This is a genomic window from Nocardia sp. NPDC059691, assembly GCF_042733915.1.
Taxonomy (GTDB): Bacteria; Actinomycetota; Actinomycetes; order Mycobacteriales; family Mycobacteriaceae; genus Nocardia; species Nocardia sichangensis.
In genome coordinates this window covers 159,318-215,694 of sequence record NZ_JBHWFB010000009.1, presented here as the reverse complement: position 1 = coordinate 215,694, position 56,377 = coordinate 159,318, and the positions used below count along the sequence as shown (strand labels likewise).

The 56,377-nt window shown below is 67.3% G+C and carries 53 protein-coding genes, 1 tRNA gene and 1 pseudogene (1 of these 55 running past the window's edge); 21 read left to right on the top strand and 34 right to left on the bottom strand.

The genetic code is table 11. The features are described from left to right. On the top strand, positions 1-575 hold the final stretch of the coding sequence (locus ACFV2O_RS21335; RefSeq protein ID WP_379253287.1) for a tetratricopeptide repeat protein. The gene continues 1,957 nt to the left of window position 1, outside the view; the window shows 575 of its 2,532 coding nt (coding positions 1,958-2,532); the start codon falls outside the window, past its left edge; it ends in the stop codon at positions 573-575. 107 nt (positions 576-682) lie between these two features. Here ACFV2O_RS21335 and ACFV2O_RS21330 read toward each other — a convergent pair whose 3' ends face one another. After that, positions 683-1,966, bottom strand: coding sequence for an MFS transporter (locus ACFV2O_RS21330; protein ID WP_379253386.1), 1,284 nt, complete (start codon positions 1,964-1,966; stop codon positions 683-685). Between the two features lie 305 nt (positions 1,967-2,271). Further along, entirely contained in the window at positions 2,272-2,859 is a 588-nt protein-coding gene (locus ACFV2O_RS21325; protein WP_379253286.1) for a TetR/AcrR family transcriptional regulator, read from the bottom strand. A gap of 72 nt (positions 2,860-2,931) precedes the next feature. Between ACFV2O_RS21325 and ACFV2O_RS21320 the strand changes: the two genes are divergently transcribed. Beyond that, positions 2,932-3,651, top strand: coding sequence for an SDR family oxidoreductase (locus tag ACFV2O_RS21320; protein ID WP_379253285.1), 720 nt, complete (start codon positions 2,932-2,934; stop codon positions 3,649-3,651). A 3-nt stretch (positions 3,652-3,654) separates the two neighbouring features. On the opposite strand, the gene ACFV2O_RS21315 is transcribed toward ACFV2O_RS21320, so the two are convergent. The 6 genes from ACFV2O_RS21315 to ACFV2O_RS21290 all read right to left on the bottom strand — a co-directional run bounded on the left by ACFV2O_RS21315 (position 3,655) and on the right by ACFV2O_RS21290 (position 10,718). Beyond that, complete coding sequence (locus ACFV2O_RS21315) at positions 3,655-4,446, bottom strand: 3-oxoacyl-ACP reductase (protein WP_379253385.1); 792 nt, start codon at positions 4,444-4,446, stop codon at positions 3,655-3,657. Positions 4,447-4,448: 2 nt separating this feature from the next. After that, a complete protein-coding gene (locus ACFV2O_RS21310) occupies positions 4,449-5,807 on the bottom strand; it encodes an aldehyde dehydrogenase family protein (protein WP_379253284.1) in 1,359 nt (452 codons plus the stop codon). Further along, positions 5,804-6,550, bottom strand: coding sequence for a gamma-glutamyl-gamma-aminobutyrate hydrolase family protein (locus ACFV2O_RS21305; protein ID WP_379253283.1), 747 nt, complete (start codon positions 6,548-6,550; stop codon positions 5,804-5,806). Before ACFV2O_RS21305 ends, ACFV2O_RS21310 begins: the two co-directional genes overlap by 4 nt. Further along, positions 6,531-7,895 carry a glutamine synthetase family protein gene (locus ACFV2O_RS21300; RefSeq protein WP_379253282.1) on the bottom strand — a complete coding sequence of 455 codons (1,365 nt, stop codon included), beginning with the start codon at positions 7,893-7,895 and terminating at the stop codon, positions 6,531-6,533. The genes ACFV2O_RS21305 and ACFV2O_RS21300 overlap by 20 nt, the downstream gene beginning before the upstream one ends. 142 nt (positions 7,896-8,037) lie before the next feature. Further along, positions 8,038-9,426, bottom strand: coding sequence for a lipase family protein (locus ACFV2O_RS21295; RefSeq protein WP_379253281.1), 1,389 nt, complete (start codon positions 9,424-9,426; stop codon positions 8,038-8,040). Between the two features lie 152 nt (positions 9,427-9,578). Beyond that, positions 9,579-10,718: an esterase/lipase family protein gene (locus ACFV2O_RS21290; protein WP_379253384.1), complete on the bottom strand. Its 1,140-nt coding sequence runs from the start codon at positions 10,716-10,718 to the stop codon at positions 9,579-9,581. Between the two features lie 275 nt (positions 10,719-10,993). On the opposite strand from ACFV2O_RS21290, the gene ACFV2O_RS21285 reads away from it, so the two are divergent. From ACFV2O_RS21285 to ACFV2O_RS21275, 3 genes are all read left to right on the top strand, one after another. Next, positions 10,994-12,241: a PucR family transcriptional regulator gene (locus ACFV2O_RS21285; RefSeq protein ID WP_379253280.1), complete on the top strand. Its 1,248-nt coding sequence runs from the start codon at positions 10,994-10,996 to the stop codon at positions 12,239-12,241. A gap of 120 nt (positions 12,242-12,361) precedes the next feature. After that, complete coding sequence (locus ACFV2O_RS21280; protein WP_379253279.1) at positions 12,362-13,531, top strand: thiolase family protein; 1,170 nt, start codon at positions 12,362-12,364, stop codon at positions 13,529-13,531. Beyond that, positions 13,528-14,268, top strand: a complete 741-nt coding sequence (locus ACFV2O_RS21275) for an SDR family oxidoreductase (protein WP_355077765.1) — start codon at positions 13,528-13,530, stop codon at positions 14,266-14,268. Before ACFV2O_RS21280 ends, ACFV2O_RS21275 begins: the two co-directional genes overlap by 4 nt. Before the next feature lie 207 nt (positions 14,269-14,475). Here the strand turns inward: ACFV2O_RS21275 and ACFV2O_RS21270 are convergent, their stop codons facing one another. The 3 genes from ACFV2O_RS21270 to ACFV2O_RS21260 form a co-directional block, all read right to left on the bottom strand. Then, a complete protein-coding gene (locus ACFV2O_RS21270) occupies positions 14,476-14,805 on the bottom strand; it encodes a transglycosylase family protein (protein WP_355077766.1) in 330 nt (109 codons plus the stop codon). Positions 14,806-15,401: 596 nt separating this feature from the next. Next, complete coding sequence (locus ACFV2O_RS21265; protein ID WP_379253278.1) at positions 15,402-15,866, bottom strand: PaaI family thioesterase; 465 nt, start codon at positions 15,864-15,866, stop codon at positions 15,402-15,404. 144 nt (positions 15,867-16,010) lie between these two features. After that, the gene (locus tag ACFV2O_RS21260; protein WP_379253277.1) at positions 16,011-17,156 is read right to left on the bottom strand and encodes an acyl-CoA dehydrogenase family protein; all 1,146 of its coding nucleotides are present in this window, start codon (positions 17,154-17,156) and stop codon (positions 16,011-16,013) included. 110 nt (positions 17,157-17,266) lie between these two features. On the opposite strand from ACFV2O_RS21260, the gene ACFV2O_RS21255 reads away from it, so the two are divergent. Next, on the top strand, positions 17,267-17,938 hold the full coding sequence (locus ACFV2O_RS21255; protein ID WP_379253276.1) for a TetR/AcrR family transcriptional regulator: 672 nt from the start codon (positions 17,267-17,269) through the stop codon (positions 17,936-17,938). Positions 17,939-17,955: 17 nt separating this feature from the next. On the opposite strand, the gene ACFV2O_RS21250 is transcribed toward ACFV2O_RS21255, so the two are convergent. Further along, positions 17,956-18,522 carry a type 1 glutamine amidotransferase domain-containing protein gene (locus tag ACFV2O_RS21250; RefSeq protein WP_379253275.1) on the bottom strand — a complete coding sequence of 189 codons (567 nt, stop codon included), beginning with the start codon at positions 18,520-18,522 and terminating at the stop codon, positions 17,956-17,958. 60 nt (positions 18,523-18,582) lie between these two features. Beyond that, positions 18,583-19,242, bottom strand: a complete 660-nt coding sequence (locus ACFV2O_RS21245; RefSeq protein WP_379253274.1) for a MerR family transcriptional regulator — start codon at positions 19,240-19,242, stop codon at positions 18,583-18,585. A gap of 106 nt (positions 19,243-19,348) precedes the next feature. On the opposite strand from ACFV2O_RS21245, the gene ACFV2O_RS21240 reads away from it, so the two are divergent. The 5 genes from ACFV2O_RS21240 (at position 19,349) to ACFV2O_RS21220 (ending at position 22,566) form a co-directional block, all read left to right on the top strand. Beyond that, a complete protein-coding gene (locus tag ACFV2O_RS21240; protein WP_379253273.1) occupies positions 19,349-20,311 on the top strand; it encodes a hypothetical protein in 963 nt (320 codons plus the stop codon). Continuing rightward, on the top strand, positions 20,308-20,754 hold the full coding sequence (locus ACFV2O_RS21235; protein ID WP_355077779.1) for an ABA4-like family protein: 447 nt from the start codon (positions 20,308-20,310) through the stop codon (positions 20,752-20,754). Before ACFV2O_RS21240 ends, ACFV2O_RS21235 begins: the two co-directional genes overlap by 4 nt. Then, positions 20,754-21,284 (top strand): hypothetical protein, encoded by a 531-nt coding sequence (locus ACFV2O_RS21230; protein ID WP_379253272.1) that lies wholly within the window; start codon positions 20,754-20,756, stop codon positions 21,282-21,284. Before ACFV2O_RS21235 ends, ACFV2O_RS21230 begins: the two co-directional genes overlap by 1 nt. 150 nt (positions 21,285-21,434) lie before the next feature. Further along, complete coding sequence (locus ACFV2O_RS21225; RefSeq protein ID WP_379253271.1) at positions 21,435-21,584, top strand: hypothetical protein; 150 nt, start codon at positions 21,435-21,437, stop codon at positions 21,582-21,584. A 28-nt stretch (positions 21,585-21,612) separates the two neighbouring features. After that, on the top strand, positions 21,613-22,566 hold the full coding sequence (locus ACFV2O_RS21220) for an alpha/beta hydrolase (protein WP_379253270.1): 954 nt from the start codon (positions 21,613-21,615) through the stop codon (positions 22,564-22,566). Between the two features lie 87 nt (positions 22,567-22,653). On the opposite strand, the gene ACFV2O_RS21215 is transcribed toward ACFV2O_RS21220, so the two are convergent. Beyond that, positions 22,654-24,078 carry an MFS transporter gene (locus ACFV2O_RS21215; RefSeq protein ID WP_379253269.1) on the bottom strand — a complete coding sequence of 475 codons (1,425 nt, stop codon included), beginning with the start codon at positions 24,076-24,078 and terminating at the stop codon, positions 22,654-22,656. Between the two features lie 129 nt (positions 24,079-24,207). Here ACFV2O_RS21215 and ACFV2O_RS21210 point away from each other — a divergent pair, with 129 nt between their 5' ends. After that, positions 24,208-25,119 (top strand): LysR family transcriptional regulator, encoded by a 912-nt coding sequence (locus ACFV2O_RS21210; protein WP_379253267.1) that lies wholly within the window; start codon positions 24,208-24,210, stop codon positions 25,117-25,119. 34 nt (positions 25,120-25,153) lie between these two features. Here ACFV2O_RS21210 and ACFV2O_RS21205 read toward each other — a convergent pair whose 3' ends face one another. The 3 genes from ACFV2O_RS21205 to ACFV2O_RS21195 all read right to left on the bottom strand — a co-directional run bounded on the left by ACFV2O_RS21205 (position 25,154) and on the right by ACFV2O_RS21195 (position 29,045). Beyond that, the gene (locus tag ACFV2O_RS21205) at positions 25,154-26,233 is read right to left on the bottom strand and encodes an ADP-ribosylglycohydrolase family protein (RefSeq protein WP_379253266.1); all 1,080 of its coding nucleotides are present in this window, start codon (positions 26,231-26,233) and stop codon (positions 25,154-25,156) included. A 26-nt stretch (positions 26,234-26,259) separates the two neighbouring features. Next, positions 26,260-27,390, bottom strand: coding sequence for an esterase/lipase family protein (locus ACFV2O_RS21200; protein ID WP_379253265.1), 1,131 nt, complete (start codon positions 27,388-27,390; stop codon positions 26,260-26,262). Between the two features lie 164 nt (positions 27,391-27,554). Further along, complete coding sequence (locus ACFV2O_RS21195; protein WP_379253264.1) at positions 27,555-29,045, bottom strand: long-chain fatty acid--CoA ligase; 1,491 nt, start codon at positions 29,043-29,045, stop codon at positions 27,555-27,557. A 139-nt stretch (positions 29,046-29,184) separates the two neighbouring features. On the opposite strand from ACFV2O_RS21195, the gene ACFV2O_RS21190 reads away from it, so the two are divergent. After that, complete coding sequence (locus tag ACFV2O_RS21190) at positions 29,185-29,835, top strand: TetR/AcrR family transcriptional regulator (protein WP_379253263.1); 651 nt, start codon at positions 29,185-29,187, stop codon at positions 29,833-29,835. Between the two features lie 202 nt (positions 29,836-30,037). Here the strand turns inward: ACFV2O_RS21190 and ACFV2O_RS21185 are convergent, their stop codons facing one another. Continuing rightward, positions 30,038-31,285 (bottom strand): cytochrome P450, encoded by a 1,248-nt coding sequence (locus ACFV2O_RS21185; RefSeq protein WP_356961010.1) that lies wholly within the window; start codon positions 31,283-31,285, stop codon positions 30,038-30,040. A gap of 233 nt (positions 31,286-31,518) precedes the next feature. Between ACFV2O_RS21185 and ACFV2O_RS21180 the strand changes: the two genes are divergently transcribed. Both ACFV2O_RS21180 and ACFV2O_RS21175 read left to right on the top strand, forming a co-directional pair. Continuing rightward, positions 31,519-32,883: a flavin monoamine oxidase family protein gene (locus tag ACFV2O_RS21180; RefSeq protein ID WP_379253262.1), complete on the top strand. Its 1,365-nt coding sequence runs from the start codon at positions 31,519-31,521 to the stop codon at positions 32,881-32,883. Positions 32,884-32,886: 3 nt separating this feature from the next. Further along, a complete protein-coding gene (locus ACFV2O_RS21175; protein WP_379253261.1) occupies positions 32,887-33,777 on the top strand; it encodes a class I SAM-dependent methyltransferase in 891 nt (296 codons plus the stop codon). A gap of 3 nt (positions 33,778-33,780) precedes the next feature. Here ACFV2O_RS21175 and ACFV2O_RS21170 read toward each other — a convergent pair whose 3' ends face one another. From ACFV2O_RS21170 to ACFV2O_RS21145, 6 genes are all read right to left on the bottom strand, one after another. Beyond that, positions 33,781-34,602, bottom strand: a complete 822-nt coding sequence (locus ACFV2O_RS21170; RefSeq protein ID WP_379253260.1) for a DUF1206 domain-containing protein — start codon at positions 34,600-34,602, stop codon at positions 33,781-33,783. A gap of 202 nt (positions 34,603-34,804) precedes the next feature. Beyond that, a complete protein-coding gene (locus ACFV2O_RS21165) occupies positions 34,805-35,842 on the bottom strand; it encodes a 2-hydroxyacid dehydrogenase (protein ID WP_379253259.1) in 1,038 nt (345 codons plus the stop codon). Further along, entirely contained in the window at positions 35,839-37,020 is a 1,182-nt protein-coding gene (locus tag ACFV2O_RS21160; RefSeq protein WP_379253258.1) for a pyridoxal phosphate-dependent aminotransferase, read from the bottom strand. Before ACFV2O_RS21160 ends, ACFV2O_RS21165 begins: the two co-directional genes overlap by 4 nt. Before the next feature lie 79 nt (positions 37,021-37,099). After that, entirely contained in the window at positions 37,100-38,527 is a 1,428-nt protein-coding gene (locus tag ACFV2O_RS21155; RefSeq protein WP_379253257.1) for an MFS transporter, read from the bottom strand. 111 nt (positions 38,528-38,638) lie between these two features. Continuing rightward, positions 38,639-40,429 (bottom strand): choline/carnitine O-acyltransferase, encoded by a 1,791-nt coding sequence (locus ACFV2O_RS21150; protein WP_379253256.1) that lies wholly within the window; start codon positions 40,427-40,429, stop codon positions 38,639-38,641. Between the two features lie 231 nt (positions 40,430-40,660). After that, positions 40,661-41,230 (bottom strand): CGNR zinc finger domain-containing protein, encoded by a 570-nt coding sequence (locus ACFV2O_RS21145; protein ID WP_379253255.1) that lies wholly within the window; start codon positions 41,228-41,230, stop codon positions 40,661-40,663. A 103-nt stretch (positions 41,231-41,333) separates the two neighbouring features. Here ACFV2O_RS21145 and ACFV2O_RS21140 point away from each other — a divergent pair, with 103 nt between their 5' ends. Beyond that, positions 41,334-42,536, top strand: coding sequence for an epoxide hydrolase family protein (locus ACFV2O_RS21140; protein WP_379253254.1), 1,203 nt, complete (start codon positions 41,334-41,336; stop codon positions 42,534-42,536). Positions 42,537-42,704: 168 nt separating this feature from the next. Here the strand turns inward: ACFV2O_RS21140 and ACFV2O_RS21135 are convergent, their stop codons facing one another. From ACFV2O_RS21135 to ACFV2O_RS21125, 3 genes are all read right to left on the bottom strand, one after another. Then, the gene (locus ACFV2O_RS21135; protein ID WP_379253253.1) at positions 42,705-43,883 is read right to left on the bottom strand and encodes a cytochrome P450; all 1,179 of its coding nucleotides are present in this window, start codon (positions 43,881-43,883) and stop codon (positions 42,705-42,707) included. Between the two features lie 234 nt (positions 43,884-44,117). Beyond that, positions 44,118-44,702 (bottom strand): GNAT family N-acetyltransferase, encoded by a 585-nt coding sequence (locus tag ACFV2O_RS21130; RefSeq protein WP_379253252.1) that lies wholly within the window; start codon positions 44,700-44,702, stop codon positions 44,118-44,120. A gap of 231 nt (positions 44,703-44,933) precedes the next feature. After that, positions 44,934-46,076 (bottom strand): FAD-dependent monooxygenase, encoded by a 1,143-nt coding sequence (locus tag ACFV2O_RS21125; RefSeq protein WP_379253251.1) that lies wholly within the window; start codon positions 46,074-46,076, stop codon positions 44,934-44,936. Here ACFV2O_RS21125 and ACFV2O_RS21120 point away from each other — a divergent pair. From ACFV2O_RS21120 to ACFV2O_RS21100, 5 genes are all read left to right on the top strand, one after another. Next, the gene (locus tag ACFV2O_RS21120) at positions 46,008-46,388 is read left to right on the top strand and encodes a Tn3 family transposase (RefSeq protein ID WP_379253250.1); all 381 of its coding nucleotides are present in this window, start codon (positions 46,008-46,010) and stop codon (positions 46,386-46,388) included. The genes ACFV2O_RS21125 and ACFV2O_RS21120 overlap by 69 nt on opposite strands. A gap of 405 nt (positions 46,389-46,793) precedes the next feature. After that, the gene (locus tag ACFV2O_RS21115) at positions 46,794-47,423 is read left to right on the top strand and encodes a glyoxalase (protein ID WP_355079476.1); all 630 of its coding nucleotides are present in this window, start codon (positions 46,794-46,796) and stop codon (positions 47,421-47,423) included. A gap of 41 nt (positions 47,424-47,464) precedes the next feature. Beyond that, complete coding sequence (locus ACFV2O_RS21110; RefSeq protein ID WP_379253249.1) at positions 47,465-47,899, top strand: YdeI/OmpD-associated family protein; 435 nt, start codon at positions 47,465-47,467, stop codon at positions 47,897-47,899. A gap of 525 nt (positions 47,900-48,424) precedes the next feature. After that, entirely contained in the window at positions 48,425-48,619 is a 195-nt protein-coding gene (locus ACFV2O_RS21105) for a hypothetical protein (protein WP_379253248.1), read from the top strand. A gap of 371 nt (positions 48,620-48,990) precedes the next feature. Continuing rightward, positions 48,991-49,584, top strand: a complete 594-nt coding sequence (locus ACFV2O_RS21100; protein WP_379253247.1) for a hypothetical protein — start codon at positions 48,991-48,993, stop codon at positions 49,582-49,584. A 174-nt stretch (positions 49,585-49,758) separates the two neighbouring features. Here ACFV2O_RS21100 and ACFV2O_RS21095 read toward each other — a convergent pair. The 7 genes and pseudogenes from ACFV2O_RS21095 to ACFV2O_RS21065 all read right to left on the bottom strand — a co-directional run bounded on the left by ACFV2O_RS21095 (position 49,759) and on the right by ACFV2O_RS21065 (position 55,897). Continuing rightward, positions 49,759-49,831 (bottom strand) — tRNA-Ala (locus ACFV2O_RS21095). Between the two features lie 650 nt (positions 49,832-50,481). Continuing rightward, positions 50,482-51,183 (bottom strand): DsbA family protein, encoded by a 702-nt coding sequence (locus ACFV2O_RS21090; protein ID WP_379253383.1) that lies wholly within the window; start codon positions 51,181-51,183, stop codon positions 50,482-50,484. A 929-nt stretch (positions 51,184-52,112) separates the two neighbouring features. Beyond that, positions 52,113-53,292, bottom strand: a pseudogene (locus ACFV2O_RS21085) (MFS transporter); the annotation flags it as partial. Continuing rightward, a complete protein-coding gene (pgm, locus tag ACFV2O_RS21080; protein WP_355077830.1) occupies positions 53,282-54,925 on the bottom strand; it encodes a phosphoglucomutase (alpha-D-glucose-1,6-bisphosphate-dependent) in 1,644 nt (547 codons plus the stop codon). The gene pgm and the pseudogene ACFV2O_RS21085, both read right to left, overlap by 11 nt. Positions 54,926-54,972: 47 nt before the next feature. Beyond that, a complete protein-coding gene (locus ACFV2O_RS21075) occupies positions 54,973-55,272 on the bottom strand; it encodes a hypothetical protein (RefSeq protein ID WP_364431692.1) in 300 nt (99 codons plus the stop codon). Beyond that, complete coding sequence (locus tag ACFV2O_RS21070; protein WP_355077832.1) at positions 55,269-55,631, bottom strand: DUF190 domain-containing protein; 363 nt, start codon at positions 55,629-55,631, stop codon at positions 55,269-55,271. Before ACFV2O_RS21070 ends, ACFV2O_RS21075 begins: the two co-directional genes overlap by 4 nt. Before the next feature lie 92 nt (positions 55,632-55,723). Continuing rightward, on the bottom strand, positions 55,724-55,897 hold the full coding sequence (locus tag ACFV2O_RS21065; protein ID WP_379253246.1) for a hypothetical protein: 174 nt from the start codon (positions 55,895-55,897) through the stop codon (positions 55,724-55,726). Positions 55,898-56,377 lie beyond the last annotated feature (480 nt).

The window sequence follows — 56,377 nt, the reverse complement described above, 5'->3', positions numbered from 1 at the left end:
ACGGGGAGGCGACGCGACTGTACGAGCACGCCATCGCGGTCGCCGCGAGCCTGGTCGAATCCGCGCCGGAAAACAGCACCTACCGCAGAGATCTCTCGTTCTGCTACCACCGGTTCGGCGACCACGCCCGTGCACGGAACGATCTCGCCGTAGCCGATCGCGCATACCGGAACGCCATGAACATCGATCTCGCTCTGGTGGACTCTCAGCCGTCCAACCCGTCTTACCGCCGCGACCTATCGGTCACTTACGACCGCCTCGGCACTCTCTCACGAGCGAGCGGCGACCACCATGCCGCGCGAGACTGGTACAACCGCTCGGCCGAGATCGCCGAGGAACTGTCGGCGGCCGACCCGGGCAACCTCGGCTATCGCCGCGATCTGCTGTCCTGCTGCGACAAACTGGGCAGCCTCGCTCGCGACACCGGCGATATCGCCGGCGCGGCCCAGCATTTCCGCCGCGGACTCGCTGTCGCCGACCATCTGGTGCGCTCGGCGCCATCCGATCTCGGCTACCAGCGCGATCTGGCCCTGATGTACGAACGTCTCGCCGACCTGGCGGGCGGTGTCCGCTGAGATCGACGATGTTCCGGCATCGATCGACGCACAGGCTCGTGGCGGCTCGGCATTCAGGTGGCCGATACGACCGCGCACACTCCCACCGGATGTTTCGACGCCGTGATTCAGAACGCGGGCTGGGCGGGGAGGTCAGGATTCGGGTCCGGACTCGACTCACCCGCGTCGGGGACTTCGGTGCCGCGCAGCGAGGTTCCGGCGGTTTCGCGCAGGTAGTTCCAGGCGACCAGGCCGATCAGGGAAGCGCCGACCATGTAGACGGCGGGGAACAGCGACCAGCCGGTTGCCTCGATGACGGCCTCGTTGATCAGCGGGGCGGTGCCGCCGAAGATCGCGGTGGAGACGTTGTAGGCCAGCGCGAAGCCCGCGTACCGGACATGGGTGGGGAAGATCGCGGGGAAGGTGGAGCTGATGGTGGACAACTGCGGCAGGTACAACAGTCCGAGCACGATGAAGCCGAAGATCGCCCATACCGTGCCCTGGCCCATCAGCCAGTACATCGGCACCGCGAGCACGCTGAGACCGGTCAGCGCGAACAACCACATCGGGCGGCGGCCGACGTTGTCGGACAGCCGGCCGAAGAACGGCAGCACCAGCATCATCACCAACTGACCGAGCAGCATCATCGCGGTGGTGGCCGATTCGCCCAAGCCGATCGTTTTCTGCAGATAGGTGGGCTGATAGGTCAGCAGCGTGTAATTGACCACGTTGAGCGCGACCACCAGTCCGGCCAGCGTCAGCGTCTCGCGCCGGTAGGTGGTCACCACCTCACGCAGACCGCCTGGCGGGCGCTTGTGCTCGGCGACCTCGGTGAACACCGGACTCTCGTCGAGCCTGGCCCGCAGGTACCAGCCGGTCAGGCCGAGCGGGATGGCGATCAGGAACGGGATGCGCCAGCCCCAGTCGTGCAAGGTGTCCGAACCGAGCGCGAGCTGGCAGGCCAGCACCGTCGCGGAGCCGCCGACGAAGCCCGCGAGCGTGCCGAACTCGAGGAAACTGCCGAGGAATCCGCGTTTGCGGTCGGACGCGCACTCGGCGAGATACGTTGCCGCGCCGCCGTATTCGCCGCCGGTCGAGAAGCCCTGCACCACGCGGAGCAGGATCAGCAGGATGGGCGCCAGCACGCCGACGGACGCGTGGGTGGGCAACACGCCGATGGCGCCGGTGGCGGCGGCCATGAGCAGGATCGTGGTGGCCAGCACGGCTTTACGGCCGATGCGGTCACCGAGCGGGCCCCACACCATGCCGCCGAGCGGCCGGAGCACGAACGAGATGGCGAAGCCGAGCATGGTGCCGAGCGTGCCCAGTTCCCCGGGGAAGAAGGCATCGGTCAGATACGTCGCGGTGGCCGCGTAGACGCCGTAGTCGAACCATTCGGTCGCGTTGCCCATGGCGGAGGCCGCGACGGAACGTCGCAGCGGGAAACTCTCGGAAGTTCGATCGGTCACGTGCACGTCCTCTCCAGTCCGTCACGGACCTCGGTTCGTTCCACCTCCGGCCGCGAGAACCGAAGGTGTGGCACGAAACAGACCGATACCCAGGATTCGCCCCGGGCAAACAGTCACGTAACAGGAAGAGGGCGAACACATCTGCGCTGACCTGCGACTCCACTGACAATTGTGATGCCGGTCACATATGCGCTCAGGCCGCACCGGTCGCCGCCTCCACGACGGTCGCGATACGACGGCGCTCGCGCTCACTTCGGCCCGAGCATGGCGGCGATACCCGCGGCGACTTCCTTCGCCAACGCCCCGTCGACCGGAGCGTGCCGCCCGAGCAGGCGGTACCACATCACTCCGAAAGCGAAATCGACCACGAGGTCCAACGACACCGCCCCGGTGAACCGACCACTGTCCACACCTCGCCGCAGCAGCGTGCGCAACACCTCACGACGCGGGCCGATCACGGCGTCCTGCAACAGCTGCGACAGCGCCGGATCGCGCTGCGCGTCGGCCATCAGTCCGACCAGAGCCTGACCCGTCAGCTCGCGCGTGAGTTCGTAGGTCGCGGTGAGCAAGCCTTCGACCTCGGCGAGCACGTCGGCGGACTCGGCGCGCACACGCAATGCCGGGTTCTCCTCGACGAGCCCGGCCAACGCCTCCATGAGCACCGCGGCCTTGTCCGGCCACCAGCGATACACCGTCTGCCTGCCCGCGCCCGCGGCGTCGGCGATGGCCTTGATGGTCAGGTCCTGGTAGCCGTCCCGTTCACACAGTTCCAGCGCGGCGCGCAGGATCGCGCGCCTGGTTTCCTCGCTGCGCGGGCGGCCACGGGTTCCGGTCATGCCGATACTTTACAAGACACCGTGCCTCGTTTATATTTCGAGACACAGAGCTTCGAAAATCAGGAGGATGTTGTGGGCAACCGGGTCGTCATCGTGGGCGGTACATCGGGCATCGGCCTGGCCGCGGCGCGCAGGCTCGCCGACCACGGGCACGAGGTGATCGTCGCGGGTCGCGACAAGGGCAGGCTCGAGGCCGCATTGGCCGATCTCGGCGAGAACGTCACCGGCCGTACCGTGGACGCGCGTGACGAGGCGGAACTGACCCGATTCTTCGCGGAGATCGGGCCGATCGACCATGTGGTGGTGACCGTGACCGGACCGTCGGGCACGACGCCGTTCCGCGAGCTCGAACTCGAGCATCTGCGCCGCCACGTCGAGGGCAAACTGCTCCCGCACGCCGCCGCGATGCAAGCCGCGCTGCCGCACCTGAACGAGGGCGGTTCGATCACCCTGGTGTCGGCGGCCTCGGCGGGCGGCTCGATGCCCGCCACCGCGGCGCTGGCGGCGGTCAATGCCGGTGTGGAGGCGATGGTTCCGGTGCTGGCGGTCGAGCTCGCGCCATTGCGCGTGAACGCGGTGTCCCCCGGCGTGATCGACACCGAATGGTGGAGCTTCCTGCCCGACGGCGCGCGCACCGAGGTCTTCGACCAGATCGCCGCGACCACGCCGGTGGGGCGGGTCGGCACCGCCGACGACGTGGCCCACGCGATCGAATTCCTGGTGGACAACGCGTTCACGACCGGAATCGTGGTGCGCGTCGACGGTGGCGCACGATTGGGCGCGCCGAAGTAGGTCCTACAGCGGCGTCACGTAGGCCCCCGCGATGCCGCCGTCCACCAGGAACTGGGACGCGGTGATGAACGAGGAATCGTCGCTGGCGAGGAAGGCCACGGCAGCGGCGATCTCCTCCGGTTCGGCGAACCGGCCGAGCGGCACGTGCACCAGGCGGCGGGCGGCGCGCTCCGGGTCCTTGGCGAACAGTTCCTGGAGTAGCGGGGTGTTCACCGGCCCGGGGCACAGGGCGTTCACCCGAATGCCGTCGCGGGCGAACTGCACGCCGAGTTCGCGGCTCATCGCCAGTACGCCGCCCTTGGAGGCGGTGTAGGAGATCTGCGAGGTCGCCGCACCCATGACCGCGACGAACGAGGCGGTGTTGATCACCGATCCTTTGCCGCGCTCGAGCATGTGCTCGATGGCGTACTTGCTGCACAGGTACACGGAGGTCAGGTTGACCTCCTGAACCCGCCGCCACGCGTCGATGCCGGTGGTCAGGATCGAATCGTCCTCCGGCGGGGAGATGCCCGCGTTGTTGAACGCGATGTCCAACCCGCCGTAGGTGTCGACCGCGGTCTGGAACAGGGCCTTGACCTGGTCTTCGTCGGTGACGTCCACGTGCACGTACCGGCCGCCGACCTCCTTGGCGGCCGCCTCGCCGGTCCCGGCGTCGATGTCCGCGACCACCACCTTCGCCCCCTCCGCCGCGAAGCGACGGACCGTGGCCAGACCGATACCGCTCCCGCCGCCGGTGACGACGGCGACTCGATCCTGTAAGCGCTGCAACGTATCTCCTGTCGGATGTGCGGGTATCACTACGTGGCGAGGAAGACGTTCTTGGTCTCGGTGAAGGCGAGCGCGGCGTCCGGGCCGAGTTCGCGCCCGAGCCCGGACTGCTTGAAGCCGCCGAACGGCGTCCAGTACCGCACGGACGAATGCGAGTTCACCGACAGGTTGCCCGCCTCCACACCGCGGGCCACGCGCAGCGCGCGGCTGACGTCGCGGGTCCAGATCGAGCCGGAGAGGCCGTAATTCGTGTCGTTGGCGATGCGCAGCGCGTCGGCCTCGTCCTCGAACGGGACCACCGCGACCACCGGCCCGAACACCTCGTCGGTGAGCACCCGGTCGGTGGGCGCGCCGGGCAGCACCACGGTCGGCGGATACCAGAATCCGGGACCGTCGGGCGCGCTTCCGGTGAACGCGACCTTGGTCGAGGGCTGCACGAACTCGGCCACTCGCTCCCGGTGCGCGGCCGAGATCAGCGGGCCCATCTCGGTGGATTCGTCGGACGGGTCGCCGACGCGCACCCCCTGCACGGCGGGTTCCAGCAACTCCAGGAACCGGTCGAACACACTGCGCTGCACAAGGATCCGGGAGCGGGCGCAGCAGTCCTGCCCGGCGTTGTCGAAGACGCCGTAGGGCGCTGTCGCCGCCGCCTGTTCCAGGTCGGCGTCGGCGAACACGACGTTCGCGCTCTTGCCGCCGAGTTCCAGCGTCACCCGCTTCACCTGCCGAGCGCAGCCCGCCATGATCCGCGTGCCCACCTCCGTGGAACCGGTGAACACCACCTTGCGGACGGCCGGGTGGGTGACGAAGCGCTCTCCCACCACCGACCCCTTGCCGGGCAGCACCTGGAACACACCCTCGGGCAGGCCCGCCTCGAGCGCCAGTTCACCGAGTCGCAGCGCGGTCAGCGGCGTCAGCTCGGCGGGTTTGAGCACCACGGTGTTGCCCGCGGCGAGCGCGGGCGCGAAACCCCAGGCCGCGATCGGCATCGGGAAATTCCACGGCACGATCACGCCGACCACGCCGAGCGGTTCGTGGAAGGTGATGTCGACTCCACCCGCGACCGGAATCTGACTGCCCAGCAACCGTTCCGGCATTCCGGCCGCGTAGTGCAGCACGTCGCGGACGTTGCCCGCCTCCCAACGCGCGTTGCCGATGGTGTGCCCCGCGTTGGCGACCTCGAGCCGGGCGAGCTGCTCCACATCCGCGTCGACCGCCTCGGCGAACCGGCGCAGCAATCTGGCCCGATCGCCGGGCGCCACCTCGCGCCACCCGGCCGACGCGCGCTGCGCGGCGGCGACGGCGGCATCGGTCTCGGCTTCGCCGACGAGTTCGACGGTGGTGACCACCTGTTCGGTCGCCGGGTTGAGCACCTGCGCTGTCGTCACGAGTCCCGCTCCCTTCGATAGGTGTCCGCCGCCTCGGCCAGCGCCCGCACCAGCCTGCGATCGGTGGCGTCGGCCTCCGGATGCCACTGCACGCCGACCAGGAACGACCCGTCGGTGGACTCCACGGCCTCGATCGTGCCGTCCGCGGCGTACGCGGTGGCGGTCAGGCCCTCGGCGAGCCGATCGACGGCCTGGTGATGGTGGCAGTTCACCTTCACCTCCGGACCGGCCAGCCGCGCGACCCGGCTGCCCGCGATGGTCAGCACCCGGGTCGCGGTGAACCCGCCCTCGACGCCGGAGTGTTCCTCGTGCCCGACCACATCGGGCAGATGCGGGATCAGCGTGCCGCCGAGCGCCACGTTCGCCAGCTGTAGCCCGCGGCACACCGCGAGAATCGGCATGCCCGCGGCTCTGGCCAGCTCGAACAGGCCGAACTCCGACTCGTCCCGGTCCGGCCTGGTGTAGCCGGGGATTCCGGCGGCAGGGCCGCCGTAGCGCGCTGGATCGACGTCCGCGCCGCCGGTCAGCACCAACCCGTCGAGCCGTCGCACCAGCTCGGGACGCGCGACGCCGGCGGGCGGCAGCAGCACCGGGATGCCGCCCGCGGCGGCCACCATCTCGACGTAGGCGTGCGGCAGCACCGCGCACGGCAGATCCCACGCGTTGAAGCGGGCCTGCTCCACATAGGTGGGCAGGCCGATCACGGGACGGGCTCCCGCGACCTCAGAGTCGTTCGAAACCACGGATACGCTCCCAGTCGGTGACCGCGGCGTCGTAGGCGTCCAGTTCGACCCGCGCCGCGTTGCGATAGTGCTCCACTACATCATCACCGAAGGCCGCGCGGGCCACCGCGCTGTCCCCGAACAGCTGGGCCGCTTCGCGCAGCGTACGCGGCACACGGGGGCGCTCGGAGTGATAGGCGTTGCCGTGGAATTCCGGCTCGAGCGGCAGCCCGCGGTCGATGCCGTGCAGTCCCGCCGCGATCAGCGCGGCCACGGCCAGGTACGGGTTCACGTCACCGCCGGGCACCCGGTTCTCGAAGCGCAGCCCATGATCCTCGCCGACCACGCGGATGGCGCAGGTCCGGTTGTCCCGGCCCCACGCGATCGCGGTCGGCGCGAAGCTGCCCGCGACGAATCGCTTGTAGGAGTTGATGTTCGGCGCGAGCAGGTAGGTGAACTCGCGCAAGCAGTCCAGCTGGCCCGCGATGAAGTGCCGCATCAACGGCGACATGCCGTCCGCGCCGTCCCCCGCGAAGACCGGCTCGCCGGCCTCGCCGCGCAGGCTCAAATGAATATGGCAGGAATTGCCTTCCCGCTCATTGTATTTCGCCATGAAGGTGAGGCTGCGCCCTTCCTGCGCCGCGATCTCCTTCGCACCGGTCTTGTAGATACTGTGGTTGTCGCAGGTGACCAGAGCTTCGTCGTACCGGAACGCGATCTCGTGCTGGCCGGGGTTGCACTCGCCTTTGGCCGACTCGACATACATCCCCGCGCCGTCCATCTCCTTGCGGATACGGCGCAACAACGGCTCGATCCGCCCGGTGCCGAGCATCGAGTAGTCGACGTTGTACTGATTGGCCGGCGTCAGCCCGCGGTACCCCGCGTTCCAGGCCGCCTCGTAGCTGTCGTCGAACACCAGGAACTCGAGTTCGGTCCCGACGAACGCGCGCAGGCCGCGCTCGCTCAACCGGTCCAACTGTTTGCGCAGCACCTGGCGCGGTGAAGCCGCGACCGCCCGCCCTTCCGGCACCACGTGCTCGACGTCGCAGAGCACCAGCGCGGTGCCCGGCCACCACGGGGCCGTCCGCAGCGTGCGCAGATCCGGCCGTAGCACGACGTCTCCGTACCCGGTCTCCCACGACGAGAGGGCGTATCCGTCGACGGTCGTCATGTCCACGTCCACCGCGAGCAGGTAGCCGCAGGCCTCGGTGGCGTGCTCGAGCACCTCGTCCAGGAAATAGCGTGCCGCGCAGCGCTTCCCTTGCAGTCGCCCCTGCATGTCGGTCATGGCGACCAGCACAGTGTCGATCTCACCCGTATCGACCTGGTCCCGCAATTGCGCCACACTCAGCATCCCGCTACGCATCCATGACCCCTCTCGGCACCAACCGTGCTCACGCTAGAGCAAAACGGACACCTTTGTGACGTGACACCGGAATCTCGTTCCCGGCGCGCAACGGTGTGCGATCAGGCCAGCTCAGCAACGTCTCGGTGGTGGCCGAGCAAGATCAGGACAACGGATTGCGCAACGCCGCGGAAAAGACCGACAGGCGGCGCGGGCGGGGACGCGACAGCGCGGGCGGGCGCGGTGCGCGGATCGGCCGTCCGAGCCACATGCGCACGAGCAAGGCCGCGAATCGCAAGTGGCCGCGCAGCGCCGGACCGGCGAAGGCGAGCGACCAACGCGTCTGGGTGCCGGCCGCGGGCAGCTCACGACCGGCGAAGCGACCGGCGAGCCAGTCGACCATGACCGGCAGCGCCAGGAATTGCAACAGCAGATGGGTGCTGAGCCGATCGCGCAAGTAGCGCACGTGGACGCCCGCCGCGACGTAGCGCGCGACGTGGCCGTCCACGTCGGCGGTCGCGATCACCTCGTCGTGCACGCCCTGCAGCACGAGCATGGGCATCGCGGGCGCTCGGCCGCCGGGGTGGATGTCGTCGAGGATCCGCCGCAGCCCGTCCTGCTCGAGCATGGCGGCCAGTCCCGCGTCACTGTGTTTGTCGATGTCGCGCCGGGCGAAGCGATACAGCAGCGGGAACGTCGCGGTGGTCTCGGTCTCGGCCAGCCAGCCGAGATATCGCGCGTCCAGATGCGCGCGCAGCATGCGGTCCAGATCCGGGTAGCCGCGGCGCAGCCCGGCGGTGAAGACGGCCGCGAATCCCGCGAAGAGGGTGCCGTTGAGCCGGACGAACGCGGCGGCCGGATCCCCCACCGGCGACCCGGCGACCGCGCCGACGATATTCAGCTCGGGCGCGTATTCGGCGGCCATTTCCGCGGCCCAGGCCGTGGCCAATCCCCCGCCCGAATAACCCCACAGCGCCACGGGTGTGGTCGGGTCCAGTCCCAGCGGAACGAATGCGTGCGCGGCGCGCACCGCGTCCAGCGCGCGATATCCCGGCTCCCTGGCCACGCCGAACCGGCCCGCGGTTCCACCGTGATCCGGCACCGACACCGCCCAGCCCCGCGCCAGGGCGCTGGCGATCAGCGGCAGCTCGAGCTGGGGAATCGACCCCGCCGCCCGTGCGCCGCGCCGGAGCGAATAGGACGGAAGACATTTCGAGGCCACCGCGTCGATCGCGCACTGGAACGACACCAGCGGGCGCGGCTCGGCCGGATCCGCGCCCCACGGCAACAGCACGGTGGTCACCGCGACCTCGGGCACCCCGTTCAAGTCACACGTCCGATAGAGCAGTTGCCAGGCCGAGATGCGCTGGGACACAAGACCGAAGAAGCCGATCCGCACCGCCCGCGCACGAACGATCGCGCCGGGACGCAACCGCCCCACCGCGGGCGGTGGGACGTAGAACGGATCGTCTTCGGGCAGTATCGGCCGCTGTGCGAACGGGGCCGGATCGGGCGGCACTGTACCGCCATCCCATTCGAGTTGCACACTCATCCGGTTCTTCCTTTCCGACGGCACGGCCGTGATCGCGGGCATCCCGCGCCGGATCGCCCGTATTCACCCAACCAAGGTCGCGCCCGGAAAAGAATTGTCCCGGGTACCAATTAGACGCGCGCGGATTCTCGCGCCCATGCAGTGACAGCGGCTCACCAGCTGCCGTTGCCGCCGACCATCCACGGATTGAAAGTGCATTCCAGCGACGGCTGGGCGACCGGGTCGAGCGCGTGCAGGACGATCGACGCCGCCCGCGGCGAATACATCATCGTCAGGTGGTCGGACATGTCTTGCTCGCACCCGTCTTGCAGCGTGACGTTGTCCACCGTCGCGTCCGGTCCCGCTTGCAGGAACGTCCATTGATAAGGGTTGGTCACCTCGTCGTGCCGCGAGCCGACCGCCGTGTAGGCGACTCCGGGCACCGTGTCGCCCTGGGCGTTCAGACTGGCGTAGAACGGCGAGCCCACCGCTTGCTGGATATTCGCGAGTCCGACCAGCGGCTCGTAGAACCCGAGAATGTCGACGCCCAGATTGTTGATGATCCGGCCCAGCGTGGCGATACCCATCAGCGACGTGCCGTGGTGTGTCGCTCCCAGGCTCACCAATTTGCCCACTTTGCCCTGGCCGCCCTCGAACTTCAGATAATGGTCGGCGACCGTCCCGCCTTGCGAGTGACCGACGATGTCGACGGCCTGCGCACCGGTCGCGGCCAGGACCCGGTCGACGAAATCGCGCAACTGCACGGCCGAATCCTCCATCCGGCCCACGCCGAAGCGCCCCGGCAGGATCGGGCCGAGACCGCCGCCCTCCAGGATGCCGGAACGCCCGAAATTGAAGGCGAACACGCAGAAACCGGCGCGGGCCAGGCGCGGGGACAAGTAGGAGAAGGTGTCGTAGGCGTTGAGCCAGGTGCCGTGCAGCAGCACCACCGGTCGCGGATGTTCGGCGGTGGGGGTGCAGTTCCAGCGGTTGCCGCCGGGCGGGGCGGCGTCCGGGTGGGTCAGGCCGTAGGCGAAGGCCGCCAGATACGCCGACATCTCCGGGCCTTCACCGAACGCGTCGGAAGCGACGCTGGTCGGCCATCCCGACGAGCTGCCGCTGTCCACGATCGCGCGCGGTTGCCTGCCGTCCGGGGCGGGCGCCAGGCCCGCGCTGATGTAATCGGCCAGGGCCTGCTGGGTCGGTTCGATCTCCTCCCGCGCGTGCGCCGGTCCGTTGCCGAGTGCCGTGGCCATCGTCACGCCCGCGATCACCGCGGCCCCGAGAATCGCCCGTCGAGCGTTGTGCATCATTGCCAACATCGAGTTCACTTCCATTCACGCCGAACCACAGGCGGCCCGGCGGTGAATCGAACACCGCTACAGAATGTTTCCTACGCCACATTCGTATTCGAATGTGATCGGGGACATAGATGCGAGCCGCTTTCCGAATGTATGACTCGCGCCGGAGCGGTGTCACTGCACGCCGAGGAGAAGATTCCGTCCGGAATGTTGGCCCCGAAGCCAAAATTCGCGCGACTGGGCCCGCGACCTTGCCGCGGTTTCCTGTGGTCGGAAACAATCGGCCCATGTCCGTCGCGTTGTCCCCGGTGGCCGGAGACGCTCCGCTCGTCGCCCGGTTGCTCACCCGCTGGCCGCAGATCGCCGAGCGCATGCTCGCCGCAGGCCTCGGCACCACCTCGCCCGCCGCCGATCTGCCCGAGGGGCATTTCACCGCCGAGGTGCTTCCGGCGATCTACGCGTGCGGCCGCGCCGTGCTCCAGGCGATCGGTGAACAGCGCAGCTTCACCAAGGCCGAAGTCGCGACGTTCGTCGCCCCGGTGGCCGAGCGGCACGCCGAGGACCGGTTCCCCCTGCCCGTGCTGATCGAGGCCATTCACGGTTCCGCGCAGTCGGTGCTCCACGAGGCGGCCGCGCTGGCCTCCCGCGAGGAGCTCGACGACCTCGTCCTGGTCGGCAGCCGACTGCTCGACCTGCTCATGCAGATCAACATCACGGTCGTGGAGACCTACACCGAGGTCGAGCAGTCCATCTACAACGCCGAACGGGAGGCGCGCCGGGCGCTGTGCTCGGCGCTGCTGAACGGGTTCCCCGCGGCGGAGCTGGCGGCGCGGGCCGACACCGCCCTCGCGGAGCACTACACCGTGCTCGCCATCCACATCCGGCCGGACGATCAGCCGAGCAAGGTCGCCACACTCGTCGGACGCCGCCGCATCCGCCTGCTGCACCGCACTCTGGACGCCCTCGCGGGCACCACGGCGCTGGCCACTTTCGACGGCTGGAGCGGAATCGCGTTGCTGCCCAGCGGTTCCGACGCCGAACTCGACGACGCGCGCCACACCGGGCTCGCCACCGAGCTGGCCGAGAACTTCGGGGTTCCGGTATTCCTGGCCGAGTATCCGTCCGTGCCGAAGGACGCCATTCCGCACACCGCGAAGGAAGCCACCGACCTCGCCGAACTCGCGCGCCTGCTCGGCCGCCCGGCGGGCGTCTACCAACTCGACGATCTGCTGTTGGAGTACCAGCTCACCAGGCCGGGCACCGCCCGCACCCGGCTGGCCGAGCGGATCGCCCCGATCCTGGACAGCCCGCACCTGATGGAAGCCCTCGACGCGCACCTGCGCCACGGCTCGGACCGCAAGGCCGCGGCCGCCGAGATCCACGTGCATCCCAACACGTTCAGCTATCGCCTGCGCCGCATCGCCGAACTCACGGGCGTCGATCCCACCGACCCGCACGACTCCCGGCTGCTGGCGGCCGCGCTGACGATTCAGCGCCTATATCCGCGCAGGCCGCCTGGTGAGGCCAAGGCCTAGGCACGGGGAACTCCCTGCGGTCGATCGCGGCCCGACCGTTGGGCACGCCATGGCCCACAACGGTGAATCTGTGTTAACTTAACTGCGAATGCCAGTTAACTTAACTGATCGGAGATGGCCATGAGGTCCGCCGTCGTCGTCGATGTCGTCCGTACACCGTCCGGTAAGGGCAAAGCAGGCGGCGGCCTGTCGGACGTACATCCGGCCACCCTGCTCGCGGGTGTGCTCGCCGAACTCGTCGCCCGCAACGACCTCGATCCCGCCGTGGTGGACGACGTGGTCGGCGGATGCGTCACGCAGAGCGGGGAGCAGGCGTTCAACATCAGCAGGACCGCCGCGCTGGCCGCCGGATTCCCGGACTCGGTGCCCGCTACCACGGTGGACCGGCAGTGCGGGTCCAGCCAGCAGGCCGCGCACTTCGCGGCGCAGGGTGTCATCGCGGGCGCCTACGACGTCGCGATCGCGTGCGGTGTCGAATCCATGAGCCGGGCGCCGATGTTCTCCAACGGCCAGGGCAAGGACGCCAACCGCGGTCCGCTCGCCCACCGCTACCCGGACGGCCTCATCCAGCAGGGCATCGCGGCCGAGGTGATCGCCGCCCGGTGGAAGTTCGACCGCGCCGCGCTCGACGAGTTCGCGGCTCGTTCGCATCGGCTCGCCGCCGACACCGCGGCGCGGGGCGGCTTCGACAACGAACTGGTCGCGGCGGGCGCCCTGACGGCCGACGAGACGATCCGGCCCGCCACCACCGGCGAGAGTCTGGCGAAGTTGCGGCCCGCCTTCGTCGACGACCAGTACACCGCGCGCTTCCCCGAGATCGAGTGGTCGATCACGCCGGGCAACTCCTCACCGCTGACCGACGGCGCCTCCGCCGCACTGATCATGAGCGAGGAGGCCGCCACGAAACTGGGCCTTCGTCCGCGCGCCCGGTTCCACTCGTTCGCCGTGGTGGGCGACGACCCCCTGCTCATGCTCACGGCCGTGATCCCGGCCACCCGCAAGGTGCTGGATCGCGCCGGGCTGAGCATCGATGACATCGACGCCTACGAGGTGAACGAGGCGTTCGCACCCGTGCCCCTGGTCTGGCAGCACGAGTTGAACGCCGATCCGGCCAAGCTGAACCCCCGCGGCGGCGCGATCGCCCTCGGCCACCCACTGGGCGCCTCCGGCACCCGCATCCTGGCGACGCTGGTCAACCACCTGGAGCAAACCGGCGGCCGCTACGGCCTGCAGACGATGTGCGAGGCGGGCGGCCTGGCCAACGCGACGATCATCGAACGCCTCGGATGAGCGTCCGCACCGCACTGATCACCGGAGGGTCACGCGGCATCGGCGCCGAGGTGGCGCGCCGCCTGGCGGGCGAGGGTTATCACCTGACCCTCGCCGCGCGCACGCTCGACACGCTCGAGCAGACCGCGGCCCGCGTGCGCGCGGAAACGGGAGCCGAGGTGCAGCCGGTGGTCACGCAGATGAACGACCTCGACCAGGTGCGCGCCCTGGTCAAGGCGCATGAGGAACGGTTCGGCGGCATGAACGCGCTGGTGCTGAGCGCGGGCACCGGCACGGCGGGCGCCGTGGCGGACCTGCCCGCGAAGGCGTACGAACGCATGCTGGACGTGAATTTCCGCGCGCCGCTGACGCTCGTCCAGGCCGCGTTGCCGCTGCTGCGCAAGAGCGCGGCCGACGATCGGGAGCGCGGCGCGAAGATCGTCGCGCTGGCTTCGATCACCGGCGTCGCCGGGGAAGCGGGTCTCGCCGCCTACGGGGCCACCAAAGCGGCGCTCATCTCGCTGTGCGAGACGGTGTCGCTGGAGGAATCCGCGAACGGCGTCAGTGCGACGGCGGTGTCCCCTGGCTATGTCGACACCGACATGACCGCGTGGAAGCGTGCTGTCCTGGACCGATCGGCCATGCTCACCACCGGTGACATCGCCGAGATGGTCCTGGCGGTCACGCGGCTGTCGCGTAACGCGGTGGTGCCGAACATCGTCCTGTCGCGCGCCGGTGATCAACTGTGGCGGGCCTGAGCACCGTTACCTGACAGCGACTGGCGCGTGGATCCGACCCCTGGAGAGCGGGCGAATCGGCGTTCGGTGAATCCTGATTCGGACCGGATGATCGGATATCGAATTACCGATGCGATTGTCCGAATAAACCGACATTTCGCGAAATTTATTACTGCCGGTAAATAGCTCGGCGCCTACCGCGAATTCGCGGTAGGCGCCGGCGACGCATCAGAGGTAAGAGCCGCACACGGGCCAGGCGCCCGGCCCCTGGGTCGCGAGGACGTTCTCCGCGACGCGGATCTGCTCGTCACGGCTGGCGTTGGACGGGCTGCCGCTGCCGCCGTTGGCCTCCCAGGTGCTCTGGGTGAACTGCAGGCCGCCCGAGAAGCCGTTACCGGTGTTGGTGGACCAGTTGCCACTGCTCTCGCACTGCGCGACGGCGTCCCAGTTGTGGGCCGAAGCGGTCGCGGTGGACAGGCCGAACGGCACGGCGACGAAGGCGCCGACAGCCGCGGTGAAGCCGAGAACACGAGTGGTGAATTTACGGTTTTGCGACATGAGATTTCCCGCCTGCGCCCACCGGCTCGGCGAATTCGCCGCGCCCCTGTCCCCAGGGAAGTTCGTGGACACTCGAATCGCGGGACAGGGTTTCCGGCGTTCTGCGATTCGAGCTCGATCTCGGTGTTGCCCCGAGCCGTGACCGACGTTAGCGGAGATGTCGCGACAGATCACGCTCGAATAACGTCGGCATAGGTTTGACCCTTGGTCGAGACTTCGCCCCGTTCACCCAGGTCGATCGCGAAAAATCGACCGATATAGATCCGCTGTTATGGCTTCGTTATGTGGCCGAGATCACTGCGATATGGTGAAGCGGATCGCATTTTCGCAGGTCCACGACTTGCGGTAGTAGGCATACCGCGCCCTCGTGCGCCGCCACTCAGGGCATCAGCTACCGAGTCGTTACCAAATCGAAGAACCGGAGATATCCGCGTGACGCCGCGGCCGAACCGGCGCCCCGCGACCGGTCCGTGATCTCGGCGCGGGCACGGCGACCTCGCCGGACACCGTCGTCGGCCCCCACGCCGGCTCGCCACAGCGCGCGGCCGACCGGCGCCGGATGCGTGCCGAACGCCCCGCTCCGGCGCCGAGGCAGGCTACTTGCCGTGCGCCCGCAATTGGTAGAGGCCTTCGGTCTCCGCCACCACAACGCCGTCGGCGTCGGTGACCACGGCTCGCAGCGTGAAGTCGGATTTGCCGTTCGCCGCCGCCTCCGCGCCGACGCGCGTGATCTCCTCCTCCGACAACGTCGCCTCCGCGCGCACATCCGTCTTGGCCGGCTTGCGGAAGAAGACGTGCAGATCCTTCACCAGCGGATAGAACGCCGAGTTGTCGAACGTGGCGACCGCGATCGCGCCGCCGAGGATCTCGGCCACGGTGAACAGCACTCCGGCGTACATCACGCCGAAGTGGTTGCCGTTGCCCTCGACGGGCACCGAGGTCGCCGCGAAACCGCGCCGCACCTCCACCGCCTGCACACCCATTTTGTGCGCGATCGGGATGGTGAATTCCAGTGCCCCGTTGACGATGTCCTTGAACGGAGGAGTCTCGACGTCGCTCATCGCAACCGTCCCTTCACGCTGGAGGTGGCCGGCACCTCGTTGTCTCTGCCACGGCCACCTCGGTGGACGTCACCGAAGCGTAGGCGCTGACCGGCGCGGCCCGACAGGGTGTTGGCAGTTTGCCAACACAGTCGGCCGCTCGGCTCACAGACTGCGGGCGATGATCTCTTTCATGATCTCGTTGGTGCCGCCGTAGATCTTCTGGACACGGCTGTCGGTCCACATCCGCGAGATCGGGTATTCGCTCATATAGCCGTAGCCGCCGTGCAGTTGGAGGCACTCGTCGGCCACCGACATCGCGCGATCGGTGGTCCACCACTTGGCCATGGCGACGGTCGGGATGTCCAATTCCCCACGCAGATGCCGCACGATGCAGTCGTCCAGGAACACCCGGGCCACCCGGGTCTCGGTGGCCGCCTCCGCGAGGGTGAACTTGGTGTTCTGGAAGGCGAACAGCGGCTTGCCGAAGGCGTGCCGCTCCTTGGTATAGCGCAGCGTGACCTCGAGCGCGGCCTCCATCCCTGCCACCGATCCGACGGCGATGATCAGCCGCTCCTGCGGAAGCTGCTGCATCAACTGGATGAAGCCCTGCCCTTCCTGCGTGCCCAGCAGGTTCGACACCGGGACCCGGACGTCCTCGAAGAACAGCTCGGAGGTGTCCTGCCCCTTCTGCCCTACCTTGTCCAGCACTCGACCACGGCGGAAGCCCGGCCGGTCGGCCTCGACCAGGATCAGCGAGATGCCACTGGCGCCCTCGCTGGTGTCGGTCTTGGCGACCACGATGATGAGATCGGCCTGGCTGCCGTTGGTGATGAAGGTCTTGGAGCCGTTCACCACGTACTCGTCGCCCTCGCGGATCGCCTTGGTCTTGACGCTCTGCAGGTCCGATCCCGTGCCGGGCTCGGTCATGGCGATCGCGCCGACGACCTCGCCGGTGGCCATCTCGGGCAGCCACTTCCGCTTCTGTTCTTCGGTGCCGTAGTGCAGCAGGTAATGCGCGACGATGCCGCTGTGCAGGGTGGCGCCCCAAGAGGTGTCGAACGCCTTGGCCTGCTCCTCGATCAGCACGGCCTCGTGCGCGAAGGTGCCGCCGCCACCGCCGTACTCCTCCGGGATCGATGCGCACAGCAGGCCGAGCGCGCCCGCCTTGTTCCAGAAGTCGCGGTCGACGTGGTGCTGCTCGATGAACTTGTCGATGTTCGGCGTCAACTCCTTCGCGAAGAACGAGCGGGCGAGCTCGCGCAGGGCGTCCAGGTCGTCGTCGAGCCAGGCGGACCGGTAGGTCGTCATCGGGTGTCCTTGCGAAAGTCTGATACCGACAGTTACGGGTACAGTGTGTACCACGGACCTGCCGGGTACAAGGTGTACCACCCGATTCGCCTGCCGATACGCTGAGCCGCGTGGCACGACGACCTTGGGTGGACACCGCCGACGCGCGGCGTTCCACCAGTGATCGGCCCGGCCGCGACGAACGCCGCCGGGCCCTCGTGACAGCCGCGATCGCGGCGATCGAGGAAGACGGCCCGCACGCGTTGACCGGCCGGATCGCCGACCGCGCCGGACTGGCCCGCACGCACGTCTACCGGCATTTCGCCAGCAAAGAGGAGCTTGACCTCGCGGTCGCCCGGCACGCGCACCACGATCTGACCGAACGGATTCGCGCGCGCCTGGCGGTGGACGGCACGCCGCTGGACATCATCCGCGCACCCTTGACCCAGCACGTGCGATGGGCCGCCGAGCATCCCAATCTCTATCGCTTCCTGGTCGGACGCGACTACCGGCGCGGCCGCAACGAACCGCGCGTCGGCGGCAGTGCGTTCGCCGCCGAGATCTCCGCCGCCGCGACCCGCTACCTGCCGGAATTCGGGGCCGACCCGCTGGCCGCGGACCGGGTGGTGGTCGCCCTGCTCGGCTTGGTGGATGCCTCGGTGCGGTGGTGGCTGGAACACCACGACACCACCGAGGCCGCCCTGGTGGACCGCCTGACCACCGAGTGCTGGCTGCTCATCGACAACCGGCTGCGCGATCTGGGCATTACGCTCGATCCGCGAAAATCACTGCCTGGCAACTGAATCGAGCCCCACAGTGGTCAGCGCGAGGCAGGGACCACTTCGCGCGTGATCGCGTGCACGAAATCGGACAGGTCACCCGGGTTGCGCGAAGTGAGCAAGGTCCACCCGCCCTCGACGGAGCGGACCGCCGCTTCGTCGACCCACTCGCCGCCCGCGTTGACGATGTCGGTCCGCAGCGAGAAGTAGGAGGTCAGCGTCTTGCCGCGGACCAGTTCGGCGTTCACGAGCAGCCAAGGGCCATGGCAGATCGCGGCGATCGGCTTGCCCGCGCCTGCGAACTCCTTGGCCAGTTCGATCGCCCGGTCGGTGACCCGCAGCTTGTCCGCGTTCACCGTGCCGCCGGGGACGACCAGCACGTCGAAATCGTCGACGGAGACCTCGTGCACCGACGCATCCGGTTGCACGACGGTGTCTTTCTCCGTGTCGTGCAGGTAGGTTTGCACCTCCTCGCGCTTCGGTGCGGCATGGGTGACGCGCGCCCCGCGCTTGCGGAGTTCGTCGCGCGGCACCAGCAGTTCGTCCCGCTCCACTCCCGTATTCGAGGTGATGATCAGCACGCGCGTCCCATCCAGTTGATCGGTCATGAGCCGCTCTCCTTTCGCCTCGGGATGGTCCTGTTTCCGGCATGCCGCGCCAGGGGCGGCCTAAACCTCGCCGGAGGCGCGATCCGCGGCGCCGTCCGGCGACAGCAGCGTGCTGGACAGATGCTCCTGCGCCAGCCTGCGCAGCGCGGCGAGCAGCGTGTCGCCCAGAATCGTTCCGACAATGGCGGTTTCGGTCATCCGCTCGAGGACCGGTTCGTTGCGGACCAGGGCGATGTCGGTGGCGGCGATGGCCTCGCTGGCGCCCGCGTAGTCGTCCATCGCGGCGACCACGTCGCCATGGCCGAGCAGACGCAGCGCGGCGCAGACATCGATGAGGGTGTCGCGGGCCGGGCTGTCGTCATCGATCCGCCAGCCGCGCCGGCCCAGCAGTGCCGCGACATCCTCGGCGGCGGCTTCCCGCTGCTCGTCACCGACCTGCGACCTCCGGCCGCCCAGCGCGTACTGGACGTGGCCCAGCGCGTCCCGCGCGGACAGGCTGCCGCTGTCGAGCGCCGCGAGCAGTTCCTTCGCCGCTTCGATGGACACGCCGCCGATATCCACCAGCGCCCGGATCAGCCGCAGTCTGCTGACGTGGGCATCGCTGTATTCGGCCTGATTGCGATGGGTCCGCACGCCGGAGGGCAGAAGCCCCTCGCGCACGTAGTACTTGATCGTCGCGGGAGGAACGCCGCTGGCGCGGCTGAGTTCGGCGATCCGCATCGGACTCCTCGGCTCGGTCGACGTATTGACAGTCGATAGTACAGCTATCCATAATATTTGCTGATAGTACAACTATCGATACTTCGAGTTCCCGAAAGGTCTCCCCGTGACCGCCTTCTCCCAGCAATTCCCCGCACTCTCCTGGCATCGGCCACTGATGCTTCTCGCCGTCGCCATGGCGCTCCTGGTCGCCTGGTCGATCGGGGGCATGATCATCGACGACCGCACCTCGACCGGGTTGCCGATCTGGGCCAAGTCCGCCAAGTTCGCGTTTTCGGTGCTGATCTATGCCCTGACCTGGGCGTGGCTGCTTGCCCAGCTCACCAGATGGCAGCGCGTCGCCTGGTGGGCGGGGACGGTGGCGGCGCTGGGCCTCGCGGTGGAGCTCATCGTCATCACCACGCAGATCGTGCGCGGCACCACCAGCCACTTCAATTTCACGACGCCGCTCAACGCGGCACTGTGGGAGATCATGGGGTCGTCCATCGTGGTGGTCTGGATCGCCACCTTGGTCGCCTCGGCGGCATTGTTCGCCGATCCGACGGCTGACCCCGCCCGCAACGCGGCGATCCGTTACGGCGCCGCGCTCTCGCTCGCGGGCGCCGCGCTGGGGATGCTGATGGTGCCGCCGACTGCCGAACAGCGGGCGGCGGGCAGCGCGATCAGGGGCGCCCACACCGTCGGGCTCGCCGACGGCGGACCCGGCTTGCCCATCCTCGGCTGGAGCACGGCCGGAGGCGATCTGCGTGTCCCGCATTTCCTCGGAATGCATGCGTTGCAGGTGTTTCCGCTGGTTCTACTCGCCGTGGAGTACGGGTCGCGCCGGATTCCGGCCATGCGCTCGGCGGCCACCAGGCGAACGCTCGTCGTGATCGCCGCGGCGGCCTACGCCGCACTGCTCGCGGTGCTGACCTGGCAGGCGCTGCGTGGACAATCGGTGGTCCATCCCGACGTCGCCACCCTGCTGGCTCTCGCCGCCATCGCCCTCGGAGCCGCCCTGTCGGCCGCTGTCGCGCTGCGGACGAAAAAGTTTGTCGTGCAACGCGTCCCGATAGGAGCGGGACTATGACGGAGCTGCTGTTCGACATCACTTTTTGGTTCGCGACCCCCTTCTGGGCACTGATGATCCTGGCCCCGGGATGGCGACGGACCAGCGCGATCGTCGCCTCACCGCTCATCTGCCTGCCTCCACTGCTCGTCTACGCGGCGCTGGTCTTGCCCGAGTTCGGCTCGTTCGCAGCGGCGCTCGTCGATCCGGAACTCGCCGGGCTGCGAGAAATACTGGGCCAGGGGTCGGGGGCCGCGGCGGCATGGGCGCACTTCGTGGCCTTCGACCTGTTCCTCGGGCGCTGGATCTACCTGGACAGTCGCGCGCGCGGCCACACGCCGCTGCTGATCAGCCCCCTGCTCGTCCTCACCATCCTGTTCGCGCCGATCGGCGTGCTGCTCTACCTGCTCATCCGATTCACCACGACACCGGCGCCCGGCCGGACCGTCCCCATGGAGGCATGATGGAAACCCTCATCGTTCTGCTCACCACCCTTTTGTCGCTGCGCGTTGCGGGTGCCCTCGGCGCGCGCCGGTTCGCCGCATGGCCCACCTGCGCCGCCTATGCGCTGGGCGTGATGCTGATCATGACCGGCACAACACATTTCCTGCCGGAAGCGTTCGCGGACACCCCCGTTCCGACCCACGCCGATCTGCTCCCGATGGTGCCGCCGTTCGTCCCGTTCCCCGGCGCGATGGTCTACCTCACCGGCGTACTGGAACTACTCGGCGCGGCGGGCCTCTTCCTCGTCCGCACTCGCCGCGCCGCCGGTCTCGGGCTGACCGCCCTGTTCGTCGTGATGCTGCCCGCCAACATCTACGCGGCGCTCTCCGGCATCCCGTTCAACGACGCACCCGCACCGCCACTGTGGGAGCGCGTTCCGGAGCAGGCACTGTACATCGGCGTCGCCTTGTGGGCCGCCGGGATGCTGCGCTTCCCGCGACGAGCCGCCGGTGACCGAAGCGCCCATACCGCTGTGATTTCGAAACAGTGAGCGGCATGACGACCATCGACAGGCCGGTCAGGGAACGCCCCCGATCGAAGTGCGCTTGCCGGCTCCAGCCCTTACCGTGATCCTCGCGGCCCGAGCGCTCCGCCTTCGAACGCGATCGTGCGGAGATGAATCGGCCCTGACCGCCATGACATGGGCTCCAGCTCCGGTACACGCCTTCCCGAAATCGCCACGAGTGAGCGGGTGTTCGACCGCCCGAAAGCAGTGCCGGAACGAAACATGCTGCTCGAGCGTGGCTTTCGCGCAGGCATTCCTTCCAAATGGATCGATTTCGCCGAATGATCCACGCGCGGCCGGGTACAACGGAATCGTGAGTGCTTCTAGGTATTTGGGCGCGCTCGTCAGCGCGCTGGCGACAGTTGTCGCGGTGTCCTCCTTCTCCGCTCGTCCCGCCGAAGCCGAGTCCGCGCGGGCGCGCGTGGTGGGGGAGGCCCCGCTCGGCGGATCAGTGTCCCAGATCGATGTCTACTCGCCGTCGATGGACAAAGTGGTCACAAACCGGGTGATCCGGGCGGCGGGCGGCGCACCCGCGCCGACGTTGTACCTGCTCACCGGTATCGGCGGCGGCGTCGACGGAATCTCCTGGTGGGACGATACGGACGTCCGGGAGTTCTTCGCGGACAAGCACATCAACGTGGTGATGCCGATCGGCGGCGCCTACAGCATGTACACCGACTGGCGCGCCGATGATCCGGCGGTCGGGCGCAACCGATGGCAGACCTATCTCACGCGTGAGCTTCCGGCGACGCTCGACGCCGAACTCGGCACGACCGGGCGCAACGCGATCGCGGGGGTGTCGATGAGCGCCGGATCCGCGGTCGACCTCGCGATCCAGGCGCCCGACGTGTACGACGCGGTGGCGGCCTACAGCGGATGCCCGTGGGCCGCGGACGCCGTCGGCGCGGCCATGGTGAGCGCCCAGGTCATCCGTGGCGGGGGCAATCCGGCGAACATGTGGGGCGCTCCGGGCGACGTGATCTGGCGGGCGCACGACGCTTTCGCCAACGCGCCCGCTCTGGCCGGGAAGACCATCTACTTGTCCGCCGCCTCCGGCACTCCCGGTGCCATCGATCGAGGCGGCCTGCCCTTTCCGCCCATCGAGGCGATCGCCAGCTCCTGTACGGCGGCCTTCGCCGATCGTCTCGACGAGCTCGGGCTGCCCGCTGTCCACGTGAATCGCGCGGAAGGCTCGCACACCTGGGGGTTGTTCGAGACCGACCTCCACGAGTCGTGGCCGCACCTGGCGCACGCCCTCGCCGCGTGAGGATTCGGCCGCCGGAGGTCGCCTTCGTGACCGCGGCGGGCGCCTCCGTGCCGGGTGAACGCCTCTTCGTCACGCGCGCGCCGGAATTCACGCTTTCGAGCGGGTGAGTCCAAGGCCTGTCACGATCGCCAGACCGGCAGTGGCGAGCAGCGCGGCGACGGCGAAGGTCGCGTGTGTTCCCCGGGCCACCTGCTCCGGCGCGGCGCCGATGACGTCGCCGGTTCCCGCCGCGAGAGCGAAGACCGCGCCCATGACCGACGCACCGGTGACGAGACCCAGATTGCGAGAAAGGTTCAGCATGCCCGAGACGAGGCCCCGCTGTCGCGGGTCGACGTCTCGCATGACCGCGGTGTTGTTGGCCGCTTGGAACAGGGCGTAGCCCAGGGTGGTGACCACCAGTGGCAGCACGTAGCCGATGACCCCGGCGCTCGCGGGCAGCAGCGCGAGCGCGGCGGTGCCGCCGATGACACCGCCCAGCCCGACGCTCACCATGGTCCTCGCTCCGAAGCGATCCGTAGCGCGTCCCGCGGGCACGCCGGTGAGGGCCGACACCGCGGGACCGGCCGACATCACCAGACCGACCGCGGCCGGATCGAGGTGCAGAGCGCGGGCGAGGTGGAAGGGACCCACGACGAGCGTGGTCATCATGACGGTCGAGACCAGCGCACTGGTCGTCAGGCCCGCGGTCAGGAGCGGATCGCGGAGCATCCCGAGCCTGAGCAGCGGCGCGGAAACGCGGGTTTCGGTCCGGACGAACAACGCGAGGCACGTTCCGGCGACGAGCAGCAATCCGATACCGAGCGGGCCGACCGCGTTTCCTTCGATCGTCATGGCCAGGGCGTAGGCGCCGAGCGCGAGCGCCAGCAGCGCTGTACCCGGGATGTCGAAACGCGAACGCGCGCTTCCGATTTCCGGTGCGGCGCCGGTCGGCAGGCGCCTGGCCAGGACCAGGGTGAGCAACCCGAGCGGCGCGACGGCGACGAAGATCGCACGCCAGCCGCAGGCCGCGATGAGCACTCCACCGAGCGAGGGACCCAGCGCGGTCCCGACCGCCGACATCGTCCCGAGCAGTCCCATGACGCTGCCGGTGCGGTCCTTCGGCACGGTCTCGCCGACGAAGGCCATCGTCAGCGCCATCATGCACGCGGCGCCCGCTCCTTGCAGCGCGCGGGCAGCGGCCAGGAAGACGAGATCCGGAGCCAGACCGCACAGCATGGTCGCGACCGTGAACACCCCGATACCGCCGAGCAGCAGGCGGCGCCGGCCTGCGACGTCGCCGAGACGGCCCGCGCCGACGACCAGTGTCGTGGTGGCCAGCAGGTAGGCGATCACGACCCACTGCACCTGGTGGAAGGAGGCGTCGAACGCCACCGCCATGGTCGGTAGGGCGACATTCGCGATGCTGATGCTCAGCGAGGGCAACAGCATGGACAACGACAGCGCGAGCAGCGTCCGAGGCAAGGTGGGACGACGGGCGTACGACGTCCGTAGACGGGGTTCTGCTGATTTCAAGACGACCTCTTCGATAGGGATGACGCTCTGGACGCTAGGCCCCGCTTTCACCTGGCGGAAGACGCAAAGATGGAAACTCATCCGTGCACTGAACGCCATATCCCAGGAGCACTGTGAGATCGTGTGACCATGGCGCGGCCCGATCTGAATCTGCTGCTCACCTTGGACGTTCTGCTCGAGGAGGGCAGCGTGACGCGAGCAGGCGAGCGGCTCGCGCTCAGTCCTTCGGCGATGAGCCGTCAGCTCGCGCGATTGCGCCGGGCCACCGGCGATCCGCTGCTGGTACGGGCGGGCCGGGGGCTGGTGCCCACGCCACGCGCCGTGGAGCTACGCGACCGCGTGCGCGGCCTGGTCCGGGAGGCCGAAGAGGTGTTGCGTCCCGCCGATCACCTCGACCCGGCCGAGCTTTCGAGAACGTTCACCGTGCGCAGCAGCGACGGGTTCGTGGAGCGGTTCGGACCCGAACTGGTGGCCGAGATCGGCCACGCGGCGCCGGAGGTGCGACTGCGGTTCGTGCGGAAGACGAAGAAGGACACCGATCCCTTGCGAGACGGCACCATCGACCTGGAGACGGGAGTCATCGAGCGCGCGCTGCCGCCCGACATCGTGAGCCGACTGCTGTTCACCGACCGCTTCATCGGGGTGGTACGTGTCGAACATCCGCTCCGTGCGGGGAAGATCACCGCGGCCCGATACGCCGCCGCACGGCACGTGCACGTCTCCCGGCGCGGCATGGGCGAAGGACTGGTGGACCAGGCGCTACACCCGACCGGCCACCGGCGCGACGTCGTCACCGTCGTGGACGGCTTCGGCGCGGCCTTGGCGCTGGCGAGGGCCTCGGACCTGGTCGCGACGGTCCCGCAGCAGCACACCGTGATCCTGCGGCAGGGCATGCACTCGTTCGATCTGCCGTTCCGCGCTCCGGAGGTGACCGTGTCGTTGTTGTGGCACGTCCGGCTCGATGCGGACCCAGCTCATCGATGGCTGCGCGGCCGCGTGCTCGATGTGTGCGCGATCGACCGGACCGTGAAAGACGAGTGAGCGCCGCGTCCTCGCGGTCAGGTACGCGGGGTGCTCACAGGCCTTCGTCGACGGGATAGCGGGCGGCGAGTCCGGACCGGTCGCCGAGCCCGAAATTCATGACGAGGTCGTCGGCGACCTGCACCAGCACGTCGCGTCCCTCGACCGCCGCCGCCCACTCCATCGGCAGTCCGGAGACACCGTGGACGGCGCCGACCAGGTTTCCCGCCACCGCGCCCGTGGAATCGGAATCGCCGGAGTGGTTCACCGCCAGCAGCAGCGCGCCGCGGGCATCTCCGGTCCTGGCCGCGTACAAGGCGCAGTACACCGCTATGGCCAGGCATTCCTCGGCGACCCACCCCTCCCCCACGTGCTCGACCTGTTCGGCGGAGACCGGGTGCTCGGACAATTCCGCGGCACGGGTCAGCGCCGCCACCGTCTCCGCACTCGAAGGGACGGCGGCGAGCTGGGTGATCGTCTCCCGCAACGCGATCGGCAGTTCGGTTCCGCTCACGACCCGATCGACCAGTGCCGCGAACGCCCCCGCGGCGAGATATCCCGTGGGGTGCCCGTGGGTCAGCTGCGCGGCCCGGGCGGCGGTGGTGAACGCGAGATCGGGCCCCATTCCGGACAATCCGAAGGGCGCCGACCGCATGACCGTGCCGCACCCCTTCGAATGCGGATTCACCGGCCCGCTCGCACCGAACGCGACCGGTGCGAGATATCCCCGGGACTGTTGTCCCAGACCGGACATGCACGCGTTCCCGGGCGCCCGCACCGCGTACAGGAAGGGCAGACTCGCCAACCACCCGTCGGCGTGTGGCGCGGGCGCCTCCTGCCGCTGAGTCTGCAACCAGCGCAGATAGGCTCGGCGCAAGGCCGGCACCGGATCGGCGCCGGGCCCCGAGCGCAACAGTCCCTCCGCGGTGAACAGCGTCATCTGAGTGTCGTCGGTGATCTGTTGCGGCGCGTCCCGGGCGTGCTGGGGCAAAAAGCCCGTCACGCCTTCGTCGCCGTACCGCTGCCGAATCTGTTCCAGCCGGAGGAATTCGATGGGCCAGCCGAGCGCATCACCCACCGCCCCGCCCAGCAGAGAACCCCTGACCCGATCGAAGACCGCCGTGTAGTCCGCCACGAGACACCATCATTGCGCATGGCTGATCAGTGATCCGCTCCGCCGATCATCCATGGATTGAACGCGCAATCCAGCGGCGAGTTCGCCTCCGGGTCGAGCGCACGCAGTGCGATCGAGGCCGCACGCGGGGAGTACATGATCGTCAGATGATCGGACAGATCCTGGGCGCAGCCGTCCTGCAGGGTGATGTTGTGCACGGTCGCGTCCGGCCCCGGAGTCAGGAAGGTCCATTCGTACGGGTTGGAGATCTCGTCGTGACTGGTGCCGACCGAGGTGTACTCGACACCGGGGACGGTGTCACCGTGTTCGTTCAGCTTCGCGTAGAACGCCGAGCCCACCGCCTGCTGAATATTGGCCTGACCGACGATCGGTTCATAGAACCCCAAAATGTTGACGCCTAGATTGGTGATCAGCCGCCCCAAAGTAGCCATTCCCAACAACGAGGTGCCGTGATGGGTGGCGCCGAACGTGACAAGCTTGCCGACTTTTTCGGCGCCGCCTTCGAATTTCAGGTATTGGCTCGACACCGGCCCGCCCTGAGAATGCGCGACGAGATCCACCCGATCCGCACCGGTCGCGGCGCGCACCTGCTCGACGAAATCGCGCAACTGTCGCGCGGAATCCTCCATCGGACCGACGCCGTACCGGCCCGGCAGGATCGGACCGATACCACCGCCTTCCAGCACGCCGGAGCGGCCGTAATTGAAGGCGTAGACGCAATAACCGGCCCGCGCCAGCCGCGGTGACAGGTACGCGAAGGAGTCATAGGCGTTGAGCCAGGTTCCGTGGACGAGGACGACCGGCCGCGGGTGCGCGGCCGAAGGCGTGCAGTCCGGCCGATTCGCTCCCGGCGGAGATGCGTCGGGATGACCGACTCCGTGCAGGAAGGCGGCCAGGTAGGCAGGCATCTCCGGCCCTTCGCCGACCGCGGCGGAGGCGAAACTGCGCGAGGCGGAACCGGAACTGCTGCCGGAGTCGACGATCGCCTTGGGCTGCCTGCCGTCCGGCGTGGGCGAGAGGCCCGCGTTCAGTTCGTCGACGAGTTGCTGCTCCACGGTAGGCGTTTCGAGTTCGGCGTGTACCGCACCCGCTCCCACGCTCATGGAAAGTGCCACGACAACCACACCGAGCAGACCGCGACGAATCCTGTGCCTCATTGCAAAGCCTTCCATAGATGTGTTCGCATTCTCTTGATACGAACACTTTCATCCTGAAGCAGCTGTGGAGCACTGTCACTGCGCTCGACACATAAGTTGCCGGACATAATTGGGCTCCGGATACAAAAAGTTCCGCCGCGCGGCCGGAATCGGCCCACCTGAGGTCAGCGGGCGGCGAACTGTTCTTTCAACTTTCGTTTCATGACTTTGTGACTGGGCCCGAGCGGCAGTTCCGCGACGAATTCCACTCGACGCGGGGATTTGTGCTTGGCCAGGTGCTCACGTCCGAAGGCGAGCACGTCCTCGGCGGCGATCGGTCCGGAAGGCACTACGACCGCGCAGATCTCCTCGCCGAAGACCTCGTCCGGGATGCCGATGACCGCGACGGCGGCGACATCCGGATGCCGCAGCAGCGCCGCCTCCACCTCGCTGGGATACACGTTGTACCCGCCGCGGATGATCATCTCCTTGATCCGGTCGACGATCCGCAGATAACCGTCGGTGTCCTTCACGCCGAGATCGCCGGTGCGAAACCAGCCGTCGACCACCACCGCGGCCGTGGCATCCGGATTGCCCGTGTACCCGTTGAACAAATTGTGACCGCGAATCACCACTTCGCCGAGTTGCCCGGCGGGCAGCAACGCGATCCGCTCGGCCAGGGCGGGATCGGCGATCTCCACCTCGACACCCCAGACCGGATGCCCGACGGTACCCACCCGAGAACCGAATATCGGCTGGTTGACCGCCGCGGTCGGCGAGGTCTCCGACAAGCCATAGCCTTCCAGGATTCGCGCGCCGAACGTCTCCTCGAACGCCTCCAGCACCGGCTGCGGCAGCGACGCGCCACCGGAGATGCACAGCCGCAGCCGCGGCAGGCTCGTCCGCTCGCGAGCGGCGGATATCAGCCGGACGTACATCGTCGGCACACCGTGGAAAGTGTTGACGCCGTGCTCGACCATGAGCCGGATGGCCTCGGCCGGCTCGAAGCGCGGCATCAGCACCAGCGCCGCGCCCGCGCGCCAGGTCGAGTTCATCGAGACCGTCTGGCTGAACACGTGCGACAACGGCAACGCGCCCAGTGCCACATCGTCGGCGCGTACGTCGTTCGCGTCGAAGGCGTTGACCGTCGCGTTCATCACCAGGTTCAGGTGACTCAACTCGGCGCCTTTCGGCCTGCCGGAGGTGCCGCTGGTGTAGAACACGACCGCGGGGTCCGCGGGCAGTCGCGAGACGAACGAGGCGATCGGTTCCGCGACAAGGGAATCCGGCGCACGGCAGGGAAGGCCGACGGCGGCGGCCGCCGGATGGCCCGCTTCGGCGAAAACCGGATGGCACAGCAGAAGCCGCGCCGCGCTGTCGCGCAGCATGTATTCGGCCTCGGCGGACGTGGACAACGGGTGCACCGGCACCACCACCGCTCCCGCGGCGAGGATCCCGTAGTAGGCGACCGGGAAGTCGACGACATTCGGGCACATGAGCGCCACCCGGTCACCAGGCCGCACACCGAGTCCGATCAAGGCCGCGGCTTGGGCACGCGCCCGATGCCACAACTCGGCGAAAGTGATCCGCTGCGCCCCGTCGATCAGGGCGACCCGGTCAGGGCGCCGTCTGGCCTGCTCGGCCGGAATGCTGGCTACCGACAGTGTCGCGTTCATGCCGACCGCCTGGTGAATCTCGACATCGCTCTCCAAAACTAGCAGCGCAAGTTTTCCGCCTCACCGTAGGGCACCGAAACTAGCGGCGCAAGTATCCGGTTCCGCGCCTGCGAGAATGCGAGGACGGAAAGGAGAGCCCATGGCACGACCACGCCGACCGCTGCTGACCCGCGATCGCATCATCGACACCGCCCTCGCCCTGGTCGACGCCGAGGGTCTGGCCGCTGTCTCCACGCGGCGCCTGGCCACCGAGCTGGGTGTGCAGGGCCCCTCGCTGTACAACCACGTCCGCACCAAGGACGACCTGATCGACGCCGTCGTGGACGCCGTGCTCGGCGAAGTCGACATCGCGATGTTCGAGGGATTGTCGGCCGAGGATCGGGACTGGCGCTCGGCACTGCGCGATTGGGCCCGTTCCTACCGCACCGCCATGGCGGCACACCCGCACATCGTTCCCGCCTTGGCGAGCGGTCCCGGTCATCGACCCAACGCGCTGCGCATGGCCGACGCGGTCTTCGGCGGCCTCGTCGCGGCGGGCTGGCCGCGCCGCGAGGCCACCACGGTCGGCACGACCATGCGCTACTTCCTCACCGGAGCGTCGCTGGGATCGTTCGCCGCGGGCTTCCCCTCCGACGTCGCGGTATACGCCGACGCCTATCCGCACCTGAACGAGGCGCACCTGCTGGCCGAGCGGCAGCAGAGAATCGATCGGGACGCCTTCGAAGTCGGTCTGGAATCCCTGTTGGACGGGCTGGAGATCCGTTACCGGCTGCTCGCGGATGCCGGGTAACTCCGACCCGCGCACCGAAGCACACCCGTCGCCCGTACGCCTCGGCGCGAACAGGTACGCGGGCCTGACAGACCAGCCCGCCGACCGCGGCGACCATGCCTCCCGGCGCGGTGTCCAGGTGGTAGCTCGGGTATCGGCCCACCGTGCACGTCACCGAGATGGTCAGCGATCCGGCTTTCGTGTTTCCGGCCCGGCCCGGGTACTACGGCAGCGGCAGCGCCTGCGACTCAGGGAAGACGACCGGCAAGGCGGTCAGCGCTCGATGGAACGGACCGGGACGCCAGGTCAGCTCGTCGACCGGCACCGCGAGACGTAGCTCCGGCAGCGCGTCCAGCAGCTGATCGATCGCGTCCTGGGCGATCAGGTAAGCCAGCGAGTTCGCCGGACACGCGTGCGGCCCGCCGCCGAACGCGAGATGGGCGCGGTTGCCCGCGTAGCGTTCGGCGCGGATCGCCGGATCGGTGTTGCAGGCGGCCATGCTGATCACGACCGGCTGATGGGCGGGCAACCAGACGTCGTCGATCAGGATCGGCTGCTTCGGGAAGCTGAAGCAGAAATTCGCCATCGGCGGGTCGTTGAACAGCACCTCGTCGAGCGCGTCCCGGGTCGACAGACTGCCACCGAGCACGCTGCCGCCGAACCGCTCGTCGGTGAGAATCAGCAGCAAGGTGTTGACGATCAGATTCTGCTGCGGCTCGATGCCCGCGCCGTAGAGCGTGCCCAGCTGGTGGACCATCTCGGTGTCGTTCAGCCCGGATGGGTGCCTGAGCATGCGCGTGGTGATGTCGTCGCCTGGATCGGCCCGCTTCAGTACCGTCAACTCGGCCAGCGAATCGGTCAGCATCTTGTTCCCGCGTTCCGCGTCGATGCCCTCGAAGATCGCGGCCATACCGGTCGCGGCGCGCTGCGCGATCTCGGCCGGGCAACCCAGCATGGCGTTCAGCACCGCGAAAGCGAGCGGAAAAGCGTACTGGCGCACGATATCCGCTGACCCGTCCGCGCAGAACGAATTGATCAACGGTGTCGCCAGCTGCGCCACGGTGTCGTGCAAGCCGTACAGGTCGACCTTGGCCAGACCCGCCACGTTGGCCTGCCGATAGCGGGCATGCTCGGCTCCGGCGTTGCGCAACGCGTTCGGCCGCCACTGCATCATCGGCAGCACCGGGCAGTCGGCGGCGATGTCCTGCTGCCACGTGCGGGGGTCGGCCGGAAAGTGCTCCGGATCGTTCAAGATCCGCACGGCGGTGTGATACCCGAGCACCAAGGTGGCAGGCACACCCGGGGCCAATTCCACCGGCGCCAGCGATCCGTAACGCTCCCGCATCTCGCGATAGGCGCTGTGCGGGTCCGCGGCGAATTCCGCGGCGAACAAAGGAATCCGCGGGCCGTCGGTGTCGATCGGCGAACCGTGCGGTGCGCGGCTGTGTGCGGAGGGCGGGGACGTCGTCATCGAGGAGGCTCCAGGCGATCGGGCAGCAAGATTCGTGAGCCTAAGCAGCTCGCACGCCGTCCGCACCGGAAACGACTCGAGATGACCCCTCACTGCAAGTTGCTATAGAATTGCCCCGATATTCGACGCGTTGACCTGATCGAAGGCGAATCGCACCCGCTGTGTCGAGTGCGCCGGTCGAGCGCAGTAGCACGGCGGCCGTGCGCGAAACTGCAACCCGAGGACGGCACGCCATGACAGACGTCGACTTTTGCGTAATCGGCGGGGGATTCGCGGGATTGACGGCCGCACTGCGGCTGAAACAGATGGGTCGATCGGTGGCGCTGCTGGAAGCCAGGGACCGGCTCGGCGGCCGCACCTTCACCCAGGTACGCGACGACGGGTCGTGGATCGATCGCGGCGGCGCCTGGATCGGGCCGGGACAGGACCGCATCCAAGCGCTGATGACCGAGTTCGGCGTGCCGAGCTACAAGCAGTACACCGACGGCGAGGCCATGATGGTCGTCGACGGCAAGCAGCACCGCTACACGGGCACGATCCCGTGGACGATGAGCCCGTGGGCGTCGATGAACCTCGGCGCGGTGTTCCTCGAGCTGGGACATATGTGCAAGTCGGTTCCGCTGGAAGCGCCGTGGGCGGCGAAGAAAGCCGACAAATGGGATCAGGTCAGCCTGGCGCACTGGCTGGAAGCCAATGTCCTTTCCAAGCCCGCCCACGATCTGCTCGAGACCGCCATCGCGGGCTGCTACACCTCGGCGGCTTCGGAGGTCTCGTTGCTTTTCGTCCTGTACCAGATGGCCTCGGGTGGCGGGCCGAGCTTCGTCCTCGGCGTCAAAGACGCGGCGCAGGACGCGCGGCCGGTCGGCGGCATGGGCGCGATCTACCGTCCGATGGCGGCCGAGCTCGGCGATGCGATCCACCTCTCGCAGCCGGTCCGCTGCATCCATCAGGACGACTCGGGGGTGACCGTCCGCGCGACCGACCTCCGGCTGCGCGCGCGCCGGGCGATCGTCACCGTTCCCCTCGCGATCGCCGGCCAGATCTCGTACCGGCCGATGCTGCCCGCCGATCGCGCTTTCCTGCATCAGCGCATGCCGAGCGGTTCGATCATCAAGGTCTCCGTGGTGTACGACGAGCCGTTCTGGCGCGGTGACGGGCTGTCGGGACAGTCCGCCGCGCCGGGTTCGCCCGCGACGATCACCATCGATGCGTGCACGGACACCGGGCGGCCCGGAGTCCTGTGCGTCATCATCGAGGGACCGATCGCACGGCAGCTGGCCCGACTCGACGACACGGAGCGCCGCAGCGCGATCCTCGACGCACTCGTCGAGCGATTCGGCCGGCAGGCCGGCTCACCCGTCGACTACATCGAGCAGGACTGGAGCGCCGAGCGCTATTCCGGCGGCGGGATGCTCAGCCACGCGCCCACCGGTGTGCTCACCCAATTCGGCCACGCTCTGCGCGAGCCGTGTGGCCGCGTCCACTGGGCGGGCACCGAGAGTTCGGCGGTCATGTGCGGCTGGATCGACGGGGCCATTCGCTCGGGCGAACGCGCGGCCAGCGAAGTGCTGGAGCACGAGACCGCCGTGGTGGGCTGACCTATGCGCACCGAGGGAGACGTATGGGACATCGTCAGTAGTGTGGGACTCACCGCGTTGGGCGTCGCGACGTTCCGGGCGCTGGAGACATCCGCTCCCGATCCGTTGATCCGGGACGATTACGCGCCCCTGTTCGTCGCGGCCTCGGGCCATCAGCATTTCAACGACCTCCTGGCGGACCCTTCCCAACTGGACGACATCCCGCTGGTGCCCGGGTTCATGGGCTTCCGCACGAAGTTCTTCGACGACTTCTTCTCGTCGGCCGCGGCGCGGGGCGTTCGGCAAGCCGTTATCGTCGCCGCCGGATTGGACGCGCGGGCATACCGCCTCGACTGGCCCGCGGGTACCACGGTGTTCGAGATCGACCAGCCCAAAGTTCTGGAATTCAAGGAGAAAGTCCTCACCGAGAACGGCGCGCGGCCGAAGGCGGATCGTCGCCCGGTGGCCGTCGACCTGCGCGAGGACTGGCCTGCCGCGCTGCGCAGCGCGGGTTTCGAGCCCGGCGAACCGACCGCATGGTCGGCCGAGGGCCTGCTGCCCTATCTACCCGGGGCCGCGCAGGACAAGCTCTTCGAGCACATCGACGCCTGGTCCGCCCCTGGCAGCGAGCTGGCCGTGGAGAGCTTCGTGGCGGGAACCGACGTCAAACGCTTCGCGAACATCGAGAAGAAGTATTTCGACCGCTGCAACCCGTTCGGCGACATCGATCCGGCCGAGTTGTTCTACGACGACGAGCGAGCCGATCCCGCCCGGTGGCTGGCCGGACACGGCTGGTCGGTGCGCAGCGACAGTCCGAGTCAACTCGCCGCGTCCTACGGGCGATCGGTCCCGGATCTGCCCGAGGAGCTCGACGAGCTGTGGCGGCAACCGAGGCTTCTGACCGCCGTGCGGTAGGCGCTACATCTTGGCGCTGCGGGCCATGACGAAGCTGTAGAGCCCGTAGGTGATGATGCCCAGCCCGGCGACCAGGAGCAGGGCCACGCCGAAAGGTTGCGCGCCGAGCGTCTTCATCGCTCCGTCCAGTCCGGCGGACTTGTTCGGATCGGATTCGGTCGCGGCGAGGATCACCAGCACGCCGACCGCGGCGACGGCCAGCCCCTTCGCGATGTAGCCCACCGTGCCGAGCCGCCGCACGAAAGCGCTCGGGTGTCCGCTCAGATCATCGAGAAAGTTCTGCGTGGCGCCTTTGTGCACGTGGTAGCCGCCGACCGCGATGATGACCAGCCCGCCCACGACAAGAGCGATCGTCCCCGCCGTGTTCTGCATCAGGCGTGCCGTGAGCCCCACACTCTGGCTGCTGCTCGGTTGCCCGCTGCCTCTGGCAAAACGGAACGCGGTCACGGCGAACGCGAGATAGACAGCGCACAGCGAGAGCGCTTTGACCCGATCGAAGACTTGGGACTTCCAGCTGTCGGCGCCCGGCTTCGACGCGCTGCCGAAAACCGCCTCCGCCAGCCGCCACAGCGCCATCACCACGAACGCGACCACACCAACCCACAGAGTGAACACCCCGCCCGGCTTATCGGCCAGTTCGGCCATCGCCCCGGACTGATCGGCGTTCCCCCCGCCACCGAACGCCAGCCGGATGGCGATGTAGCCGATCAGCAGATGCACGAGGCCGGACATGACGTAGCCCGCGCGGGCGAATCGCGCGAACACGCTGTTCCGGGCGACGCGACCGGCGGTGCCGGAAAGACCGGTGTGAGTCGTGTGAGTCATGCTGCTCCTCCGTCCCAGGTAGTACGACGGAGACCGCCGCAGGACACCGACCGGATACCCAAGTCCGTGGAGAAAGCACCTGTCCATCGCGGCGGCAGGATGCCCCGCGGTGCGCGCTTCGCGCGACAGCCACCCGAGTGCAAGGGGCGGGGTGTGCCGCAACACGTCGGTGATCGATCCGTCCGACGGCTGTGCCGACGTCCTAGCGGCGGTGGCGCACTGGCAGCCAACGGGCATGATCGCGGAAGCCAGGATTCACAACTCGTGGGTCTTCCCCTGTTTCGAGGATGTTCTCGACCGACTCGGCATTAGCCGCGAGCATCGCGCGGTAGGACTCCTCGGTAGCGCCGGCCGCGTGCGGCGTGACGAGAAGCTTGTCGTTGCCCAACGCGATCAGCCCGAAGGGATCGTTCTGGTCGGAGGGCGCGGGCACGACGTAGTAGCCGTCCATGGCAGCGGCCGCGAGGCGACCGTCGAGCAACGCGGTTCGCAACGGCGCCGGATCTACGAGCTCCGCTTCGGAAGTGTTGATCAGAATCGCGCCGGGCTTGACGGCAGCGAGTTGTGCTTCGCCGATCATCCGGGCTGTCTGCGGGCCGTATGGAGCATGGAGACTGATGACATCGGACTCGGCGAGCAGCTCGGGTAGCTCGACCCGGCGAGCGGCGATGTCTCCTTCCAGTTCCCGTTTGGCTGTTCGACTCACGTAGACCACTCGCATCCCGAACCCGCCGACCGCCATCCGGGCAACGATGGTGCCGATGGTCCCCATTCCCACAATGCCCAGCGTCTTCCCATAAAGGTCGCGTGCCCGGGTCTCGGGCCATCGACCGGCCTTCGTTTCCATCGTCAGGTCTGTGATCCCGCGCCAGGCATCGAGCATGAGACCGATCGCGAATTCCGCGACCGCGCGTGCGTTGGCTCCGGGCGCGTTGGTCACCGCGATTCCCGCCGCGGTCGCTGCCGCGGTATCGATGTACGCGTGATACCCGACACCCATGAACGCTATGACTTTGAGGTCGTCGGCAGTGGACAACGCGGCAGCGGTCGCACGCTCTACACCACCGAGAATGTATGCGTCCTTGCCCAGCAGAGCGCGCGCCAATTCGACTTCGGACAGGTCGTGACGGCAGACTTCTACCTCGATATTCCGCTGACGGAGCCATTCGATCTCGGCTGCCTTCAATTCAGCCCCGGTGAGCAAGGCGCGATAACGGCTCGATCGACCGCGCACGGTCATGCGTCCTTCGCGGCGAGCCGGACTGCGGTGTCTCGCAGCAACTGCGCACCCTCCGACATCAGTTGCGGATCGCGAGCCAAGGCGACGCGGACGAACTTTCTCCCGCGCTCCGGCTGATTCCAGAAGAAGTTCGTTCCGGGTAGCACGTGCACTCCCTCCCAGATCGCCTCATGGACGAAATTCTCACACTCGAGTCCCTCGGGGAGCCGGAGCCAGTCCACCGAGACGGGCGATCGCGATTCGGTGACGAATTCCAATCCCCCGTCCGCGAGAATCGAGCGGAGGATAGCCCGATTTTCCAGCACGGAAGGAAGGATGCTGTGTTCGATGCCATGCTTCGAACTGTCCTCGATGAATTCTGTCAGCACCCGGAGATGGAAAGGAGAGACACTCTGCAACAGATCGTCGTGCAGTCGGTACATGTCTGCGTACATATCCGGACTACATACCGTCAATCCGACTTTCATCTCGCTGGTGGACCAGGTCTTGCCCGTGTCTTCGAGCACAATATAGGAGACTCCCGATTCCTCCAGGACCTCGTACTGCGACCAACCGTTCGGCAGAGGTGAGAAGAATCGAAAAGACGAGTCCAGAACCAGGGTGCAACGACGGTCGACGCAACACTGAACCAACGTTCTGAACCCCGGTTCGGACAGCGTCCATCCGGTGGGGTTGTTCGGCGAAACCAGCCAGACCACCGCAGGATCGAGCCGAGCCATCGCCGCAGGCAGGTCTTCGACGGTGCAATCCTGTTCCAGCAGCGGCACGAGCTCGACATTCTCGCGGCGCAAGATCGAGGAGATATTGTCGAACACCGGCTCGATCAAGGCGACTCGCTTTCCCGCGCGAGCGCAGTGGCTTACCACCATTGTTATCGCGGATGAGGCGGAATACGACAGCATATATCTGGATGCATCCTGATGCATCGGCTCGCCGGCCAGGCGCAGAAAAGCGGTGAGGAATGCCTCTTCCAGCTCGGACTGCGATTGATTTCGCGCCTCGTGGAACAGCTCTGGAAATCGTCCGACAATTTCGACCTGGGAGGGCGTCAGCGGTTGACGGCAATGCGCATCGGATAGGTTTACGGCGCGATCGAGACTACGTCTCTCGTAGGTGGTGCTGGTTGTGCGCCCGAGCGGATTCGGATGATTCGAACTGTGCGTACGGATAAGTGTCACGGTTGGTCGACCTCCCAAATACTAGTTGCATGCTGATGCGATAGCCGGGCAGCCACAGCAGTTGACGAAACCGCGGAGTTCAAGCGGGTGGCCGGCTCCACGGTGAGCCTTTTCGCTGAGGAGATGAAGGAGTTTCGGTCCAAGGCGTCGGGAATTGTTGTATTCCGGTTCGACCGGGGTCGGCAGCCTCGGAATCCATTGACGATACGGCTGAGGATTCGGTTCCGTTGCGATGTCCGGCAGCCGGCTGTTTCACCTTCTTCTCGAAGGCGTAAATTCCACCGAGTCGGACGTCGAGTGAACCATCGGCATTTCGAGCAAGGGTGATCTGCGCGATATCCAGTATCCGCCTGGTCGCGGTGACGAGGAATGCTCGATTCACTTGGCCGGGCGCCCCGGGAATGGGGCCGGCGCGAGCCGCGATTCGGCCCAGCCCGATTCCGGCGCCGATACCGATCGTGGCTGCGGCCAGGATGCCTCCTGACGAACCGGCGAAGTCGACGGACTGACTCGCCCCGATACTTCCCATGGCTACGCCGACCCACATCAGACTGAAATGAAAGCCGAGGGCCTCTCCGAGTGCGTCCTCAGAAGCAGCAGCACTCATCCGATCGGTACAGGCCGGGAAAACAGCACCGGCCAGCACGCCGACCGCGAAAACGGCTAGGGCCAGCGAAACCGGCCCGATCGCGAGGGCGCAGAGCGACACTCCGATTCCGAGTCCGACCAGCAGAACGTAGGGCGAGATGGTTCTGGAGATCGCGCCGTACCCGTACCCACCGGCCACCGCACCGGCTGCGCCGATGGCCAGCACCAGTCCGATCGCATGCTTGGCATGGAAGTCGTGCATGGCCGTGATGACACTCAGTTCCTCCGCACACAGGACGGCGGCGGCTGCGGCGTATCCGACACATGCTGTCACGAAGCCGGTCTGCAACCAGGATCGCCGTGGGACCCGCCGTGACACTTCGCTTGTCTCGGTTCGCAGCGGTGGGTTCTGTCTCAGCAACAGGACACCGCAACCCACGGCCACCAACCGGACCACGAGCAGCACCATCGCCGTGTCCCAGATATTCATCACCGCGACGCCCAGCGGCGGCCCGACCAACAGCGACACATCCGCGGTCACCTCGTACGCGGCGAGCGCGGGCCTCCGCTCGCGTTCGGTCGTGGCGACCGTAATGGCCTGTTTCGCGACATTGATGACCGGTATTTCGAACCATCCCGCCAACGCCGCGAGCAACAGCAACACCGGAAACGGAGCGAATGGCGCGATGAGCCAGCAGATCCCGTTTACCAGGATCGATGGAGCCATGGTTGCGCGCAAGCCGGATCGATCGAGACGCGGGCCGCGCCGCAGCTCGGTTCCGGCCATGCACAGGTAGACCACAGTGCTCAACAAGCCCGCAGCACCGTAGGAAAGGTGCAACGTGTGCCGCACATGCATTACCAACAGCAGGGATTGGGAGTTGAGAACAGTCCGGAACAGCAGACTGATCAGCACCATATTGCATACTGTCCGATTTGTCAGAAGCTCTCGGTAGGCTTTCACTCCCACTCACTTTCGGGTGGAATATCTACTCCTGGCTATCGGACGAGCAGTCATCGATACGCAAAGCTAGCCGACGGATGTCGTCTCGAGCAGGGCGCACAACTCCGGGACGGCGACAGAGATGGCGCTTGCGAATTCGAGCATGTGTTGTTCGATGCCCTTGTAACCGCTCAGGTGTACACCGAAGCTGCCGGCCTGCAGGATATAGCCGATCCCGATGCAATCGGCGGTCGGCGGCCCGAAACCGAAGAACCGAACATTGACCGACGACACAGCACTGGTACTGAGATAGTCGTCACGCAGAATCCGCCAGCCGGGGGATTCATAGATCGCGAGCGGCTTTTCGCCGTGCTGACGCTGAATTCGCTGTAGCTCCACGAGATGCCGTTCGGGAGCACGCCCCGCCTGGCATTCTCTGGTGTTGGCGACGTGTGCCCCCGCCGCGGCACGTAGCGCTTCGGCGCGAGCGGTGTGCGTAGCGGTCGAGTCGTTCATCAATGCCACGAAACGAACGACTTCGGGGGTGACCGCCCGGAGCGCCTCGGTGCGGCCGTGGCGGTAATGCCGCACGGCTACTGATTCGTAGGTGCTGCCGAGGAATCCCCTGGACCGTTGATGAGCCAGTTGGTAAGCCACTTGCACCAACGCATCCGGCGATATTCCGAGACGTTTGGCCGTGTCCGAGCCGAAGTCGTCGAATGTCACCACCTCCGTGGCGATCTCGCCCGCCTGTTTGCCGAAGTCGGCGGCGGCTTGCCGGATCTCGTGCCGCAGGTCCTCATCGAAACGGAATTCGATCGGTGATATCTCGGGCGCTCGGCCGGGCCGGTCCGCCGAGATGGCTGTCGCATTCGCCAGAATCGCGTCGCAGAAGCCGGCAACCGTGGTTCCGTCCAGGCCGGACTCCTCGATGTTGACGCCCGCGCGACCATCGGCGAACACGATGAATGTCAACGCCTTGTCGTACCAGCGGTTCTCGCCGTCACCATACAGGAGCGCGTTACAGGCCGAGCGTTCGTCTCGGGGTGCGAAGTCCTCGAGCGCGACGCAGAACAGTGCCGTCTCGATCGTCTCGAGCGCGGCGGCGTTGTCCGGATCTTCGAGGAGAGCCTGGCGGGCCCTCGCCCATGCCGCGCGCGGTTGTGTTGTCAGCGCTCCCGGCGACGGCTCCGCGGCCGGATCGGCTCCCCTGATCGCATCCAGCCCGGCGATCAGGTCCTCGATGCGATGTGGGGTACCGTCCGCTGCGAGGACATCCATTCGGAACGCTTGACGACGGAAATGGACGACGATGTGCCGGACCGTTGACGAGCCTGGTTCTCCGGCGCTGTGAGCGGAGCGCACTGCGTCGAATTCGATTCCGGGGATTCTGGTGGTGGAGAACAGACACCTGTTCTGGTGCATGGACACCGGACGGCCGCGAAGAATCACGGGCGAAATCATCTCGGCGTCGAGTTCCAGTTTGTACGCGGTGGCGCGCGCGATCAGTTCGGCGGCGCGTTCGAGTTGACCGTGCTCCGAGTCCGTGAGCAAGAAGAAGGAATTCGCACTGAGCGCGATACTGTCGCGGTAGCCGAGATGGCGAGATGTCCAAAAGGCGTCGAGCCAACTGTGGACGCCCGGCGTCCGATCGAATCGCTCGATCTCGGCCTGCCACGTCCGGGCCGGACTGTCCAACGCAAGGAATTGATCCACGGCCGCTGTCGTGACCATCAGTTCCTCGTCGGTCAACAACGGCGAACACCGCTCGAGAAACCGTTCGCACGTTTCCTCCAGCGTCGGGATGGGGAGTCGCGGCAATTCGTCGTCGTAATCGAATGTGCTGCCGGACATCTCGCCGACGGGTTTCTCGCTCACCGTCAGAGTGTCTCATCGCCACCGCAACGACTGGCTCCAGTGGTGGGAATGCCGGGCGCGGCCATTCTGGCGCAGTACCGAACCATAAACTATGATTCGAGATTCGAAGTCACCGGCATGGGACGCCAGGATGTAGCGGAGGTGCTCCACTCGGCCGGAGACGGTGCGAAACCGGCCCGCACCGCGCCGGAGACCCGCTCCCGATTCAAGTCATACTATGGCTGACTGCAGTCAGCCTTGGGTGTTCTTGCGCTGGTTGGCATTGAAGCGCGCCTTCTTCTGACGATTCCCGCACGTGTTCATGTCACACCATTTGCGGGTGCGGCTTTGGCTGGTGTCGAAGAAGGCCGCTCGGCAGGTCGGCGAGGCGCACAAGGCCAGTCTTCCGTCCCGTTCGCCCGCGATGATGCTGATCGCATCGGCGGCGATCACGCCTAGGGCATCTTCTACGCAGGAAGCGGAGCTGAGTCGCCATCGACGACTGCCCTCGGATGTCAGAACGGCCGCCGCCCGACCCCGAATGCTGCTGTCGTTGATGACTTGGACAGCAGGTGCGGGAAGAGCGTCTCCGAGCGCGGCCGCTGTCGCGACGGCGTGAATCGATTCCCGCAGTTCCCAGGCGAGTTCCAGCTGGGCGGTAGTGCAGGAGTCCACGGCCAGGCCGTACACGACCAGCCAGTCGACGAGTCGCTGCGGCGTGGGAATGCGTTCCACACGGTCGCCATGGCGCTCGGACAGCGTCCCCGTGAAGCTGGTCGCTAGCACGTTACCGAGGCGAAAGTCAGGGAGCCCAGCAGGCATGGAACCACCTTAGCTGGTTGCCGGCTGACGCGAAGCCATGCTAGAACCGTCTTAGCCGGTTCTCGATAGGCCGAAGCCGGTTCCGCGATGAACAGGAGGTCTCATGCCCGCACTTGGCCACCTCGATCCGGTCTTCACGCCCGATCCCGTCGACGTGCAAGCATTCGAAGCCCACGCGACCGACGCCGTCCTCGACGATCTACGTGCGCGACTGGCCACAGCGCGGCTACCGGAGGCCGAGACGGTCTATCGCGCCGCCCCCGGCCCTCGGAGATGGGAACAGGGCGTTCCGCTCGCCGACCTCGTCGACGTCGTGAACTACTGGCGCACCGGGTACGACTGGCGGTCGTTCGAAGCGCGCCTCAACCGGATCGGCCAGTTCCGCACGACCATCGACGATCTGGGAATCCACTTCCTGCACCGCCGATCCGAGCGCGCAGATGCCACTCCCCTGATCTTGACGCACGGCTGGCCGGGCAGCATTGCCGAATTCATCGATGTAGTAGATGAGCTGGCAGATCCGAAAGACGCGGACACGCCTGCGTTCCACGTCGTGGCCCCGTCGCTACCAGGCTTTGGTTATAGCGACAAGCCGGCCACCACGGGGTGGGGAACCGAAAAGATCGCGGCCGCGTGGGTGCAACTCATGGACAGGCTCGGCTACAGCAACTTCGTAGCCCACGGCGGCGACTGGGGAGGTGTGATCACCACGGTCCTCGGCGGCAGGTTCCCGGCGCACGTTCTCGGCATCCACACAACGACCGCGCAGGCACCGCCCGGGTTGACAACGGAAGGACTGACGGCGACCGAGCGCGAATGGGCGGAGGAAACCCGCGATTTCTGGCGCCACCACGCGGCGTACGCGAAGCAGCAGGCGACCCGACCGCAGACCATCGGCTACTCGCTCGTCGACTCACCGGTCGGGCTTCTCGCCTGGATCCTCGACAAGTTCGCCGAGTGGACAGATACCGAAGACAGTCCGTTCGAGACGATTTCCAGAGACCGCGTTCTCGACGACGTCACCCTGTATTGGCTGACGCGGACCGGCGCATCGTCGGCCCGCATCTACTACGAGAGCCACGACTCGCTCGACCCCGAACTTCGGGTCGACGTCCCGTCGGCGATCACCGTGTATCCCCGCGACATCGAGAAGTGCCCGCGCCCCTGGGCACAGGAGCGGTACCGACAGATCGTCCGATGGAACTCGCCCGAAGCCGGGGGACATTTCCCCTCACTCGAGGTTCCCGAGTATTTCGTCAAGGACCTACAAGAAGGCCTCGCAGCAGTGCTGGACGCCAATCGGTGAACGCGACTGGGATGCCGAGCGCGCGCGATCCGCCAGCCGAGCGCGCCCGGGCCGGCGGAGATCTCGTAGCGTTGGTCGAGCCATCCAGCCGGTAGCGGAATCATCCGTATTGAGCGGGGTCCCAGGTACGGGTCGGCTTGTTGGTGATGATGAACAGCAATGCCTTGATCATGATGTCACCTCCTTCCTGGGGCTCGGTCGGGCGTGGACGGGGCTTGTGGGGGTACGCAGCAGGGTGAACGGCCTGGGGGTCGCGGCATTGGTCACGATCGGGCGGGTATCACCGCCGCTGATGACGCGCATAGCGGTGTTCTCGATGAGGGCGGTGGCTGCGTCGGTGACCAGATCGCGGGCGACCGCGGCGCCTGCGCAGGTGAAGGGGCCGGAACTGAAGGGCACAAATGGGCCGTGCTCGCTCCGTCGAATCCAGCGGTCGGGTTGGAATGCCCCTGGTCTGGTCCAGTGTTTGTCGTCGTGATGGAGCAGATAGGGGCTGACGGACAGCAGGTCGCCGGTCTGGAAGGCGATACCCCCGAACTCGGCGGGATAGGGGACGGGACGGCTGACCATCCAGGAGACCGGCCGGTGCCGCAGGGCCTCACGTACCACCCAGTCGACGGGCCAAGGCCATGGTGCGCCGGGAGAGTGGAGACTGCCCAGCAGCACCGACCACGCGAGCGAGTAGCCCAGTGGTCCCACAATGGACCGGAACATCAGCACATACAGCTGCGCCACCGTTGTATCGGCGACGCCGTCGGGACAGGCACCGATCACGGCATCGAGCAGATCCCGTGGTTCGGCTTCCGCACTGCGGCCGGTGGCGCTGCGCCGGTCCCGGATCTGCTCGTTCAGCGCGGTGGACAACTTGACGCGCAACAGCTGCGCCCGCGCCCGCTGCGCCATTCGGGCCGGGCGAAGCGCGCCCACGCGTGCGTTTCGCTCCAGTGAATGCCGCAACTCGGGAGAACCATCGGGGTGCAGCAACAGGTCCGCGGTGCACCGATACACCAGCTCGACCCCCGCTGCGGGCCAGCGGGTGACGGAGGGCATTTCGGTCACCGCCGCCGCCAGGGACTCGCGATACTTGGGCGTATGCGTCCGCAGAATCGCGCGCACCGCACGGCCGAAATCGACCTGAGCAGACCGCGAAGGCAGCATAGAACCGAAGAAACCGGACTTCTCCGCATTGAACGCGCGGTCACTCAGCACCGTCAGTGCCAGATCCGTATCGCCGACACACCACCCGCCCCACGGCAGCCCGAACACCTCTACCGGGCTGGTCCGGCGCAGATTCTCGAGGAAACCCAACGGATCACGCCGGAACCGGCGCATCTCTGTAAAACCCATCGGACGGTCCTCTCATAGAGAGGGTGAGCGATTCATCAGATTTTTTCGAGCGGATTTATCCACTGGCGGTGCGTACAAACGCAGATCAAGCATAGTCTCGAGTAATTTTGCAAGCGAGGCCGTGGGGGTCGACCATGAGGTGAGTACCCGGCACCACCGGCCTATCGAACACTGTGCCAGCAGTGATATCGGTTCACGATCACCCACGACGGTCGGGCAACCGGCCATCGAGGTCTAACCGATGTGAACTCCATCCGCCTCGGCGAGGGCTCCCGCTGCCACGCGCGCGTACATGAGCATGTCGCGGCGTCGATCGCCGACCTTCTGCCACGATCTGAGGAGCCCTTCGCATTCGAAACCGGCTCTCTCCGCAGTGCGGATCGAAGCGCAGTTCCAAGGTTCCACATAGAGCTGTAGTCGTGGGATATGCAGCTCTTCCAGCGCCCAGGTAGCCATTGCCGCCAGAGCATGCGCTGCGACGCCATGGCCGCGGGCAGAGCGAACCACCCAGTAGCTGAGCGATGCGCGGCCTTCGTCGATGTCCTTCAACCACAGGCCGATGCTTCCCAGTGATGTGTTGTCCCGTCGCCGGACGATCACCATCGGGTATCCGGTTCGATCGGTCGCTGGTTGCCGCTGGCGTTCGACAAACCTCGCCGCGGCCTCGCGCGAGAAGGTCGCAGGCACCGTGTTTATAGGAATCAGGTCGTCGGCAGAAGCTTCCCTCACAAGCTCGAGGTCTGCCGCGGACAACGACCACGGGCGGAGTTCCAATTCTGCGGTGGCTCTCAGATGCGGTATTTGCAGAGCATCGTCCATGGTCGACCTCCCCACAATATGCACAGGATATCGGCCCGGTGTCACCCTTACCACTTCCATTTCCGAGTACCGCATGCACACGCCCACCCCGCAATGCGATGGCCTCGGGCAGGCATCGGCCGGTTCACCGCGCGATAGGTAGTACCGAACTCCCTCGGGCTTGGGTTACAGCGTCAACCTTCCCGGACACGGCACTAGTATTCTCGCTGATTTCTCGCGGCGGGCCTGGAATTACGCGGTTCGCGTTCGCCTGATCCCGGCGAGTGCGGGTGCGAGCCGGGCGGCGGTGTTGCGCAAAGCGATGCCGGTCCGGGTGCCGGGTAGCAGCATGGCGCGGGCGGCGCGGAATCCCTGTTGCTTGGAATCGACCAGGGGTCGGTGGCCGGTTTCGTAGCGGCGCAGTGCGTCGGCTATGTCGGTCGGTGATTGGCTCAATTCCTCGGCGAGCCGGTAGGCGCCGGCGATGGCCAGGGTCGAGCCGTCGCCGAACAACGACACCGCGGCGGCCGCGTCCCCGACCAGTCCGATGCGCCCGGTGGACCAGTGCGGCGCCCGGACCCGGCTCACGGAGTCGAAGTACAGATCTTCGGCGGTGTGTACCTGGTCCAGCAGTTCCGGCAGTCGCCATGAGGCGTCGGGGAATGCTTCGGCGACGAGGTTCTTGTGCTGAGCCAGGTCGCGGTGGTCGTAGCCGGGCACCGCGTCACCGCGGAACATGAACGTAGCGATCGCATGTCCCTTGGTCGGATGTATCGAGACCGCCCGGCCGGGTGTGTTGTAGATGATGACTTCGGTATCGTCACCGAACGGTACGCCGATCGGCAACGTCGCCACATACATTCCGGCATGGCGCACGAACTGCTGTTCCGGCCCGAAGGCCAGCCGCCGCACGGCCGAGTGCAGACCGTCGGCGCCGATCACCGCATCGAACCGTGCGGGTGGAGCGCCAGCGAAACCGACATCGACGCCCGCCGCATCCTGGGACAAGTCGGTGATCGTGTCGCCCCAGAGGAATTCGACGCGGTCGCGGGCGGCGTCGAGCAGGATCGAGGCGAGGTCGGCGCGCGGCACCTCGACCTCCCGCTCGCCTGCGCCGCCCTGGAACATGCGCAGCGGAACACCGGCCACCCGCCGGCCTGCCGCATCGACGAACGTCATCCGGTCCACCGCGGAGGCGACCTCCCGCAGCCGTGGCATCACGCCCATCTTCTCGACCACCTCGACCGCCGGCCCCTTCACGTCGACGGGATTGCCACTGGAGCGCTCCGTTGCGGCCCGCTCGACAACCGTCACGTCGAATCCCTTGTGGGCCAGCCAGTATGCAGCCGTCGCGCCGCCGACGCCCGCGCCGGAGATCAGCACTTTCTTGTCCATGTCGCACACCCTTCGAATAACTGGACGATTTTCGTCCATTCCGAAGAGCAGGAGAAACTGATCAAGCTCAACACCCTGCTGGCCGATCTGGTCTTCTTCCACAACGCCCTGGACATCATGGACGTCGTCCGCGACCTGGTCGCCGAGGGCTGGACCGTCACCGCCGACCAGCTCGCCGCCCTGTCGCCGTATGTACGTGCCCGCATCAGTCGCTTCGGCGCCTACGCCACCGACGAACTCACCCACCAACCCGACCCATTCGACCCGGCGCTCACCGAGGTCGACTTCACCACCCTCGGCCTCGCTGCCTGACACAGCCCGGTCGAAGTTCGAGAGGGACTATGGATCTAACGGTACCTCTCTGCTCATCGAGGCTTGACACAGAGAGGAGCTGTTAGCGAGATAGACCCAAGGGGCCAGTTGGAACTCCCCACTGGCGGCCAGTTACCGGAGGAGCATCTGTCCGTAAGCGGTTTTCTGTCAGCCGACCATTCGCGGCTGGGTTGAACACCGCTCGGGCAGTTGCCTTCCAGGCTGCGGATATAGTCATTCTAATTGAGCAGTAGCCGATGACCGCGCACACCCCGAAGGTCTTCTGCTCGGTCATGGGGACAGGGCCGCCGCGGTCCACCAACGAACCACCTACTGGATTCTCCGTGGTGGGTTCCGTGGTCGGCACGGATGGCACCGGGGTGGCCCGTTCCTATCGTTATAGACATGGAAATCACCACGAAGACCAGCACCGACATCACCATCGAACTCGAAGTGGCCGACCCCCGAGCCGCCGCCGCGATCTACGAGTCCGCCTTCGGGCTCGGTGACCGGATCGGGTTCCGCGCCTCGCAGACACCCAGCACCGGATTCCGCGGATTCCTGCTGTCGCTGGTCGTCTCCCAGCCCTCCGCGGTCGACAGCCTCGTCATCACCGCCCTCACAGCCGGGTTCACCATCGTCAAACCGGCCAAGAAGAGCCTGTGGGGATACGGCGCGGTCCTGCAAGCACCCGAAGGCACGATCTGGAAGGTCGACACCTCCAACAAGAAGGACGTCGGGCCGTTCACTCGCGAGATCGACAACCTGGTATTGCTGCTCGGCGTGGCAGATGTCAAGGCCAGCAAGCAGTTCTACGTCGATCGCGGGTTCACGGTCGCGAAGAGCTTCGGCGGCAAGTACGCCGAGTTCGCCAACCCGGGTTCGCCGGTGACCCTGGCGATGTATCCGCGCAAGGCCGCCGCCAAGGACGCCGGGATGTCGCCGGAAGGCAGCGGATCGCACCGCATCGTGATGGACAGCGGCATTGGTTCGTTCACCGACCCGGACGGGTTCATGTGGGAAGCCACGGCCTGAGCCCACAAGTCGACCAGCGGCAGAACAGCAGGAGAAGGCTCATGAAGTTTCGGACCCACGTCGAACCGCCCGAGCCCATGCGTGGCCTGGAAGTTCCGCCCGAGGTGGTGGCCGCGCTCGGCGAGGGCGCGCGGCCACCGGTGAGGATCACGATCAACGGGCATTCCTGGAAGAGCCGGGTCGCCCTCATGCGCGGCCGCTACCTGCTCGGCCTCAGCAACGCCAACCGGCAGGCCGCGGGTGTCGAGATCGGCGAGGAAATCGAGGTCGAGGTCGAACTCGACACCCAGCCTCGTGTCGTCGTCGAACCGCCGGACTTCGCCGAAGCTCTGGACGCCGACCCCGTCGCCCGCGCCGCGTACGACGACCTTGCCTACAGCCGCAAGCGCGAGCACGTGCACGCCATCGAGAGCGCGAAGAAGCCCGACACGCGTCAACGGCGCATCGAGAAGGCCATCGCCACCTTGCAGGGCTGAAATTCGCTAGCGATACTCCGCCGACTGGCTACACGGGTCAGAGGAACGCCACCAGTGCCAGTAACTGAATCCGCTTCCGACCCGACGGCACCCAACACCCGCACCGATCCGAACACACTGAAATACCGCGACGCGCATCTCCGCCTGCTCACGCGCCCCTCGGATGCCAGGCTCGGGAACCAAGGCAGGGTCGCCGATCCACGGGCGCGCTGTTTGCTAATTCATTGCTAACGCAGTTATCCGGCCGGGAGCCGCTTGACCATACTAACTGGCCGTCCTTGGGGAATTCGTGGGCTCTGGCGCACTTTCGATGATCTTGGGCTCACCGATAGTGTCGGGGACAATGGATTGGGCTATAGATCCTGTCCGTGGTAGTCGATGGCGCCGCAGATGCTCTGCTTCGGTCGCTGTTCCCGCGTTGGTCGCAGGTCCGCGTCAGCGGTGTGACCGCGTCGCGGATGACGGTTCGATTCGAGGTGGCCGCAGCCTCGCCGATAGCGGTCTGCCCGCTGTGATGTGGCCTCGATGCGGGTTCATAGTCGCTATCGGCGGCGGCTGACCGACCATGCCGTGGGCGGTCGCGCCGTGGAGATCCGAGCCTTCTCACCTGACGTGCACGTCGCGCTCGCCGGATCGGTCGAGCTAGCGATGGAACTCGGCGTGGCTTCGGACGAGATCCTGGATTCCGATGAAAAGGTCGACGCCTACTTCCTCGACTAGCGAGCGGAAGGCCACAGCCGACGCGGCAACCTATCCCTCAACTTGCGTCTGCGCCCAGTCCCGGCCGGGGTGGCGCGTTGGCTTCCGATAGATGAGGGACAGTGGCCAGGCCGTGGCGCAAGACCCGCTTCTGTCGTTCGAGATTCTGGGAGCCACAGCGGCCGAACGCTCGCGCTCGGCCGGGCCAGCCGTAGCGACTCACGCACGGAACTGGAAGGCTCTCAGACACAAGACGATTGCGTTCCCTTCGCGTCGACGGATAGGTCTCAGGGGTGCAGTAGCATTCGCCGAAACTGTCGGATATGGCGCACCTGAAGGACAAGCAATGCCACAACATGATCAGGGGGCACCGACTCGATGGGAACTGGAGCGTGAGTGAGGATCAGCCCGCCATGGCGGGCCTCGGAGAAGTGCTGTCGTGCATCGGGCCGACCTGCGGGGACACCGTCAACTGGAGTGCGGCGGAGAAGATCTACGAAACTGCTTTTCCGGCCGACTATCGGTCCTTCGTTGCAGCCTTCGGCAGCGGCACGATCGAGGAGATGGTCGTCGTCTTCACCCCTGTCGTCTCCTCGGAGGAGGTGCGGATGGTGAAGGTATCGAGGCTCTCGGAGGCAGCGCTCGCGGACAAGGGGGTCAACGAGTGGGCTCCCGCCGACAGGGGCCGATATCGGCTGGAGGACCTGCTCATCTGGGGCGGAACAGCTGCGGCCGACACTCTGTGCTGGATCACCACGGACCAGGACCCGGATCGATGGCCGGTCGCGGTGTACTCCCGCATGAACCACGAGTGGTCGGTGTATCCGTGCGGAATGGCCGAGTTCCTGCTGAAACTCGTGCGCAATGAGTGGCATCCAGGACCGATCAGCGACACCTCGCTCGAGGGCGTAGTGGACCCGCGTTTCCTGCACGACAAGGACGAGGCAGCCGCATACGAGGCGGGGCTCGATCCCTGGGAGTACTGATCCGCACGACCTGCTCAATCCCGCTCGCAGAACTTCGTGTGGTAGCGATGAATGGCGACAGGGCGGTCCGCAGGTGGCACCCATCAAACACAACCAAAACGGGGGTTTAAGGGGGCCAGGACCAGAAAAACGGGTCAGGCCCGGTCTCAGACCGGGCCTGACCTGCTATTTCTGTGGAGCTAAGGGGACTCGAACCCCTGACCCCCACACTGCCAGTGTGGTGCGCTACCAGCTGCGCCATAGCCCCTGGTTGTTGCGCTCCGGGTGTCCCCGCCGCGCTTGAATGAAGTTACACCAACGGTGTGTCGGCAACCAAATCGCCTCGATTCGGGGGTGACAGGAGGCGGCGGTTGAGGTTAGTATCGAACATGTGTTCGAAGTGATTTCGATCGTGAGGGGTGTGGGGAGGTAGGCGGTTGGACGCTCGGGTTGGGCAGAGCAGATGGGGTTGCTGGTTTGTTCGTTCCCGAGTGTCCAGCGGTCGTCCGGTGCGAGTCGGATGTGCGTGAGGGTGTGGGCGGTTGCAGTGCCGGACAGGGATGTGCCGATCGGTCGGCACGTTCGCGGGTCGGGACGAATGCCGCAACAGCCAGCGGTACAGCCGGTCTCGTAAATGGACATGAAGACATCTCGAGGCGCGGTCCAGGACAGGGGGCCGGATCGCGCTGTCGAGTGCGCGGGCCGGGTGGCGGCAGGTGGAGCCGTTGCCCGGCCCCAGGCCAACTGAAAGCTCGGCGATGGCGATCTCGGGGGCTGGGGATGTCGGGTCGCGCCGTCGAGTGGGCCGGGGCGTCGATTTGGTGGAGTCGGCGTTCCGGCCCTTCCGTTCGCCGCGAGACCGCATCGCCTTGCCGAGTCCGTGGCGGATCGGCGCGGAACAGCGCCGGCGTCTGCTGCTCAACGGGTGAGCGAGACCACCCAGTTCTCGTCGTTGGTGTCGACCTTGGTCGTACCGTCGAAGACCGCGGGTGTGGCCGCGGAGCCGCCCAGTGCCGCGCCGAGCGCCGCCGTCTGTGCCATGGCGCTGCTGCGGGCGGACTCGACCTTGGCGCCGGTGGCGATGCATTGCCGCACGGACTCGGCGGCCCCGGCGTCGCCCGCTATAGCGGCGAGTTCCTCGTTGCTCAGGTCGGCGCCGCCTTCGCTGGGGCGCTTGGTAGTGAACAGTTCGGTGTGGAACTTGGAGTAGACCGGGCCCGAACCCGCCTCGGCCACACACTGGTTCGCCGCGACGGCGCGGGTGGAGTAGTCCTTGCTCCGCGAGCGGGCGTCGAGGAAGTTCACCAGGCGATAACGGACCGCCAGCGCGCCCTCATCGATCTGCTGCGCGATCTCTTGACCGTAGATGCGCTCCAAGCTGCCGCAGCCGGGGCACAGCGGGTCCTCGAAAATGTCGATGGTCTTCTTCGCGTCCGGGCGGCCGAGCAGGATCGAACCGTTCTGCTCGAGCACCGAGTGCACCGCCTCGTTCCGCACCGAACCGTAGCCGTCGTTGCGGACGGCCGCGTCGTCCCGCCCCCAGCGAATCGCCGCGATGACGATCACCACGATCAACACGAGAGCGACCGCACCGAGCGCATAGGTGGTCGCACTGGACATCGGCCGGGGTGTGTACTTCGAACGCGATTCGCTCACATTGACACTTTGCCGCAACGAACCGTCATCCCCGCCGCCGGGCCACCGATCAGACCTCCGCTGACCACCCGTGCGCGCCGGACCTGGCCGGCGGCAAACGGCACCGCCACGCGTTCGGTTCTGTCCTCGCATGGGCTTCGGACTTCGATCGCTCGACAGCGGATGGAATGCGACCGCCGTCGCCGACCTTGTACCGGCTCGGCAGCGATGGTTCCGGCGGCCGGGCTTCGGTGCTCAGCGGCGCGGCACTCGTCGCGACCCTGCGAGCTTCGTCTACGTCCCGACCGTGGCGGGTTCGCCGATGACATCGGCCGCTGCGTGGGTGAGAGCTGGGCGACCTGAGCGCGACTGCGCTGGTGACCGCATGTCACCGACCGGACGCTCGCCTCCCAGCGCCTGGCGACGCGACGCGGTCCCGCCTCGACAGGCGCTGTGCCGCAGGTGGCGGCTTCAGCGCCTGCGGCGGGTTCGCCGCACCGGCCGCGGACGTTTGCCACGGGACATCGGTCGCCCCGGGGTGCTCGGGTACGGGGCTCCGTCCGAGTCGACGACCGCCGTACCCGGCGCGGTCCGCGACGGTCCGGTATCGGCCGCCGTACCACGACGGTCACCGCTCACAACCGACGGAGGGCTCCCCGTTCCATCGGTTTCAGCAGCCGTCCCGACGCCATTCGCCGTCGATCGGCGACGACCAGCCACCGCACGGACGTCTTCGACGCCCGCTGTGCGATCACCCGGAAGCTCGGCAGACTCGGCCACCGCCGGCACCGGGCTGTCGGCGACCGGCGCGCCGGACACCTCGTTCAGCGCACGCTCGATACGAGCAGCGCGCCGCTCGGTGTCGTCCGCTCCGCCGGAACGTTCGGACGGGATCTCCGAGGGAACCGAACTTCCCCGCCGCAACGGCTCGGGCACCACAGCCCAGACGAGCGCGGCGACAGCGAGCAAAGCGCCGGTCACACCGAGCGCGAGTTCGTAGGACACCTGCTGCGCCAGGGCGCCCACGGCGACCGGGCCGATGACGGTGCCGAGGTCGGCGGCCATCTGGAAACCGGCGAGCACCGGGCCGCCGCGCGCCTTGGGCCCGATGATGTCGGCGACGGCCGCCTGCTGGGTCGGCGTGAACATGCCGGACCCGAGGCCGGCCAGGAACGAGGTGGCGAGCAGCCACGGGAGGTCGGTCGCCAGGCCGAGCCCCGCCGTTCCCGCCGCACACACCAGCGAGCCGACGATCACGAACGGTTTGCGCCCCCACCGGTCGGACAGCCGCCCCGAGGCGAACAGCACCGTGACGTTCCCCGCGGCGAACACCGTCAACGCGACACCGGCCATACCCGGCGCCTGGTGCAGGACCTCGACGACGAGCAGCGGCACCAACGCCATCCGGACACCGAACACGGCGGCCCCGTTGGCGAAATTCGACAGCAACACCGCCCGGTACTCCGGCCGCGCCAACCCCTCCCGGAAGGACATCATGCGAACACCGCCGACGGGCTCCGGCGCGGCCAGTTCCGAATGCCGCAAGCTCAGGTACACCACCACGCTCACGGCGAGCAACGCGATGGCGTAGATGACGAACGGCCAGCGCAGCCCGAGTCCGGACAACCCGCCACCGACCAGCGGCCCGCTCACCGAGCCGACCAGGAAGCTGGTGGACCACAACCCGGAGACCCGGCCGCGCTGCTCGGGCGGCGAGATGCGGATGACGAGCGCCAGCGACGACACGGTGAACATGGTCGATCCGATGCCGCCGAGCGACCGCAACAGCATGAGCTGCCAATAGCTCTGCGCCAACGCGCTGGCGCCGGTGGACACAGCGACGATCAGCAGCCCGCCGAGATAGACCGAGCGCTCCCCCAGCCGCTGCACCAGCCGTCCGCTGAGCGGCGCGAACAGCAACCGCATCAGCGCGAACGCGGACACGATCGCCGAGGCGGCCGCCACGCCGACGCCGAAGCCGCGCGCGAACTGCGGCAGCACCGGGGCGACCAGACCGAACCCGATGGCGATGACGAACGCGCCCCCGACCAGCACCCAGATCTCGGTGGGCAGGGGCTTGGATCTAACGGTCACCGGACAGCGCCTGCCCCACCAATTCCTCCGCGGCCGTCTGCACCTCGGCGAGGTGCTCCGGACCGTGGAACGATTCCGCGTAGATCTTGTACTTGTCCTCGGTGCCGGACGGGCGAGCGGCGAACCACGCGTTCTCGGTGGTCACCTTGAGACCGCCCAGCGGCGCTCCGTTGCCCCGCGCCCTGGTGAGCACGGCGGTGACCGGCTCCCCGGCGACCTCCTTCGTGGTGATCATGTCCGGAGTCAACTTCGCGAGCAGCTCTTTCTGTTCCGCGGTGGCCGGTGCGTCGATCCGCGCGTAGGCGGGGCTGCCGTAGCGGCGTTCGAGTTCGACGTAGCGCGCCGACGGGCTCTGCCCGGTGACCGCGGCGATCTCGCCCGCGAGCAGGGCGAGCAGGATGCCGTCCTTGTCGGTGGTCCAGACCGTGCCGTCCATCCGCAGGAACGACGCTCCCGCGCTCTCCTCGCCGCCGAAGGCCAGGCTGCCGCTGAACAATCCGGGAACGAAGAACTTGAACCCCACGGGCACCTCGTGCACGTCGCGCCCGAGCACGGAGACCACCCGGTCGATCATCGACGACGTCACCGCGGTCTTGCCGATCTTGGTCAGCGCGTCCCACCCCATCCGGTTGGCGACCAGATATTCGATGGCCACCGCGAGGAAGTGGTTCGGATTCATCAAACCGCCGTCGGGCGTGACGATGCCGTGGCGGTCGGCGTCGGCGTCGTTGCCGGTGGAGATGTCGTAGTCGTCCTTGATCGCGATCAGCGAGGCCATCGCGTAACGGGAGGACGGGTCCATCCGGATCTTGCCGTCGCTGTCGAGCGTCATGAACCGCCAGGTGGGGTCCACGAAGGGATTGACCACTTCGAGCTCGAGGTCGTAGCGCTGGCCGATCTCCTCCCAATAGTCGACGCTGGCGCCGCCCATCGGGTCGGCGCCGAGGCGGATGCCCGCGCCGCGGATCGCGTCCAGGTTCAGCACGTTGGGCAGGTCGTCGATGTAGTGGTCGAGGTAGTCGTAGCGTTCCACGCCGGTGGCCAGCGCGCGCTCCAGCGTGGTGCGCTTGACCCCGGTGAGCCCGTCGCGCAGCAGTTCGTTCGCGCGTGCGGCGATGGCGTCGGTGGCCGTGTTGTCGGCCGGGCCGCCGTGCGGCGGGTTGTATTTGAAGCCGCCGTCGCGGGGCGGGTTGTGCGACGGGGTGACCACGATGCCGTCGGCCTGATGCTTGGCGCCGCCCCGATTGTGGCGCAGCACAGCGTGACTCAGCGCCGGCGTGGGGGTGTAGCGGTCGCGCGCGTCGATCACCGCGGTGACGTCGTTGGCGGCGAGCACCTCCAGCGCTGTGGTCCAGGCGGGCTCGGACAGCGCGTGCGTGTCCCTGGCCAGGTAGACCGGCCCGGTGATGCCGCGGGTGGCGCGATACTCCACGATCGACTGGGTGATAGCGAGGATGTGCGCCTCGTTGAAGGCGCCGTCCAGGCTGGAGCCGCGATGTCCCGATGTGCCGAACGTCACCCGCTGGGCCGGATCGTCCGTATCCGGAACACGGCTGTAGTACGCCGTCACCAGGTGTGCGATGTCTTCCAGATCGGTGGGACGTGCGGCACGCCCGGCTCGATCGTGGGCCATGCTCGGGTCTCCCTTCCGTATCGGCTGCGCCCGGCTCGTCATCAGGATCATGTCCACGACCGCCCGGTCACCGCCGACCCCACGGCCACGTCGTTCATGTCGGCCGCCGGCCGGAACGACTCGCAGCCCTCCATGCTGAACGTGGTCGGCACGGTGCGGAAGCCCGCTTCCGCGGCGGCGAGCGGTCGGTCACCCGCCGGCGCGCCGCTCAGATCGCCGAGCCGCGCCGAACCGACAATGGTAACGGCCGAGGTGCCCGGCGGCATCGGCGAGGCGAAATCCGCTGGTGCCGCGAGGGCTACGGGAGAACCGGCCGGGGCATCGGGCTTGCCGCGGGGTCTGGTCATCGCTCACCTTCCTGCCACTGGTCCACCGGTGCCAATGTGACGTTGACCGAGGTGAACAGTTCGGCGTTCCGCTCGACGAAGGCGCGCAGGCGTTCGAAATCGTCGACCAGCACCAGCATCAGCGGAAGGTGGTCGGCGATATCCAGGATCCGGGTGGTGTGCACATGCGAGGACGCGCCGTATCCCTCGATGCCGCGCCACACGCTGGCGCCCGCCAGGCCGCTGTCCCTGGCCCGGCGCACGATCTCGTGATACAGGGGCGTGTGCCGCCATTTGTCGTCCTCGTCGAGCAGCACGGTGAGCCGTGCCGCGGGCCGCCACCGTCCCGCCGCGGCGGCATCCGCTTGCGAACCACTCATGCCTGCCCCCTTCCGTCGTGCCGTTCCCGTCGATCGCCGAGCCGAACCAGGTACTCACCGTGCCATGCCCGCGCCGGGCTCCGACGCCCCGGCTACGCCACCGCCACCCCCGAGGCGGACGAGCGCGGGAAGTGCCGCGCCCGGTCCGAGGAGTCTACGAACCTCGCGGGTGGGGTGGAGAAGGTGGTGCGACCGCCGGGTGCGCTGATACCGAGAAGGGTGCACAGCAGCCCCTTGGCTACCCACACCGAAGCGGTCGAAATCATCGGGTTTCCGATTGCAAAGCATCCCATGACATCTACCGCGTACGCCGGGTAGAGGACCGCCCACCTCTGCACGAGACCGGATCGAGCACAATGCCGATGGCGTTCAGTAAAGCCCGCCACATCTACTTACCTCGTATTTTGCACGAATAATGGTGATTCGGGAGCGCTTTGCCGTGTGCGGCGGACGAGCACCGCGTGTCGTGCGCGATGCTCGGCGACGCGCTCCGCGATCCGGATCATTGCCGCGGCCCATGGCGGAAGATTCGTCCCCACACCGGAGTAGACCGCCAGGAGTGGCCGATCGGGCAATCGCCGAGCACAGTCCCGCCTCCCCTCCTCGCGATGGCACCGCCGCGCTCGCTGACGAACCCGATCGCCCGGCTCGGACAGCGACGACGGCCGCCGGGCCCCCCCCCCCCGAGCCGGGGGGGGGGGCGGCGGGGGGGGCGCCCCGAGCGGGGGGGGGCCCCCCCGGGAGTG

What these genes read in the sequence shown, in the direction of transcription:
- ACFV2O_RS21330 (WP_379253386.1), bottom strand. Translation starts at nt 1,966, where the DNA reads ATGGGCAACGCGACCGAATGGTTCGACTACGGCGTCTACGCGGCCACC.
- ACFV2O_RS21325 (WP_379253286.1), bottom strand. Translation starts at nt 2,859, where the DNA reads ATGACCGGAACCCGTGGCCGCCCGCGCAGCGAGGAAACCAGGCGCGCG.
- ACFV2O_RS21300 (WP_379253282.1), bottom strand. Translation starts at nt 7,895, where the DNA reads ATGCGTAGCGGGATGCTGAGTGTGGCGCAATTGCGGGACCAGGTCGAT.
- ACFV2O_RS21295 (WP_379253281.1), bottom strand. Translation starts at nt 9,426, where the DNA reads ATGAGTGTGCAACTCGAATGGGATGGCGGTACAGTGCCGCCCGATCCG.
- ACFV2O_RS21290 (WP_379253384.1), bottom strand. Translation starts at nt 10,718, where the DNA reads ATGATGCACAACGCTCGACGGGCGATTCTCGGGGCCGCGGTGATCGCG.
- ACFV2O_RS21285 (WP_379253280.1), top strand. Translation starts at nt 10,994, where the DNA reads ATGTCCGTCGCGTTGTCCCCGGTGGCCGGAGACGCTCCGCTCGTCGCC.
- ACFV2O_RS21280 (WP_379253279.1), top strand. Translation starts at nt 12,362, where the DNA reads ATGAGGTCCGCCGTCGTCGTCGATGTCGTCCGTACACCGTCCGGTAAG.
- ACFV2O_RS21275 (WP_355077765.1), top strand. Translation starts at nt 13,528, where the DNA reads ATGAGCGTCCGCACCGCACTGATCACCGGAGGGTCACGCGGCATCGGC.
- ACFV2O_RS21270 (WP_355077766.1), bottom strand. Translation starts at nt 14,805, where the DNA reads ATGTCGCAAAACCGTAAATTCACCACTCGTGTTCTCGGCTTCACCGCG.
- ACFV2O_RS21265 (WP_379253278.1), bottom strand. Translation starts at nt 15,866, where the DNA reads ATGAGCGACGTCGAGACTCCTCCGTTCAAGGACATCGTCAACGGGGCA.
- ACFV2O_RS21260 (WP_379253277.1), bottom strand. Translation starts at nt 17,156, where the DNA reads ATGACGACCTACCGGTCCGCCTGGCTCGACGACGACCTGGACGCCCTG.
- ACFV2O_RS21250 (WP_379253275.1), bottom strand. Translation starts at nt 18,522, where the DNA reads ATGACCGATCAACTGGATGGGACGCGCGTGCTGATCATCACCTCGAAT.
- ACFV2O_RS21245 (WP_379253274.1), bottom strand. Translation starts at nt 19,242, where the DNA reads ATGCGGATCGCCGAACTCAGCCGCGCCAGCGGCGTTCCTCCCGCGACG.
- ACFV2O_RS21235 (WP_355077779.1), top strand. Translation starts at nt 20,308, where the DNA reads ATGACGGAGCTGCTGTTCGACATCACTTTTTGGTTCGCGACCCCCTTC.
- ACFV2O_RS21230 (WP_379253272.1), top strand. Translation starts at nt 20,754, where the DNA reads ATGGAAACCCTCATCGTTCTGCTCACCACCCTTTTGTCGCTGCGCGTT.
- ACFV2O_RS21225 (WP_379253271.1), top strand. Translation starts at nt 21,435, where the DNA reads ATGGGCTCCAGCTCCGGTACACGCCTTCCCGAAATCGCCACGAGTGAG.
- ACFV2O_RS21210 (WP_379253267.1), top strand. Translation starts at nt 24,208, where the DNA reads ATGGCGCGGCCCGATCTGAATCTGCTGCTCACCTTGGACGTTCTGCTC.
- ACFV2O_RS21200 (WP_379253265.1), bottom strand. Translation starts at nt 27,390, where the DNA reads ATGAGGCACAGGATTCGTCGCGGTCTGCTCGGTGTGGTTGTCGTGGCA.
- ACFV2O_RS21195 (WP_379253264.1), bottom strand. Translation starts at nt 29,045, where the DNA reads ATGAACGCGACACTGTCGGTAGCCAGCATTCCGGCCGAGCAGGCCAGA.
- ACFV2O_RS21190 (WP_379253263.1), top strand. Translation starts at nt 29,185, where the DNA reads ATGGCACGACCACGCCGACCGCTGCTGACCCGCGATCGCATCATCGAC.
- ACFV2O_RS21185 (WP_356961010.1), bottom strand. Translation starts at nt 31,285, where the DNA reads ATGACGACGTCCCCGCCCTCCGCACACAGCCGCGCACCGCACGGTTCG.
- ACFV2O_RS21180 (WP_379253262.1), top strand. Translation starts at nt 31,519, where the DNA reads ATGACAGACGTCGACTTTTGCGTAATCGGCGGGGGATTCGCGGGATTG.
- ACFV2O_RS21175 (WP_379253261.1), top strand. Translation starts at nt 32,887, where the DNA reads ATGCGCACCGAGGGAGACGTATGGGACATCGTCAGTAGTGTGGGACTC.
- ACFV2O_RS21170 (WP_379253260.1), bottom strand. Translation starts at nt 34,602, where the DNA reads ATGACTCACACGACTCACACCGGTCTTTCCGGCACCGCCGGTCGCGTC.
- ACFV2O_RS21165 (WP_379253259.1), bottom strand. Translation starts at nt 35,842, where the DNA reads ATGACCGTGCGCGGTCGATCGAGCCGTTATCGCGCCTTGCTCACCGGG.
- ACFV2O_RS21155 (WP_379253257.1), bottom strand. Translation starts at nt 38,527, where the DNA reads ATGGTGCTGATCAGTCTGCTGTTCCGGACTGTTCTCAACTCCCAATCC.
- ACFV2O_RS21145 (WP_379253255.1), bottom strand. Translation starts at nt 41,230, where the DNA reads ATGCCTGCTGGGCTCCCTGACTTTCGCCTCGGTAACGTGCTAGCGACC.
- ACFV2O_RS21140 (WP_379253254.1), top strand. Translation starts at nt 41,334, where the DNA reads ATGCCCGCACTTGGCCACCTCGATCCGGTCTTCACGCCCGATCCCGTC.
- ACFV2O_RS21135 (WP_379253253.1), bottom strand. Translation starts at nt 43,883, where the DNA reads ATGGGTTTTACAGAGATGCGCCGGTTCCGGCGTGATCCGTTGGGTTTC.
- ACFV2O_RS21130 (WP_379253252.1), bottom strand. Translation starts at nt 44,702, where the DNA reads ATGGACGATGCTCTGCAAATACCGCATCTGAGAGCCACCGCAGAATTG.
- ACFV2O_RS21125 (WP_379253251.1), bottom strand. Translation starts at nt 46,076, where the DNA reads ATGGACAAGAAAGTGCTGATCTCCGGCGCGGGCGTCGGCGGCGCGACG.
- ACFV2O_RS21115 (WP_355079476.1), top strand. Translation starts at nt 46,794, where the DNA reads ATGGAAATCACCACGAAGACCAGCACCGACATCACCATCGAACTCGAA.
- ACFV2O_RS21110 (WP_379253249.1), top strand. Translation starts at nt 47,465, where the DNA reads ATGAAGTTTCGGACCCACGTCGAACCGCCCGAGCCCATGCGTGGCCTG.
- ACFV2O_RS21105 (WP_379253248.1), top strand. Translation starts at nt 48,425, where the DNA reads ATGCGGGTTCATAGTCGCTATCGGCGGCGGCTGACCGACCATGCCGTG.
- ACFV2O_RS21090 (WP_379253383.1), bottom strand. Translation starts at nt 51,183, where the DNA reads ATGTCCAGTGCGACCACCTATGCGCTCGGTGCGGTCGCTCTCGTGTTG.
- pgm (WP_355077830.1), bottom strand. Translation starts at nt 54,925, where the DNA reads ATGGCCCACGATCGAGCCGGGCGTGCCGCACGTCCCACCGATCTGGAA.
- ACFV2O_RS21075 (WP_364431692.1), bottom strand. Translation starts at nt 55,272, where the DNA reads ATGACCAGACCCCGCGGCAAGCCCGATGCCCCGGCCGGTTCTCCCGTA.
- ACFV2O_RS21070 (WP_355077832.1), bottom strand. Translation starts at nt 55,631, where the DNA reads ATGAGTGGTTCGCAAGCGGATGCCGCCGCGGCGGGACGGTGGCGGCCC.
- ACFV2O_RS21065 (WP_379253246.1), bottom strand. Translation starts at nt 55,897, where the DNA reads ATGATTTCGACCGCTTCGGTGTGGGTAGCCAAGGGGCTGCTGTGCACC.